Source organism: Enterocloster lavalensis, assembly GCF_046603895.1.
In the GTDB taxonomy this organism is placed as follows: Bacteria; Bacillota; Clostridia; order Lachnospirales; family Lachnospiraceae; genus Enterocloster; species Enterocloster lavalensis.
Window position 1 is genome coordinate 1,325,216 of the sequence record NZ_CP176637.1, and the last position, 56,679, is coordinate 1,381,894.

55 protein-coding genes (2 of these 55 only partly in view) are annotated in these 56,679 nt (G+C 55.2%); 15 read left to right on the forward strand and 40 right to left on the reverse strand.

Annotated features, from left to right (window positions below):
• The 13 genes from xseA to ACK2JC_RS05875 all read right to left on the reverse strand — a co-directional run.
• Positions 1-743, reverse strand: partial view of an exodeoxyribonuclease VII large subunit gene (gene xseA, locus ACK2JC_RS05815; RefSeq protein WP_320936334.1) — the 5' portion only. The gene continues 484 nt to the left of window position 1, outside the view; only the first 743 of its 1,227 coding nucleotides appear in the window; its start codon is at positions 741-743; its stop codon lies beyond the left edge, outside the window.
• Between the two features lie 12 nt (positions 744-755).
• Positions 756-1,259, reverse strand: a complete 504-nt coding sequence (gene nusB / locus ACK2JC_RS05820; protein WP_092362130.1) for a transcription antitermination factor NusB — start codon at positions 1,257-1,259, stop codon at positions 756-758.
• A 181-nt stretch (positions 1,260-1,440) separates the two neighbouring features.
• Complete coding sequence (locus tag ACK2JC_RS05825; RefSeq protein ID WP_024737040.1) at positions 1,441-1,827, reverse strand: Asp23/Gls24 family envelope stress response protein; 387 nt, start codon at positions 1,825-1,827, stop codon at positions 1,441-1,443.
• 292 nt (positions 1,828-2,119) lie between these two features.
• The gene (locus ACK2JC_RS05830) at positions 2,120-3,274 is read right to left on the reverse strand and encodes an NrtA/SsuA/CpmA family ABC transporter substrate-binding protein (RefSeq protein ID WP_320936335.1); all 1,155 of its coding nucleotides are present in this window, start codon (positions 3,272-3,274) and stop codon (positions 2,120-2,122) included.
• Between the two features lie 56 nt (positions 3,275-3,330).
• A complete protein-coding gene (locus tag ACK2JC_RS05835) occupies positions 3,331-4,035 on the reverse strand; it encodes an ABC transporter ATP-binding protein (protein ID WP_320936336.1) in 705 nt (234 codons plus the stop codon).
• Positions 4,022-4,792: an ABC transporter permease gene (locus tag ACK2JC_RS05840; protein WP_320936337.1), complete on the reverse strand. Its 771-nt coding sequence runs from the start codon at positions 4,790-4,792 to the stop codon at positions 4,022-4,024. The genes ACK2JC_RS05835 and ACK2JC_RS05840 overlap by 14 nt, the downstream gene beginning before the upstream one ends.
• The gene (locus tag ACK2JC_RS05845; RefSeq protein WP_227170201.1) at positions 4,785-5,426 is read right to left on the reverse strand and encodes a hypothetical protein; all 642 of its coding nucleotides are present in this window, start codon (positions 5,424-5,426) and stop codon (positions 4,785-4,787) included. The genes ACK2JC_RS05840 and ACK2JC_RS05845 overlap by 8 nt, the downstream gene beginning before the upstream one ends.
• 312 nt (positions 5,427-5,738) lie before the next feature.
• Positions 5,739-6,113, reverse strand: coding sequence for a hypothetical protein (locus ACK2JC_RS05850; RefSeq protein ID WP_320936338.1), 375 nt, complete (start codon positions 6,111-6,113; stop codon positions 5,739-5,741).
• An 88-nt stretch (positions 6,114-6,201) separates the two neighbouring features.
• Positions 6,202-7,233, reverse strand: a complete 1,032-nt coding sequence (locus ACK2JC_RS05855; protein ID WP_368271352.1) for a zinc-binding alcohol dehydrogenase family protein — start codon at positions 7,231-7,233, stop codon at positions 6,202-6,204.
• Between the two features lie 33 nt (positions 7,234-7,266).
• Positions 7,267-8,181, reverse strand: a complete 915-nt coding sequence (locus tag ACK2JC_RS05860) for an acetamidase/formamidase family protein (RefSeq protein WP_227170204.1) — start codon at positions 8,179-8,181, stop codon at positions 7,267-7,269.
• Between the two features lie 16 nt (positions 8,182-8,197).
• Positions 8,198-9,361 carry an ABC transporter permease subunit gene (locus ACK2JC_RS05865; protein WP_107434458.1) on the reverse strand — a complete coding sequence of 388 codons (1,164 nt, stop codon included), beginning with the start codon at positions 9,359-9,361 and terminating at the stop codon, positions 8,198-8,200.
• Positions 9,361-10,911, reverse strand: coding sequence for a sugar ABC transporter ATP-binding protein (locus ACK2JC_RS05870; RefSeq protein WP_118756388.1), 1,551 nt, complete (start codon positions 10,909-10,911; stop codon positions 9,361-9,363). Before ACK2JC_RS05870 ends, ACK2JC_RS05865 begins: the two co-directional genes overlap by 1 nt.
• 33 nt (positions 10,912-10,944) lie before the next feature.
• Positions 10,945-12,123, reverse strand: coding sequence for a substrate-binding domain-containing protein (locus ACK2JC_RS05875; RefSeq protein ID WP_368274865.1), 1,179 nt, complete (start codon positions 12,121-12,123; stop codon positions 10,945-10,947).
• A gap of 334 nt (positions 12,124-12,457) precedes the next feature.
• On the opposite strand from ACK2JC_RS05875, the gene ACK2JC_RS05880 reads away from it, so the two are divergent.
• Positions 12,458-13,117: a GntR family transcriptional regulator gene (locus ACK2JC_RS05880; RefSeq protein ID WP_276948357.1), complete on the forward strand. Its 660-nt coding sequence runs from the start codon at positions 12,458-12,460 to the stop codon at positions 13,115-13,117.
• A gap of 112 nt (positions 13,118-13,229) precedes the next feature.
• On the opposite strand, the gene ACK2JC_RS05885 is transcribed toward ACK2JC_RS05880, so the two are convergent.
• The 8 genes from ACK2JC_RS05885 to spoIIIAA all read right to left on the reverse strand — a co-directional run bounded on the left by ACK2JC_RS05885 (position 13,230) and on the right by spoIIIAA (position 19,558).
• Positions 13,230-14,108, reverse strand: coding sequence for a SpoIIIAH-like family protein (locus tag ACK2JC_RS05885; protein ID WP_118756390.1), 879 nt, complete (start codon positions 14,106-14,108; stop codon positions 13,230-13,232).
• A gap of 8 nt (positions 14,109-14,116) precedes the next feature.
• Positions 14,117-14,977 carry a stage III sporulation protein AG gene (locus ACK2JC_RS05890; protein ID WP_368272572.1) on the reverse strand — a complete coding sequence of 287 codons (861 nt, stop codon included), beginning with the start codon at positions 14,975-14,977 and terminating at the stop codon, positions 14,117-14,119.
• Positions 14,931-15,956 carry a stage III sporulation protein AF gene (locus tag ACK2JC_RS05895; RefSeq protein ID WP_368272574.1) on the reverse strand — a complete coding sequence of 342 codons (1,026 nt, stop codon included), beginning with the start codon at positions 15,954-15,956 and terminating at the stop codon, positions 14,931-14,933. The genes ACK2JC_RS05890 and ACK2JC_RS05895 overlap by 47 nt, the downstream gene beginning before the upstream one ends.
• Before the next feature lie 21 nt (positions 15,957-15,977).
• On the reverse strand, positions 15,978-17,228 hold the full coding sequence (locus ACK2JC_RS05900) for a stage III sporulation protein AE (RefSeq protein WP_107434465.1): 1,251 nt from the start codon (positions 17,226-17,228) through the stop codon (positions 15,978-15,980).
• A complete protein-coding gene (locus ACK2JC_RS05905; RefSeq protein ID WP_007709356.1) occupies positions 17,225-17,611 on the reverse strand; it encodes a SpoIIIAC/SpoIIIAD family protein in 387 nt (128 codons plus the stop codon). Before ACK2JC_RS05905 ends, ACK2JC_RS05900 begins: the two co-directional genes overlap by 4 nt.
• 63 nt (positions 17,612-17,674) lie before the next feature.
• Positions 17,675-17,869 carry a stage III sporulation protein AC gene (gene spoIIIAC, locus ACK2JC_RS05910; RefSeq protein WP_007709355.1) on the reverse strand — a complete coding sequence of 65 codons (195 nt, stop codon included), beginning with the start codon at positions 17,867-17,869 and terminating at the stop codon, positions 17,675-17,677.
• A 28-nt stretch (positions 17,870-17,897) separates the two neighbouring features.
• On the reverse strand, positions 17,898-18,428 hold the full coding sequence (locus tag ACK2JC_RS05915) for a stage III sporulation protein AB (RefSeq protein WP_320936292.1): 531 nt from the start codon (positions 18,426-18,428) through the stop codon (positions 17,898-17,900).
• Entirely contained in the window at positions 18,419-19,558 is a 1,140-nt protein-coding gene (gene spoIIIAA, locus ACK2JC_RS05920) for a stage III sporulation protein AA (protein WP_368271617.1), read from the reverse strand. Before spoIIIAA ends, ACK2JC_RS05915 begins: the two co-directional genes overlap by 10 nt.
• A gap of 426 nt (positions 19,559-19,984) precedes the next feature.
• On the opposite strand from spoIIIAA, the gene ACK2JC_RS05925 reads away from it, so the two are divergent.
• Positions 19,985-21,400 (forward strand): amidophosphoribosyltransferase, encoded by a 1,416-nt coding sequence (locus ACK2JC_RS05925; protein WP_092362105.1) that lies wholly within the window; start codon positions 19,985-19,987, stop codon positions 21,398-21,400.
• A gap of 107 nt (positions 21,401-21,507) precedes the next feature.
• On the opposite strand, the gene ACK2JC_RS05930 is transcribed toward ACK2JC_RS05925, so the two are convergent.
• Together ACK2JC_RS05930 and ACK2JC_RS05935 are read right to left on the reverse strand one after the other, a co-directional pair.
• Positions 21,508-22,257, reverse strand: a complete 750-nt coding sequence (locus tag ACK2JC_RS05930) for a hypothetical protein (RefSeq protein ID WP_368271619.1) — start codon at positions 22,255-22,257, stop codon at positions 21,508-21,510.
• A 34-nt stretch (positions 22,258-22,291) separates the two neighbouring features.
• The gene (locus ACK2JC_RS05935; protein WP_368271620.1) at positions 22,292-23,212 is read right to left on the reverse strand and encodes a hypothetical protein; all 921 of its coding nucleotides are present in this window, start codon (positions 23,210-23,212) and stop codon (positions 22,292-22,294) included.
• Between the two features lie 323 nt (positions 23,213-23,535).
• On the opposite strand from ACK2JC_RS05935, the gene ACK2JC_RS05940 reads away from it, so the two are divergent.
• The gene (locus ACK2JC_RS05940; RefSeq protein WP_320936288.1) at positions 23,536-23,709 is read left to right on the forward strand and encodes a hypothetical protein; all 174 of its coding nucleotides are present in this window, start codon (positions 23,536-23,538) and stop codon (positions 23,707-23,709) included.
• A complete protein-coding gene (locus tag ACK2JC_RS05945; protein ID WP_320936287.1) occupies positions 23,706-24,920 on the forward strand; it encodes a winged helix-turn-helix domain-containing protein in 1,215 nt (404 codons plus the stop codon). Before ACK2JC_RS05940 ends, ACK2JC_RS05945 begins: the two co-directional genes overlap by 4 nt.
• 102 nt (positions 24,921-25,022) lie before the next feature.
• Here ACK2JC_RS05945 and ACK2JC_RS05950 read toward each other — a convergent pair whose 3' ends face one another.
• The 3 genes from ACK2JC_RS05950 to ACK2JC_RS05960 form a co-directional block, all read right to left on the reverse strand.
• Positions 25,023-25,325, reverse strand: a complete 303-nt coding sequence (locus tag ACK2JC_RS05950; protein ID WP_320936286.1) for a hypothetical protein — start codon at positions 25,323-25,325, stop codon at positions 25,023-25,025.
• Between the two features lie 246 nt (positions 25,326-25,571).
• A complete protein-coding gene (locus tag ACK2JC_RS05955) occupies positions 25,572-26,612 on the reverse strand; it encodes a helix-turn-helix transcriptional regulator (RefSeq protein WP_227170216.1) in 1,041 nt (346 codons plus the stop codon).
• Between the two features lie 113 nt (positions 26,613-26,725).
• Entirely contained in the window at positions 26,726-27,469 is a 744-nt protein-coding gene (locus ACK2JC_RS05960; RefSeq protein WP_227170217.1) for a metallophosphoesterase, read from the reverse strand.
• Between the two features lie 319 nt (positions 27,470-27,788).
• Here ACK2JC_RS05960 and ACK2JC_RS05965 point away from each other — a divergent pair, with 319 nt between their 5' ends.
• Complete coding sequence (locus ACK2JC_RS05965; protein WP_320936285.1) at positions 27,789-28,388, forward strand: hypothetical protein; 600 nt, start codon at positions 27,789-27,791, stop codon at positions 28,386-28,388.
• Positions 28,389-28,403: 15 nt separating this feature from the next.
• Here ACK2JC_RS05965 and ACK2JC_RS05970 read toward each other — a convergent pair whose 3' ends face one another.
• Positions 28,404-28,898 (reverse strand): hypothetical protein, encoded by a 495-nt coding sequence (locus ACK2JC_RS05970; RefSeq protein WP_320936284.1) that lies wholly within the window; start codon positions 28,896-28,898, stop codon positions 28,404-28,406.
• Between the two features lie 275 nt (positions 28,899-29,173).
• Here ACK2JC_RS05970 and ACK2JC_RS05975 point away from each other — a divergent pair, with 275 nt between their 5' ends.
• The 3 genes from ACK2JC_RS05975 (at position 29,174) to ACK2JC_RS05985 (ending at position 33,221) form a co-directional block, all read left to right on the forward strand.
• Positions 29,174-29,602 (forward strand): MarR family winged helix-turn-helix transcriptional regulator, encoded by a 429-nt coding sequence (locus tag ACK2JC_RS05975; protein ID WP_092362062.1) that lies wholly within the window; start codon positions 29,174-29,176, stop codon positions 29,600-29,602.
• An 89-nt stretch (positions 29,603-29,691) separates the two neighbouring features.
• Positions 29,692-31,422: an ABC transporter ATP-binding protein gene (locus tag ACK2JC_RS05980; RefSeq protein ID WP_320936283.1), complete on the forward strand. Its 1,731-nt coding sequence runs from the start codon at positions 29,692-29,694 to the stop codon at positions 31,420-31,422.
• The gene (locus ACK2JC_RS05985) at positions 31,419-33,221 is read left to right on the forward strand and encodes an ABC transporter ATP-binding protein (RefSeq protein ID WP_276855227.1); all 1,803 of its coding nucleotides are present in this window, start codon (positions 31,419-31,421) and stop codon (positions 33,219-33,221) included. Before ACK2JC_RS05980 ends, ACK2JC_RS05985 begins: the two co-directional genes overlap by 4 nt.
• A gap of 67 nt (positions 33,222-33,288) precedes the next feature.
• Here the strand turns inward: ACK2JC_RS05985 and ACK2JC_RS05990 are convergent, their stop codons facing one another.
• Complete coding sequence (locus ACK2JC_RS05990) at positions 33,289-34,017, reverse strand: metallophosphoesterase (protein ID WP_320936282.1); 729 nt, start codon at positions 34,015-34,017, stop codon at positions 33,289-33,291.
• A gap of 596 nt (positions 34,018-34,613) precedes the next feature.
• Here ACK2JC_RS05990 and ACK2JC_RS05995 point away from each other — a divergent pair.
• Positions 34,614-35,399, forward strand: coding sequence for a hypothetical protein (locus ACK2JC_RS05995; protein ID WP_227170219.1), 786 nt, complete (start codon positions 34,614-34,616; stop codon positions 35,397-35,399).
• Positions 35,400-35,543: 144 nt separating this feature from the next.
• Here the strand turns inward: ACK2JC_RS05995 and ACK2JC_RS06000 are convergent, their stop codons facing one another.
• Positions 35,544-36,491 carry an RloB family protein gene (locus ACK2JC_RS06000; protein ID WP_411338464.1) on the reverse strand — a complete coding sequence of 316 codons (948 nt, stop codon included), beginning with the start codon at positions 36,489-36,491 and terminating at the stop codon, positions 35,544-35,546.
• Positions 36,492-36,494: 3 nt separating this feature from the next.
• A complete protein-coding gene (locus tag ACK2JC_RS06005; protein ID WP_320936280.1) occupies positions 36,495-37,877 on the reverse strand; it encodes an ATP/GTP-binding protein in 1,383 nt (460 codons plus the stop codon).
• A 231-nt stretch (positions 37,878-38,108) separates the two neighbouring features.
• On the opposite strand from ACK2JC_RS06005, the gene ACK2JC_RS06010 reads away from it, so the two are divergent.
• The 3 genes from ACK2JC_RS06010 to ilvN all read left to right on the forward strand — a co-directional run bounded on the left by ACK2JC_RS06010 (position 38,109) and on the right by ilvN (position 41,009).
• Positions 38,109-38,693 carry a TetR/AcrR family transcriptional regulator gene (locus tag ACK2JC_RS06010; protein ID WP_320936279.1) on the forward strand — a complete coding sequence of 195 codons (585 nt, stop codon included), beginning with the start codon at positions 38,109-38,111 and terminating at the stop codon, positions 38,691-38,693.
• Between the two features lie 89 nt (positions 38,694-38,782).
• Positions 38,783-40,507, forward strand: a complete 1,725-nt coding sequence (ilvB, locus tag ACK2JC_RS06015; protein ID WP_320936295.1) for a biosynthetic-type acetolactate synthase large subunit — start codon at positions 38,783-38,785, stop codon at positions 40,505-40,507.
• A 1-nt stretch (position 40,508) separates the two neighbouring features.
• Positions 40,509-41,009 carry an acetolactate synthase small subunit gene (ilvN, locus tag ACK2JC_RS06020; protein ID WP_320936278.1) on the forward strand — a complete coding sequence of 167 codons (501 nt, stop codon included), beginning with the start codon at positions 40,509-40,511 and terminating at the stop codon, positions 41,007-41,009.
• Positions 41,010-41,120: 111 nt separating this feature from the next.
• Here the strand turns inward: ilvN and treC are convergent, their stop codons facing one another.
• Together treC and treP are read right to left on the reverse strand one after the other, a co-directional pair.
• Positions 41,121-42,773 carry an alpha,alpha-phosphotrehalase gene (gene treC, locus ACK2JC_RS06025; RefSeq protein ID WP_320936277.1) on the reverse strand — a complete coding sequence of 551 codons (1,653 nt, stop codon included), beginning with the start codon at positions 42,771-42,773 and terminating at the stop codon, positions 41,121-41,123.
• Between the two features lie 23 nt (positions 42,774-42,796).
• Positions 42,797-44,779 carry a PTS system trehalose-specific EIIBC component gene (treP, locus tag ACK2JC_RS06030; protein ID WP_320936276.1) on the reverse strand — a complete coding sequence of 661 codons (1,983 nt, stop codon included), beginning with the start codon at positions 44,777-44,779 and terminating at the stop codon, positions 42,797-42,799.
• Between the two features lie 192 nt (positions 44,780-44,971).
• On the opposite strand from treP, the gene ACK2JC_RS06035 reads away from it, so the two are divergent.
• The gene (locus tag ACK2JC_RS06035) at positions 44,972-46,336 is read left to right on the forward strand and encodes an MATE family efflux transporter (RefSeq protein ID WP_302327075.1); all 1,365 of its coding nucleotides are present in this window, start codon (positions 44,972-44,974) and stop codon (positions 46,334-46,336) included.
• A gap of 135 nt (positions 46,337-46,471) precedes the next feature.
• Here the strand turns inward: ACK2JC_RS06035 and ACK2JC_RS06040 are convergent, their stop codons facing one another.
• The 7 genes from ACK2JC_RS06040 to ACK2JC_RS06070 all read right to left on the reverse strand — a co-directional run bounded on the left by ACK2JC_RS06040 (position 46,472) and on the right by ACK2JC_RS06070 (position 51,766).
• A complete protein-coding gene (locus tag ACK2JC_RS06040) occupies positions 46,472-47,482 on the reverse strand; it encodes a GGGtGRT protein (RefSeq protein WP_007709217.1) in 1,011 nt (336 codons plus the stop codon).
• A gap of 26 nt (positions 47,483-47,508) precedes the next feature.
• Entirely contained in the window at positions 47,509-48,201 is a 693-nt protein-coding gene (locus ACK2JC_RS06045) for an iron-sulfur cluster assembly scaffold protein (protein ID WP_007709215.1), read from the reverse strand.
• Between the two features lie 174 nt (positions 48,202-48,375).
• Positions 48,376-48,633 (reverse strand): HPr family phosphocarrier protein, encoded by a 258-nt coding sequence (locus ACK2JC_RS06050; RefSeq protein ID WP_024737080.1) that lies wholly within the window; start codon positions 48,631-48,633, stop codon positions 48,376-48,378.
• A gap of 36 nt (positions 48,634-48,669) precedes the next feature.
• Positions 48,670-49,674 (reverse strand): SIS domain-containing protein, encoded by a 1,005-nt coding sequence (locus ACK2JC_RS06055; RefSeq protein ID WP_118757141.1) that lies wholly within the window; start codon positions 49,672-49,674, stop codon positions 48,670-48,672.
• A gap of 29 nt (positions 49,675-49,703) precedes the next feature.
• Positions 49,704-50,513, reverse strand: a complete 810-nt coding sequence (locus tag ACK2JC_RS06060) for a PTS system mannose/fructose/sorbose family transporter subunit IID (RefSeq protein WP_118757142.1) — start codon at positions 50,511-50,513, stop codon at positions 49,704-49,706.
• Entirely contained in the window at positions 50,513-51,271 is a 759-nt protein-coding gene (locus ACK2JC_RS06065; protein WP_118757143.1) for a PTS mannose/fructose/sorbose/N-acetylgalactosamine transporter subunit IIC, read from the reverse strand. Before ACK2JC_RS06065 ends, ACK2JC_RS06060 begins: the two co-directional genes overlap by 1 nt.
• A 24-nt stretch (positions 51,272-51,295) precedes the next feature.
• Positions 51,296-51,766: a PTS system mannose/fructose/N-acetylgalactosamine-transporter subunit IIB gene (locus tag ACK2JC_RS06070; RefSeq protein ID WP_118757144.1), complete on the reverse strand. Its 471-nt coding sequence runs from the start codon at positions 51,764-51,766 to the stop codon at positions 51,296-51,298.
• Positions 51,767-52,167: 401 nt separating this feature from the next.
• On the opposite strand from ACK2JC_RS06070, the gene ACK2JC_RS06075 reads away from it, so the two are divergent.
• Together ACK2JC_RS06075 and ACK2JC_RS06080 are read left to right on the forward strand one after the other, a co-directional pair.
• Positions 52,168-54,939, forward strand: a complete 2,772-nt coding sequence (locus ACK2JC_RS06075) for a sigma 54-interacting transcriptional regulator (protein ID WP_320937449.1) — start codon at positions 52,168-52,170, stop codon at positions 54,937-54,939.
• On the forward strand, positions 54,936-55,358 hold the full coding sequence (locus ACK2JC_RS06080) for a PTS sugar transporter subunit IIA (protein WP_024737086.1): 423 nt from the start codon (positions 54,936-54,938) through the stop codon (positions 55,356-55,358). Before ACK2JC_RS06075 ends, ACK2JC_RS06080 begins: the two co-directional genes overlap by 4 nt.
• Here ACK2JC_RS06080 and ACK2JC_RS06085 read toward each other — a convergent pair whose 3' ends face one another.
• Positions 55,359-56,679 carry the 3' portion of an MATE family efflux transporter gene (locus tag ACK2JC_RS06085; protein WP_320937450.1) on the reverse strand. The gene runs 20 nt beyond the window's last position, so 1,321 of the gene's 1,341 nt are visible here — the last part of the coding sequence; its start codon lies off the right edge, out of view; its stop codon occupies positions 55,359-55,361.

A 56,679-nucleotide genomic window follows, 5' to 3' on the forward strand; every position in this document is an offset into this window, starting at 1 on the left:
CGCATGTCCGCCACATAGTCCGCTATGGTCACATCCGTCTCGTGGCCCACCGCTGAGATCACCGGCGTGCCGCACTCAAAAATAGCCCGCGCCACCATCTCCTCGTTAAAGGCCCACAGATCCTCGATGGAGCCGCCGCCTCTGCCGACGATGATCACGTCCAGATTCATGCGGTCCAGGGTCTGTATGCCCTTCACGATGCTGTATTTGGCCTCGGTCCCCTGGACCAGAGCCGGATACAGAATCAGCTGGACGTAAGGGTTGCGCCGGGCGGAAATGTTCATGATGTCCCGGATGGCCGCCCCTGTGCTGGCCGTCACCACGCCAACGCGCTTTGCGTATCTGGGAATGGGCTGCTTGTAACAGCCGTCGAACATCCCCATCTCCTCCAGCTCGTTTCTCAGCTGTTCGAATCTGCGAAAGAGATCGCCGGTGCCGTCCAGGGTAATGGACCTGGCGTAGAGCTGGTATTTGCCGTCCCGCTCGTACACGTCCACGGTTCCCTGAGCCACCACCTGCTGGCCTTCCTCCATTTTAAATCCCAGATTTTTCCTCTGGGAGGCAAACATCACGGCTCCGATCTGGGAGCCGCCGTCCTTCAATGTGAAATATATATGGCCCGATGGGTGGTATTTGCAGTTGGAAACCTCTCCCTTGACGGATATTTTGTTCAGGGCAAAATCCTGGGTAAACATGTTTTTAATGTAGGAATTCACCTGCGATACAGTATAAATACTCCCCATGTTTCCGCCGCCTTATGCTTTTTCCGTTCCGGTCTTTTCAGGTTCCGCGGGGGATGGCAAGAGGTCCTTGCCGGCGAATTTCGCCAGGATGCCGTTGACAAAGGACGGGGACTCGTCGCCGCCGAACTTCTTGGCAAGCTCCACCGCCTCGTTGATGGCCACCTTCTCCGGGATGGAATCGTCGTACTTCATCTCAAACAGCGCCAGACGCAGGATCGTCAGCTCCACCTTACCCATACGCTTGGTGCGCCAGCCGGCCGCCACTTCATTGATCTGTTCGTCGATCTCCGGAATCTTGTCCATAATTCCGGCCACGCGTTTCTCCAGGTAACGGCTGTCCTCCTCCTTTATCTCTACATTATGCAGGATCGTCACCTCCCCCTTGGGGTCCACATCATCCTCCTCGGGTGCGTTGAAATACTGCTTAAGCTGCTCCTTCACTTCCTCCGCCGAAGGGTAGAAGTCGGCGGAAAACAACATCTTAAAGCAGTGTTCCCGCAATTCTCTTCTGGTCATTTCGTTGGTTTCCTTTCTTCAGTCCATAATGGATACCCGGCAAAGGCGTTCCCGCCCGGGCCGGGTGCCTGGGGTTTCCTTGATTATACCAAATTCAATGCATAAAAACAATTAAAAATGTATAAAACTCCCCGGCGCCCATGTCCGGGGAGTCTGGTATCGGGCCGTGCAGGCCATGTGATTACCGGTTTTCGTCCATGCTGACGCCGGCAATCTTGATGTTCACATCCAGCACGGTGAGCCCGGTCATATTCTCGATGGCCGTGCGCACCTTGTCCTGTACCTTCTCGCTGACCTCGGGGATGTTGTATCCGAACCGGATATACAGGGAGAGATCCACGGATACGTGCTCCTCCGTCACCTCCACCTTGACGCCCTTGCTCAGATTCTTCATACCCAGCTTGCCCACCAGCTCGTTGGTGATATTGCCAGCCATGGACGCGACGCCTTCCACCTCCGTGGCCGCCAGCCCGGCGATGATCGCCACCACCTCGTCGGCAATCTGGACTTCTCCGATCTTGTCTTTCTCATATACTTTATGGGTACTGCGATTCTCCGCTTCCGCCACAACAAATACCTCCTGTCTGATATGATTCGCCGCGCCGCGCTAAATGCGGCGCCTCCGGCGCAAAATAGCCGGAATATGGCCCTAATTGGTTTTATTATACCAAATATCCATGATTTTGCATAGGCTTAATTCTTTTTTATCGCGTGGAGATTGCGCTTGGATGACGTATATCCCCGCCGTCCCACCCGGCTCCCGACACATTTTACACGGTCAAAAAAGGCATCTGCCGTCTGGAGCAAACCAGCTCCCGGGCGGCAGACGCCTTCTCTCTTCTGTACTGTGTTTGATTCGGCTACTGGAAAAACAGTGTGTTTACATCTAACGGCTCCTCGATCATGCCGGACTCCAGCATGAAGTCCGCCGTTTTCTGGAAGCCCGCGCGGTCCTCGTCGCTTACGTCCAGGGAGAAATCATAGCAGGCGTACATGTCCTTCACGGCCTGCTCGTCCAGGTCCAGCTCCTGCGCCACAATCTTTAAAGTCTCCTCCTGGTTGTCCCTCATGAAAGCGGCGATCTTCTCCTGGTCCGCCATCAGGCGGTCGATCACGTCCCGGTTTTCATTGTAAAAATCCTCCCGGACGGCCACCGCGATGATCGCCTTGATCAGGCCCTCGCCGTCCGCCACCATGTGGTATCCCTGCTGCTGCGCCTGGTAAGCCGTAGCGCCCGCGATCAGGGCCACGTCCACGCTGCCGCCGTCCAGCCCCGCTTTGGCGTCCGGGATGGACATATTCACATAGTTGACGTCCTGAATGGTCATACCGCCGGTGGCCAGGTAAGCCGCCAGCAGCTCGTGAAGGTTGGTTCCCGCCGGGCCCGCTATCGTCTTTCCCTTCAGGCTCTCAGGGCTTGTCAGGCTGTCGTCCTTTGCGTACATGGAAAACGCCTTGGGGGAGCGGCTGTACATGTTGAGCACCTTGATATCCGCACCGTTGGCCGCAGACAGAATCACCGAGGTGGCTCCCACCGCGTAAAGCACCTGCACGTCGCCGGAAGCCAGGGCCTGAGTCTGGTCCGCCCCGGAATTGATCTCCGCGTACTCCACGGAAATTCCCATTTTCCCGAAGTCGTCCGCGAAAATGTTCTGATTCCGCTCAATGATGGTGGGTACGTTTAAGGGCGAGGTCACGTAGGTGAACACCAGCTTGTCCAGGCCGGAAGCTGCCTTCTGCGCCCCGGCCTGGTCTGCCCCGGTCTGGCCCGCTACGGTCTGGCCTGTCCCATCCTGGCCCGCTCCGGTCTGGTCTGCCCCATCCTGGCCCGCTCCGCTTTGGTCTGTCCCGGCCTGGCCCGCTCCGCTTTGGTCTGTCCCGGCCTGGCCCGCTCCGGCCTGCTCCGCCACCGTCTGTTCTCCCCCGGCGGCAGCGTTTTTACTTCCGCCCGCGCAGCCGGAAAGGGACATGACCCCCATGCAGACCGCCAGTCCCATTGCAACAATTTTTTTCATAATCTGATCCTCCTTAAATTTTTATGTGAATCCTGCGGCCGCGAACGCCCACAGGATTACAGGCTTTTTATAATATCCCGTTTCAGGGAAATAAACGTGTCGTCCAGCAGGTTCCGGTCTCCGGCGGATTCCGGCACCTGGTATTCGGCCTTTACCAGCCCGTTCTCAATCACCACGATCCGATGGCCCAGAATCAGCGCCTCGTCGATGCTGTGGGTCACAAACAGGATGCTGCTGCCCTGTTTTTGCTGTACCCGCAAAAGCTCCCGCTGCATCTGCTCCCTGGTAAAATAGTCCAGGGCCGCAAACGGCTCGTCCATCATGATAAAGGACGGCTGATAGGCCAGGGCGCGGGCGATGGCAGTCCGCTGCTGCATTCCGCCGGAGAGCTGGGAGGGGTAGGCCTTCTCAAATCCGGTCAGCCCCACGGTGGCGATAATGTCCTCCACCTTTTTCCGGCTGATCTCCCGCTTCTCCAGGCCGAAGGTCACATTTCCCCACACGGTCAGCCACGGCATCAGCCGGGGCTCCTGGAACACGAAAGCGGTGCGGTGGGGGCCTTCGTAGCGGATCTCCCCCGCGTCCGCCTCCTCCAGGCCGCCGGTCAGGCGCAGCAGCGTGGTTTTCCCGCAGCCGCTGCGGCCCAGAATCACGGTGACCTGCCGCTCCGGAATCTGAAGGCCGATGCCGCGCAGCACCGGGACCGTGCGGTCCTCCACCCGGTATTGTTTGTGTACGTTTATGAGCTCAATTCCAGCCATTGTCACAGCGTCCTTTCAGTAATTTGCCGATGGCCAGCCCGAACACGCGGTCCGTCCCATAGCCCACCGCGCCGATCACCAGGATGCCCACGATCACCTTGTCGGTCCTGGACATCTGCTGGGCGAACAGGATCATGTGTCCCAGCCCGGTGGACGCGGCCACCATCTCGGCGCCGATGATCGCCCGCCAGCTGTAGCCCAGTCCAATCCGCATGCCCACCAGAATGTCGGCCGTCGCGTAGGGGAGCACGATCCGCATGAATTTGCGGGTCCGGGAGTAACCGAACATGTCCCCAACCTCCAACAGTTTCCGGTCGCAGCCGGTAAATCCCTTGACAATATTCAGGTACATGGGGAAAAATGAAGCCAGCACGATGATCACCGTCTTGGTGGTCTCCCCGATTCCGCACCAGAGAATCAGCAGGGGAATCATACTTAACGGCGGCACGTTGCGGAAAAACTGGACCACATACTCGTAATATCCCCCCGCGGACGGCAGAAGGGCCCGGATCATGCCCAGCAGGAACGCCAGCACAAAGGCGATGGAAAATCCCTTCATCACCCGGAGAAAGCTGATCCACACGTCCCGCCACAGCTCGCCGGTTTGCAGCATCTTGGAAAAGCTGTTCAGGACCTTGGCTGGCGGGGGCAGCACGTAGGCGCTGAAAATTCCCGCCCGGCAAACGCCGTACCAGAGAACCAGCAAAACGGCGATTCCCAGGACCGGTGCCGCTAGTTTCTTCCATCTGTCACACATCTCTCACCACCCCGTCTCCATTGTGGCAGCCGTTTTCGCAGTACAAGAGTTCCACCAGCCGGGCCTCGTCCCGGCCCCCTGCGCTAAGGTACGCTTCGATGGGGCCGCGGCCCGTGAGGCTGTCCATCTCCAGCCCAAGGCTGTCAAAAAATCCCGGCGGGATAGGGCTGTCCTCCGGCGGGTCCCCAAAGAGGATCTCCCCCACGGACTCCATAAGCCCGTTCCAGGTCAAAAAACGCGTGTCCGCAAGCCCCAGCGCGTTCCCGGCCTCCGCAAGCGCCTGACAGGGAGTGGTGATGAGCTTTGGGCTTCCCTTTAAGTCCTCCCGGGCGCTGATCTCTCTGGCGCAGTGGATGAGGATGGGTTCGATGTCCGGGATGTGGAAATTCCCCGGCCCTCCTCCCGGCGCAAAATTTTGCGTCAGCTCTCCGGCCAGCTTACAGGCCATGGGGCAGCGGGCATCCACCACCGTCCCCCTGGTCTCCTTCGCCCGGTTTTGATACTTCTCCCGCACGACCGCTCCCCAGTCCCTGCGGCAGCGCACCCGCGTCAGACCGTGCCTCTCTAAAAACGATTCCAGCGCGGAGGCCTGGTACATGTGCTCCGTCACCGGGTTGATCCATATGTATGTCAATCTGTGTTCTCCTTGCTCTGTGGGGTTGATTTTAGGGGTTAGTTTTTTCTAACCAACAATGACAGCATAGCAGAAAGCGGATCAATAGTCAATCCTGTTTATTGCCTGTATAGGGTCCGGACGAGCGCGGCCGGGCGGCAGGAACACGGAAAAATCCCGTAGGGCCGGAACACAAAAAAATCCCGCAGGGTACGGCCATCGTCGGATCAGCCTCCACCTTGCGGGATTTTTGCTTTATCACTGTAATTTTTAGGGTACTGCGGCCCGGTATGGCGCGCCGCCAAATGGCTCTGAGGCAGGAGCGCCGAGCCGCTACCCCCAGCTCTCCGCCGCCTTCTCCACCGCTTCCGCCCCCGGAATATCATCCGGGCCGGAGGCCGCGGACTCCAGGAGCACCAGGGCGATGAGGCGTTTTTTATCCTCCGGGAACAGGTATGTGGCTTCATACCACTCCCCCAGAGCTTCCTCCCGCTCCCCGGGCCTGGACGCGGTGTAAATGTCCTTCACGCAGGTATAGAGATAGATCAGCTCCGCCTCCGTCTTTTCCTCCCGGATCAGGGATTTCAGCCTTTGCAGCGCACCCTCCCGGTGCCCCGGTCCCAGGTGGAAAATCCGCTCCTGATATTCCGCTTCCTCCCGCTGCCGCCTCTGCCTGCTCTTGAACAGAAACACATCCTTCAAATCCATATCAAGTCCCACCCGCTTTCACAGACCGGCTCTGCCGCCGGGCCTTCAAACGTTCCTCCGCAGCAGCGCGAAACAGACTGCCCCGGACTCATCCGGCAAACCGGATCACCACCTTCAGCATCTTCCCGGCATTTTCCGAAAATTCCCGGAACGCCCGCTCCGCCTCCTCGAAGGGATACTCGTCGGTCACCACCTTTTCCAGATCCACGCCTCCGCCCCGGACCAGCTCGATGAGCTGTTCAAAGTCTTCCTTGCGCGCGTTTCTGGAGCCGAAAATGTTGAGTTCTTTTTTCTGAATCATGGTGAAGTTGAAATCCAGATTCTCCTTGCCCACCCCGATGAGCACGATCTTGCCGCCAAATGCCGCCGCCTCGATGCAGTTCTCAAATGTGGAGGGCAGCCCCACGGCCTCGATCACAACGTCGAATCCGTTGGCCCCTGTGGCCTCGCGCACCTGGTCCGCGAAGGTTCCGTCGCCGTGATTCAGGATGAACTGATCCAGGCCGAAGCCCCGGGCCAGGTCCAGCTTCCCCTGGGCCACGTCGCAGATGGTCACCTCTCCGCCCTGCTCCTTGGCCGCCATGGCCGCCAGTATGCCGATGGTTCCGGCGCCGATCACCAGCACCTTGTCCCCGGCTTTTAAATCCGCCCGCTTGACCCCGTGGTAGCTGATGCAAAACGGTTCGATTAACGCCAGCGTCCTGGCGGGCAGGCCTTTTCCGTCGTAGATGCGCTCCAGCGGCATCACCACGTAATCGCTGAACGCCCCGTCCCGCTGGCAGCCCAGGGTTTCGTTGTGCTCGCAGCAGTTTACCAGACCTCTCTGGCAGGAATAGCATTTTCCACAGTTGTAATACGGGTTGCAGGTCACGATCATGCCCTCTTTCAGGCCGTAGGCATTTTCCTCGTCGATCTCAACGATCTCCGCCGAAAACTCGTGGCCCGGTATCCTGGGGTAATCAAAATACGCGAAGGTCCCCCGGTAGCTGCCCAGATCTGAGCCGCAGATTCCTCCGTACAGCACCTTTAACAGCGCCTCGTCCTTTCCCGGAGCCGGAATCTCCGTCCGGATGATCTCCACTTCCCCGGGAGCGTTTATTCTAATGCTTCTGCATTCCATGCTCCATCCCTCTATCTTTCTAATGTTCTGTTCCTAAAATGCGCTGAATCCGTAGACCTTGAGGGCGTACCAGGGCATGGTAAAACGCATCGTCTTACTGTCCTCGCCGCAGGCCACGCACACCTCGTTGTTTCCGATGGCTGTCATCAGCATGGAAATCTCCTCCGGGTCCAGTTTGGTGTGCTCTTTTATGTACCGGAACATCTCGCGGGTGCTGTCCCGTATGGCCTCGTCCGCCGTGGGACGGGTTGCGATGGTCACAAAATGGTCCTGGGTGCAGAGCACCGGCTCGTTGATCCGGATGTCCTTACGCACATTGAACTTCAGCGTCACAAAGGCGGGGGCCTCCACCGCGGAACAGTTCATTTCCCCGTCTCCCATCACCGCGTGCACGTCGCCGGTCCCGGCAAGGGCCCCTTCCACCTCGATGGGCAGGTACAGGGTGACGCCCTGGCGCATCATGGTGTTGTCCATATTTCCGCCCCAGACGCCGTTTAAGTTGGAGTTGATGTGCTGACCCTTGGCCGTGACTCCCAGCACGCCCACCATGGGATCACAGGGAATCTGCAAATGCCGGTCGAACACCACCATATTGTCGCGGATCGGCGTGATCTTGTAGGTGGTCTCGGTGAAGAAATCCCCCACATGCCCGTAGGTTTCCTGGCAGGTCACAATCGCCCGGTCCTTTAACCGAATCTCCTCGATGGTCACCTCCAGCACATCCCCGGGCATAGCCCCCTCGATGTACACCGGGCCCGTCACCGGGTTGACGTTGACCTTGTCGAACACGGCCACGTCGTAGCGCTCGCTCTTCTGCTCCGTGAGCACATTACACAGGCAGTCCTTTGTCTCAAACTCCACGCTGTCCCCCGGTTGGATGCGCAGAACCGGTTCATTTTTCTCATCCCAATAGTGAAAGCCATGGTCATGGCTGATTTTGTACAACATGATCTTACCTCCGATTTTATCTTCCTTTTCGCTGCATCTGGTCAAATACCACCGCGATCATCAGGACCAGACCCTTGACGCACATCTGCACGTCGGACTGGACGCCCATGATGGACATTCCGTTGTTCAGCACGCCGATGACCAGCGCGCCGATCAGCGCGCCCAAAATGGTTCCGCTTCCGGTGGCGGGTGAAGCTCCGCCGATGAAGCAGGCCGCGATGGCGTCGCCCTCAAAGCCGTTTCCGATCATGGTGGAACAGGAATTCATTCTGGCCGTAAACACGATTCCGGCGATTGCGGCCAGAACCGACATGTTCAGATATACGATAAAGAGCACGCGGTCGTCGTTGATGCCGGATAGCCTGGCGGCCTTACGGTTTCCGCAAACTGCGTACAGGTTTCTTCCGGCCACCGTCTTTTCCAGAATAAAATTGTAAATCAACACGATAAGGGCCACGCTGATCAGGACCACCGGCATGCCCTTGTAGGCTGCAAGGGAGTAGGTGAACCACAAAATAACGCCGCAGATCAGCGCCTGCTTGCCCACGAAGAACGGGACGCCGGACACCTCCAGCTTATATTTGCGTTTTCTCGCCCGCTTCTTCACGTCCAGCAGCACGCAGATCACGCAGGCTGCGATGCCCAGCAGCATGGTGGTGATGTGAAGCGTCTTGCCGCCGAAGAAATCCGGTATAAACCCGGTGGTCAGCATGAGGAACTCCGGAGGGTAGGTGGTGTAGGAAACGCCCTTTAACACGATATAGGTGCCGCCCCGGAAGATCAGCTGGGAGGCCAGGGTCGCAATGTAGGGCGGCACGGCGAACCGTGCGATGGAGCCGCCGTTCCAGACTCCGATTAAGATCGCGACTCCGAACACGATCATCAGAACCAGCCATGTGTTGAGGCCCTTTCCGATCATCAACAGACCGCAGAGCGCGCCGCTGAACGCGCAGAGAGAACCCACCGACAGGTCCACGTTTCCCCCGGTCAGGATACAGCACATCATACCGGTGGCCAGGATAATCACGTAGGCGTTCTGCATCACCAGATTGGCGATGTTCATGGGTCTTAAGATGACCCCCTTGGTTATGACCTGAAAAAACAGCACGATCACCAGGACGACGACCAGCATTCCGTTCTGCCTGGCGCGCTTTTTCAGCATTGCTTTTAAATCCTGCATTATATCCCTTCCTCCTTATTATGTTCCACAATACACTGCATCACGGATTCCTGGGTGGCCGTCTTTCCGTCCATCTCCGCGCAGATGGTCCCCTCGTTCATCACGTAGATCCGGTCCGACATGCCCAGAATCTCCGACAGGTCGGAGGAAATGAACAGTACGCTCTTGCCCTCCTGGGCCAGCTGGTTCATAATGCAGTAAATCTCGTATTTGGCTCCCACGTCGATGCCGCGGGTGGGCTCGTCCAGAATCAGCACGTCCGGGTGGGTGAAGATCCATTTCGCCAGAACTACCTTCTGCTGGTTGCCGCCCGAAAGACTCTCCACCCTTTGGTCGATGCCCGTGGAGCGGATATTCAGCCGCTTGGAGTAGTCCTCCGCCACCACCACGTCCTGGTTCTCGTCCACCACGCCCATGTGGTCCGCGATGGAGGAGATGCCCGCAAGCGACACGTTGAACTGGATGTCCTTCGGCAGCACCAGGCCGTAATTTTTCCGGTCCTCGCTGATATAGGCGATTTTTTTCTGAATGGCCGCGGCTACGGACCGCAGTTTGATCTCCTTGCCGTCCTTGAATATCCGGCCGCTTGTTTTCTGGCCGTAGGAGCGCCCGAACACGCTCATGGCCATCTCCGTTCTCCCGGCTCCCATCAGGCCGTACAGTCCCACGATCTCCCCCTTGTGGACCTTGAGGCTGGCATTTTTCACGATCTGCTGTTCCGCGTAGGTGGGGTGGAAGGTGTTCCACTCCCGAATCTCAAAGCCCACTTCCGGCTTTACAAAATGATCCGGCCGTTCCGGGTAGCGGTGGAGCATCTCGCGCCCCACCATGCCCTTCACAATGATATCTTCCAAAAACGGTTTTTCCTCCTCCGACAGCCCGCCCACCGTGCAGCCGTCGCGAATGATCGTCACGCGGTCCCCCACGTAGCAGACCTCGTTGAGCTTGTGGGTGATAATGATGCTGGTGAGCCCCTGCTTTTGCAGCTCCTTCAGCAGATTGAGCAGATGCCTGGCCTCCGTCTCCGGAAGCGCAGCCGTGGGTTCGTCCAGGATTAAAAGCTTAACGTTTTTTGCCAGGGCTTTGGCGATCTCAATCAACTGCTGCGCGCCGATTCCCACATCCTTTACCAGCCTGGTGGCCTCCTCTTTAAAGGCCACCATATCCAGCCACTTTTTGGCTTCCTCGTTGGTCCTGTCCCAGTCGATGACCCCGTGGCTCTGGCGTTCATTTCCCAAAAACAGGTTTTCCGCCACCGACAGGCCGGGGATCAGCGCCAGCTCCTGATGGATAATGACAATCCCCTTTCCCTCGCTGTCCTTGATGTTGCGGAACTGGCATATCTCATTGTCGTAGACAATATCCCCGCTGTAGGAGCCGTAGGGGTAAGTCCCGCTGAGGATGTTCATGAGCGTGGATTTCCCGGCTCCGTTCTCCCCAACGATGCAGTGGATTTCTCCGCGCTTCACCTTCAGCTCCACATTGTCCAGCGCTTTCACACCGAAGAATTCTTTGGTGATATTCCTCATTTCAAGTATAAAATCCGACACTCCGCTCTCCCTTTCGCCTGAACCGGCAGAAATTTATTTTGTGCCAAAAATCTGTTCCACGGTAAAGATACCGGAGTCCACCACAACTTCTTTTAAGTTCTCCTTGGTAATACTCTCCATGGGCACGAAAATGGTGGGAATCTCATATACGTCCGGCGTATATACGTCGGTCACCTCCGGCTCTCTCCCCTCTGCAAGAGCGTTTATAATGTCCAGACAGGCTCCGCTCAGAAGGCGGGTATCCTTGAACACGCTCATGTACACCTCATCCGTTGCGATCATCTTGCAGACGGACTCCGTGGCGTCGTTTCCAGTGATCACCGGCATAGGCATGTCCGCGCTGCCGTAACCGAAGGATTCCAGTCTGGTGGCAATGGGGCCGGAAAGGTAATCGGAGGGGCTTAACACCGCATCCAAAAGGGTTCCGTCGGAATAATACGTGGTCAAAAGGTTGTCCAGCCTTGCGGTCAGAAGCTCCAGCTTCCAGTCCACCACCGTACACTGTTCAATGGAGGTCTGTCCGCTCTTTACCACCAGCTTGCCTGCGTCCATGTAGGGCTTGAAGGCTTCCATGGCTCCCTCAAAATACATGTAGCAGTTGGCCTCGGCCAGGCTGCCCGCCACCAGCTCGATGTAGAAGGGGCCTTCCTCGCCTTTGTCCAGGCCCAGCTTCTCAATGATGGCGTTGGCCTGCATGGTTCCCACCTTCGAGTTGTCAAATCCCACGAAATAGTCGATATCGCTGCTGCCCACGATTCCCAGGTCGTAGTTGATGACCAGGATTCCATTTTCCTTGGCCGTAGCCAGCACGGAGGAAAGGGCGCTGTTGTCAACCGGGGCCACGATCAGAACCTTGCAGCCCTTTAAGATCATATTTTCAATCTGCTGAACCTGCATCTCAGGCTTGCTGTCCGCGTATTGCAAATCCACCTGGTAGCCGGCTGCAGTCAAGTCCTCATTCAGGGTATTACCGTCGCGCAGCCAGCGTTCCGCCGACCGGCTGGTGAGGGACACTCCGATCATATCGCCCTTGCTGACTGCATTCAGCGGGGCGGTTTCTTTTTCCTGTTCTGTTGTATCCTTCACTTCTGTTTCTACTGTTTTCTGCTCCCCCTGGGCCTGCGTGTCACCGGCGGTGCTTCCCCCGCCGCATCCGGCCAAAAGCCCTACTGCCATCAACATTGACAAAAAAATCACGACTCTTTTCTTCATACGTTCCTTCTCCTTTGTGTTTTATACTTTGCCGTTCCGGCGTGTTGTATATTTCAAAGTATACAACATGGTGTTTTTATTTGCAAGATATCTTGTAATTTTTTTTACTTTTTAGATAAATCATAGATTTTATTTGTGCATTATAACTATATTATAGGTTTTATTTTAAAGTTTCGGCTTGTTTTCCCGATTTTGGTTTAATTTTATGTATACATTAGTTTGTTTTTGTCCGATGAAGTGGATTTTCAGGGGCTCCGTTCTTGATTTTGCCAACGCCGTCGTATACAATAAAGCCAGCAATCTCCAGGGATTTATCAGCGGAAAGGGGCCGTCCATGGCAGCACGCAATTTAAAACAGCAGGCATACAACGTTATCAAAGAGAAGATCATCAACTGTGAGTTCGCTCCCGGAGCAGTCTACAACGAGGAATACCTGTGCGAAGAGGTGAACACCAGCCGCACCCCCGTGCGCGACGCGCTGGGGCGCCTGGAACAGGAGGGGCTTATCAAAATCATGCCCAAGCGCGGCATTGTGGTTTCCCCGCTGACGCTGAAGGACGTGCGCATGGTTTATGAGATGAGACTGCTGCTGGAGCCCTACTCCCTGAGGCAGTACGGCGATGCCCTCGGGGAGCCGGAGATTCTCAGGTATTGCCAGCTCTTTTCCCTCCCCGACATAAGCGGCAGGCAGTTCTTCCAGGCGGACGACGACTTTCATATGTGGATCATGGAAGCCGCCGACAATCTTTATCTGAAACAGAATTATGAACTGCTGTACAATCAGAACCGGCGGTTCCGCATTCTGACCGGCACCCTGTCGGCCCGGCGTGTGAGGGAGACCTGCGGGGAGCACGTCCGCATCCTGACGGCCTGCCTGAAAAAGGATTGGGAAAATGCCGCGCTGGCCATGGAGGACCATTTGCACAGGTCCAGGGAAGGCACCTTGGAGCTGCTTCTGGCCCGGCAGCGGGAGGAGGCCGGATTCCCCAGATAGGGGGGACGATGGGCATTTTGCACATGTAAAAAACTCCGGTTTACGCCTGCGGGCAGGTTCTGTAAACCAGAGTTTTTTGGTGATTATTCGATTTTTCCAGTCTGATTCCGTTTTATTCGGCCAGGTTCAGCAGGGTGATAATGATCTGGTCCGCGGCTACCTCCGCTTTGCGCTTGACGATGTCCTCGATCTGGGCGCGCTGGGGATCCGTGATGCTGGCCGCGTTGATCACCACATCCACCTTGTCTTTGGTGATGCTGACCACCGGATCGGAGAAGCCCTTGGCCATGAGCAGGGTTTCGGCCGCATTTTCCTTTTCCGACACCTCGGTCAGGTCGATCATGTCCTGAATGGCCTGCTGTTTTGCGGCGTCGTCGATGGTGGTGCTGTCGATCAGGCCCATCAGTGTCTCTTTATTCTTGGCCCGAATCTGCTCCCGGTTCAGCTGCACGTTGGCTATGTAGTCGGACACACTCATTCCGCTGGTGAGCACGGCCTCCCCCGGATTCTCCAGCCCGGTCTGCGCGTCGGCGTCTGCCGCCTGCTGGCCGCCGTTGCCGTCCGGCGCGGTGGTCTGTCCGTCCGCTCCGCCCTGGGCCAGCTGTTCGCCGTCCGCCCCGGCCTGGGCTAACTGCTCGCCGTCCGCTCCGTTCTGGGCCGCCAGCTGTCCGTCCGCTCCGTTCTGGGCTACCTGGCCGCTGCCGTCGTCCGGGTCATCCAGGCTGGGGATCTCCAGCAGCTGGCCTCCGTTCTGACTGTTAAGCACCGCCTGGTTCTCCGCCAGAATATCCTCGTCCGAGATATCCATGGCTCCCGCCTCATAGACCTGGTTGCTGTCCGCCAGTTCCTTTTTTCCAGCGTAATTCAGATAACCGGCCGCCGCGATCATCACGGCCAGCGTGGTGATAATGATCTGATTCCGCCGGAACAGGCGTTTCATGTTGATGTCTTTCATATGCTCTTTGACTTGCTTCATCTTCTTCATATTCAACGCTCCTTTTATTCCACCCGCTTTAATACTTTTATTTTATGTGGGGGAAGCCCAAATAATGCTTCCATCGCCGCAGAAATTTCGGCTTTTACCGTGGGACTTCCCCCTCCCGCGGCGCTGATGACGATCCCGGATATCTCCGGGCGCAGCTCTTTCTCCACAAAGGGCACGCTGCCCTGCCCCGATCCGCCGCCGGAAAGTACCGTGCTCTCCTGGGTCTGGCTGCTCTGGGAGCTTCTGGTGCCGCCCTGGGAGTCCTGCTCCTTTGTGTCGCTCACGCTGCTGTTGCGGTCCACCCGCAATACCTTCTCCTCCGAGGATTTGAGCACGATCATCACATCCACCTGGCCCACGCCGTCCACATGCCGCAGAATCTCCTTGACCCGGGCCTCCATCTGGGCCTCGTAGGCGGATTCCCCCGCCCCTTTTGCGGAAGCGGGGACGTTCTCCTCGGAGCTGTCCGCCGAACCGGAGGCCGCGGCGCTGCCGCCTGCTCCGCCTCCTACGCCGCCGTTACCGGAATTTTGTCCGCCGCTCCCCGGTGCCCCGGCTCCTGCTCCGCCGCCCGGGCCGCCGCTGCCTCCCCCCGATCCGCCGCTTCCCCCGCCGGTGCCGCCTGCGCTGTTCTGCCCCGCCAGGGAGGCGGAGGGAATCTGCCCGGAGAGAGCCGAGCCGTCCTGCGCCCCTTTGAGCTCCGACACCTGCGTCCCGCTGTCCTTCTGCTTAGAAAAGACGGCCGTGCCACTGCCCCCGCCCTTTCCCACCGGAAAAGCCAGAATCATGAGCACCACCCCGATAAACAGCAGAAACAGCCATTTCTCCTTAGTCATCTTCCCATTCCACCTGGACATGTGCTGTCTCAAGTCCATAATATCCCGCCACCTTTCGAATAAATGCATTGATCTTTGTCCGCTCCTCCAGATTCGCCGGAAACGTCCGCGCCAGTATCTGGCTCTGTTCCACCGCAGCCGCGACTGCCTCCTCTTCGGTGAGAGGCCGGGAGGCCTCGGGGGGGATGACGGCCGGGGTGCCTGGGGCGGTGGCTGCAGGATCGCCGGGGGCGGCTGCAGGGTCGCCGGGGGCGGCTGCAAGGTCGCCGGGGGTGGCTGCAGGGTCGCCGGGGGCGGCTGCAAGGTCGCCGGGGGCGGCTGCAAGGTCGCCGGGGGCGATGACTGCCGAGGCCCCAGGGGCCGGGACTGCCGGATCGCCTGAGCCGCCCTCCGCCGGTCCTCCGGCCGCCCCGCTCCCGATTTGAACCGGTTCCACCTGGATTTTCTGCGGTTCGATCTGAATATCCGCGGATTCGCTGCCTGCCGCGGATAATCCGCTATTTCCGCTGGACGGGATACTGTTCCCGGCTGCGCTCCCGCCGATTCCCCCCGCCGTGTTCCATCCCCCGCCCGCGGCATTTTCCTCCTTCTGCCGCCCCAGCTTCATATACAGGTCCGTCACGTGGCCGTAGAGCGGGCTGTCGCGGTCCGTCTCAATGGTTACCTTCACGCTGCGGACCGAAAATCCCGCGGTGTCGGCCATACCTCTGATATCCATTGCCACCGCCTCCTCGTAGGTGCTCATGACCCGTTCCAGGCGCTCGTCCTCCATCCCCCACAGTTTTTCCTTAAAATCGTCGGCCTCCTTCTGAAAGGAGATGGATTCAAACAGGTACGCGATCCGCTCGTCCAGCCGCAGGCTTCCGGTCAGGGGCTTTAACACCAGCAAAATCAGGATAATTCCGGCAAAAAAACGCAGGTATTTTTCATACTTCGAATCGGCCAGAAGATTTCCCACAACGGTGATAAAAATCATGTAATAGGTGATATTGCGCACCCACTCGTAGACCGCTGTCATGCGCGCCCTCCTTTCCCGGACTCAGACCGTGTAATAGTTGACGTTGGTGGCCGCGCAGGTGATTGCGATAGCGATCACGAACAGCAGCAGGGAGGAGACCACGATTTTCAGCAGTAATTTGTGGCCGCAGGAAACGCCGCTGACGCAGGAAACCACCCGCTTGTCGCACACCGGCTGCATCACCGCCGCGGCCAGCTGGTAGAACAGCATCAGCACCGCCAGCTTGGCGATGGGCACCAGCGTCATAATTAACAGGACCACCACCGCGGCCGCGCCCAGGCTGTTTTTGATCAGCACACCGGACCCCAGCACCATCTGCGCCACCGCGCCGGCTCCCTGGCCCAGGCCCGGGATAATTTCAATGACCTTGCGCACCCCGGCCTGACCGGCGCTGTCTGCGTAGGGCACGACCATCCCCTGGAGCACCTGAAGCCCCAGCACCAGGCCCATGAGGGTTTTTAAGGCCCAGCCCACCCACTGCTCCAACAGCTCCGTCAATTTGCTGAGCATCTCCTCCTTGGCCACGTGGCCTGCCAGAACCAGCAGCACGTAGATGCGCACCACCGGGAGCAGCAGATTGCAGCACAGCCACTGGACCAGGGTCACGGCCGCTGTCATGGCCTCGTACAGGGCCACCGCGGAGACGCTGCCCCCGGAGAAGGCCACGGTCAGAAAATAGGCGGGCATCAGCAGCTTCACAAAATCCAGCACCTGCCCCAGCACATCCGAGGCGATCTCGATGCTGGCGAAAAAACTGGCGGCCAGGCAGGTGAACAACAGCAGGTAGGTGACGAAAAAACCGGTGTCGGAAATATGCCCTCCTTTAAATACGGAGGAAAAATTGGTGAACACCGCCCCCACCATTCCGATGACCACCACCTGGGCCAACAGCGAGCCGGCGGAGTGCACCTCGCTCACCAGACTGTTCTTCAGACCCATGCCCGCCTGTCCCAACACGGATTTCAAATCTCCGGTGAGCAGGGATTTCATCATGGAGGTGAAAGAGAATCCGCTCCCCGGCGTCAGCCTGGTGTCCAGAAACTCCTGAATCTTGTCCAGGTCCTCCCCGATGTCCAGCTGGCCCAGGGCGCTGTCCACCCCGGCGTCCAGCTCATCCCGACGCTCATCTTCCCGCTCCTGGGCCGTTGGCGTCTGCTCCGCTCCGTAAGTGCACGCCGGGAATCCCCCCGCGCCGCAAAAGAGCAGAATCAGGGCCGCCGCCAGGGTTGCCCTGGCCCATGTCCTGCGGTATTTTGCGCTCCGCCCGGTCATGTGAGAAATACCTCCAGGGTTTCCAACAGGGCCAGGAGAATCGGCGTGCTGATGGCCAGGATGGACAGCTTGCCGAAAATCTCGATCTGCGTGCCAAGGGAGCCGAAGCCCGCGTCCTTGCAGATTCCGGAGGCAAACTCCGCCACATAGGTGATGCCGATCATTTTGACCAGGGTCGCCAGATAGACTTTGTTCACCCTGATGTAGCCCTGAATCCGCTCCACCGTGTCCATGATGGATTCCAGCTTGGAAATTCCGTAGAAAAAGATAAAAAATCCCGCTGCTATAATCAGATAGGTGGCGTATTCCCCTTTCATTCCCTTGAGCTGCACCGCCATCAGCACCGCGGCGATGCCGGCCGCCCCAATGGCTATTACCGTCATATTCCTCAGCTCCTTCCAGTCTCCGCCGCCCCGCGCCGGAACGTGCCTCTATGGTTTGCCTGCTTAAAGCGCAAACAGGTTTTTTATGGTTTCAAACAGTTCATATATGTACGGTACCATCCAGAAAAGCACCAGCACCAGGCCCGCCAGGCTGGTTAAAAACGCCTGTTCCTCCCTTCCGCTGTGCTTTAACACCTGGCAGATGACGGAAACCAGAATCCCCACTGCCGCAATTTTAAATATCAGGTTTACCCCCATGACTGCCTCCAATTCCTTCTAACTTCCGTCAGCACATGACGATGACGAGAAAAATCCCGCCCATGACGCCAAGGCTGGTATACAGACGGCATTTTTCCTGCCGGTGCGCCTGCAGATATTCGATGGACAGGTCCAACTGTTCCAGATACAGAAGCAGCGTGCGCTCCTGCATGTCCACGTCCAGATAACCCAGGTGCTCCCCCAGGGTGGTGAACTGCTCCAGGTCGGCCCTGGTCAGGGGCAGATTCTTCGCGCCCGCGGCCATTGTCCGGGTTTCCCCGCTCCAGATTTCCTGAAGGCTCTCGCCCTCCTGGGTGCAGATGCGCTCCGAGGCCCGGACGAACATGTCCCCCAAAGGCCCTCCGCTTCGCCTGCCCACCCGCTCCAGGGCTTCGGCCAGGGGCGCGTGGCTGTAGGTGATCTCGCCTTTGAGGAAATAGATCATCTGCCGCAATTTTTCCAGCAGACGCAGCCGCTCCTTCCACTGCCCGGCCAGATACATGCCCAGGCCCGGGGCGGAAATGAGAATCAGGGCCGCGCCGAGATATTTTAGCAACATATGCGTTCACCTGGCCTTTCCTTGGGATGAGGAACCGTTTGGGGGTGCGGCGGCCCGGGCGGGACTGCCGCTTTCTCGTAGCCCGGGACGCACTGTCCTGGGCTTCCCACCGCTCCGCACCGTTCCCCATCCAGCTCCCGCCCGTCCCGCCCCAGTATCCGCAGTCGCCGTCCATTTTCCGGGGACGGTTCCAGCAGGATGTAGCGCTCGAACACACCCTCCTCCACCAGCCGTCCAAGGGCCGGTTTGCTGTAAATATCTTCCAGCGACGCGCCGTGAACCGTGGCGGCCAGGGCGCAGCCGCAGCTCTGTATGTAGCCCACGGCCTCCACGTCCCCGGCGCTGCCGATCTCGTCCACAGCCACCACCTGGGGGGCCATGCTGCGCACCAGCATCATCATACCCTGGTCCTTGGGACAGCAGTCCAGCACGTCGGTGCGGGGGCCTAAGTCATTTTGCGGGACGCCCTGATAGCAGGCTCCCAGCTCTGACCGCTCGTCCACCACCCCCACGGTCATCCCCGGCGCAAAGGCATTTCCGGCGGAAACCTGCCGGATCACATCCCGCAGCAGCGTTGTCTTTCCGCACCGCGGCGGCGAGATGATCAGAGTGTTGCAGAAATGCGGGCCCGGCTGTCCGGGCTGCCGTGCGTACAGATATCCCATGATTCCGTCCGCACAGCCCTTCACCTGGTGGGCCACCCGCACATTGACAAAGGAGATGAATTTCATCAGGCGGACGCCCTGCCGGTCCGCCACCGTCCTGCCCGCCACCCCGATCCGGTGGCCGCCCTGGACGGTGATAAAGCCCTGGCGCAGCTCCTCCTCAGCGGCGTAGAGGGAATAGCTGCTCATGTAGTCCACCGCCGCTCGCAGCTCCTCCCGGCTGGCCCGGTAAGGGCGGGCGGAGGAAGAGGGGGCGGACCGGAAGGAATCTGCTCCTTCCTCTGCGTTCCCCAGCAGTTCGCCGCCCTGCCCCACCATGTACTCCCGGTTTTTGCAGACCAGAATCACCGGCTGCCCCGCCCGCAGGCGGATCTCCTGTATATCCTCAAACTCCGCCGGAACCTGTCCCAGCAGAGCGCGCAATTCCTTTGGAAACAATTTCAGAATCTCATCCTTCCGGTTCATCCCGCCTCACTCCTTTTACCTCAGTATATGAGACAGGCCCTGGTTTATGACCAGGATCTTTTCGACAGGATGTCCATCCGATGGGGAAATTGACACCAAGATCGGCTTACAAGCGAGCTTGACGCGGCTCTCGGCACCAATTTCCCCGCCACATACCGGTTGAGACGGCTCCTCTTCTTGACCGGAAAAGCCGGTCAAGAAGCATCGGATGTCCATCCGATGGGGAAATTGGCACCAAGATCGGCTTACAAGCGAGCTTGACGCCGCTCTTGGCGCCAATTTCCCCGCCGTCTCAACTGTTTCGTATAAATATTAATAAGTATAAATAATATATAAATCATATTGTCCTCCAATACTAATATATGGTATGATGAATATGACATGTTTTTATGAAGCCGCAAAACGAAGAAGCGAGGAAAATCATAAATGGGTGGAATATTCGGAGTTGTATCGAAGCAGAGCTGTACGCTGGATCTGTTTTTTGGCGTGGACTATCACTCCCATCTTGGAACCAAGAGGGGCGGCATGGCCGTATACGGGGAACAGGGCTTTACCCGCTCGATCCACAATATCGAGAACACGCCCTTCCGCACGAAATTTGACGGGGATTTGGAGGAGCTGGAGGGCAATCTGGGCATCGGCTGCATTTCCGACAACGAACCTCAGCCCCTGTTGATCCAGTCCCATCTGGGAAGCTACGCCATCACCACGGTGGGGAAAATCAACAATATGGACGAGCTGGTGGCCGAAGCCTATGAGAACGGCCATATCCATTTTATGGAAATGAGTCACGGCCGCATCAACGCTACGGAGCTGGTGGCCGCCATCATCAACCAGAAGCCCACGCTGGTGGAAGGGATTTTGTACGCCCAGGAGAAGATCGAGGGCTCCATGAGCATTCTCATCCTGACTCCCGAGGGAATCTACGCCTCCCGGGACCGCTACGGGAGAATGCCGATTGTAATCGGAAAAAAGGACAACGCCCACTGCGTGTCCTTCGAGAGCTTCGCCTATATCAATCTGGGCTACTCGGATTTAAAGGAGCTGGGGCCGGGGGAGATCGATTTCATCACGCCGGAGCGCGTGGAAATACTCAGCCCTCCCAGGGAGGAAATGAAAATCTGCGCCTTCCTCTGGGTCTACTACGGCTACCCCACCTCCTCCTACGAGGGGATCAACGTGGAGCAGATGCGCTACCAGTGCGGACGCCTCCTGGCCCGTCGGGATCAGGAAAATGACGTCCGCCCCGACGTTGTGGCCGGTGTCCCGGACTCCGGCATCGCCCACGCGGTGGGTTACGCCAACGAGTCGAAAATCCCCTTTGCCCGCCCCTTCATCAAATACACCCCCACCTGGCCCCGGTCCTTCATGCCCACCAGCCAGGGCCAGCGTAACCTGATCGCCCGGATGAAACTGATCCCCGTGGACGCGCTGATCCGCGATAAGAGCCTGCTGCTCATCGACGACTCCATCGTGCGGGGCACCCAGCTGGGTGAAACCACGGAATTTCTGTACCAGAGCGGCGCGAAGGAGGTGCACATCCGCCCGGCCTGCCCGCCCATCATGTTCGGCTGCCGCTACTTAAACTTCTCCCGCTCCTCCTCGGAGCTGGACCTGATCACCCGGCGGATCATCCAGGAACGGGAGGGGGATAACGTGTCCGACGAGGTGCTGCTGGATTACGCCAACCCGGACAGCCAGAATTACCGGGAGATGGTGGAGGAAATCCGCCGCCGGCTGAATTTCACCACCCTGCGCTTCCACCGCCTGGACGACCTGGTGGAGTCCATCGGACTGCCGGACTGCAAGCTTTGCACTTACTGCTGGAGCGGAAAAAAATAGACGGGAAACGGACGGTTCCCATCTCACCGCATATACATGGAAAACGGCCCCGCCAGGCAGCTGATACTGCGCTCCCGGCGGGGCCGTTTTCCATATTTTCATTCCCATCACAACTGCCGTACTCTCGTCTTCCAGCTGCATAACGACAGACGCTGTTTCAATTCCTCCCGCAGCCGGTCGTCCTCAATCACGAGATCGGCCGCCTGGGGCAGATACACGTTTTCCAGATATTTCCTGAACCGTTCCGCCCAATCCTGGCCCGGATCATTTTCCACGATTTCAACGTCAACCACCGCCGTAATCACTGTGGGAAACCCATACTGTTCTGCCCAGACGGGCAGCTCCATCTCCGCACCATATTCATCAATCCGGCACCGGATCGTATTCGGATTCTTATCCGGATCGTTGTCCAAAGGCGTCCCCTTCAGCAGCCCCTCCTTTGTGAGATTTTCCGGCGGAACCCGGATCAGGGAGACCTCCTCGCCGTAATAGCCGTTGCTGGTGCCCAGCCATCTGAGGGTGACGTATCCTTTCCGGGTGGCAAATTTATAGAAGGTCCAGGTGTAGTGCGTCATCGACGCCTCGTCCATTCCGCTCTCCCCGGCCACCTCCTCGGCCATCAGAATCGGACTGTCCAGCAGATATTCCAGCTCGCCGCAGATATCCTCGATCCGCACCGATTCGCAGCAGCCCTGCTCATGGTACATTAAATATACAGTGTGATCGGAGCAGAAAAAGCGCAGCTCCTCCATATTTCCCCACACCTCCAGGCTAGTCACCGTCTTTCCCAAAAGCTCCGAAACAGGAACCTCCTCCACTCCCTCCAGGTAATAATAATACGACTCACCGTGTCTCATTCCAACCTCCTTTTTCCACCTCGCGCCCTGTCCGTCAGCTGCAAAAGTCCACGTTCAGTTCCCGCAGCTCCCCGGGCCTTAAAGGTTCCCCGGAAACCGCCCCGGTCAGCAGAAGCGGCGTCTCCCCCACGTTGCACAGGTAGACATGTTCCCAGAGCCGGAAACGGAAGTGGGTATGTTCCATTTCCGGCTCATCCACACTGTGCACCCACTGCAATTCGACCCACGGAAGCATCTTTGCCTCCAGTATCTCCAGGCAATTCACCCCGCGGATGCGGTATCGCAGCTGGAATACCGTGCCTTTGGGCGAATCATCGTCCTTCCATTTCAGGCAGATCGTCACCAAAGGTTCCTTACCGGCCTCCAGCCGCCGCGAAGGATATTCCCAGTGCTCGTACCTGGCCTTTGATTTTCCTTCATGAAAACAGTGGTAATAGTTCCGGCAGAACGCGCTCAGATCGATGCGCAGCGCATTTTCCTCATTCCACGGTTCCAAACGTGAAGGCTGCGGCTCCCGCTCTCTGTCAGCGGCCATCCTCATAGCCCGAATGTGCTTCCACGCGCCAGGGTCCAGCCCGTTCCTCTCAGCCCATTCCATACATTGATCTCGATGGTATTCCTCCTCAGAGTACAAATATAAATCCTCCATCCAGAAACAGGCGAAGCATTTCAGGTCAAAGGAATCCAGCTTACGAACCAGGCGGTACCACTCCTTTTTTTCCTTCCCGAACACCCTGGGCCAGGCGTTCTCGTTCAGAAGCACCAGGAAAAGGGATCCGTCCTCCACCTCCACCTCGAATCCGCCGGGTACCGTCGACACCGCCCGGATGGGAGCGGCGGCCACGTCGAATCCCTCGCCTCTCCCCCATATCCGCAGGCCTACTGCGCCTGTCTTCTCGTCCTCTGCGGGGCTTACCCTCCAGTTTACCAGTTCGTTCCGATTGTTCTCACCCATCGCCGTTCTCCTCTCTTCTGCATCTGTTGCTGCGGCATGGTCAGGCCTCCTATGTGCAGTATAGCAAAACAGATACGCCTGCGCAGGTGCGCCGGAACGGTAAAGTGGCGTGGCGGGATGGAAATGGCGGGTGGGCGGGATGGAACTTTCCATATCGAGGGGGATTTTGTCGGGTTTCGGCGGCAATGCCTGAAGTATCTAAAACCGGCCATTTTCAGCACAGTCTCATATTCATCCTTAACCGGTGTGCACTTGCAGACATTTCATATTTCATATTGTTCCGATTCGTGATACCATAGACACAGAGAGCCCAGGAACAGGGCGTGGACGAGCTGATCCGCTGCCTGCGGCGAAACATGGAAAACCACATCCTTTATCATTATGAAGGCCAGCTGACGGGAGATTACGACCAGACGGAGAGCGAGGAGGAAATCCTGGCCATGATCCGGTGGGGCCGGAGTCAAAGCCCTGACGACGGCCGCGGAGACCAGACATGATCACAATGACGATACAAGAAGCGAGAAATTTTATCCTGCTGAAGCAGGGCCTGCTTGGGGAATACCGGTTCACCGGCAAGCAGGGCGCCCTGGACTACGTGCGCCAGGCGGGGTGTATCCAGTTCGACCCGGTGGACGCCTGCGGCAAGAATGCGGAGCTGACGCTCCAGTCCCGGGTCAAGGGCTTTACCAAGCAGACGCTCTATGAACTCTTGTACGAGGACCGGAAGCTGGTGGACTATCCCGACAAGAACATTTCCATCATCCCGGCGGAGGACTGGCCCTATTTTGAGCGCTACCGCAGGGCGGCCCGGGAGAACGGACGGCGCTTTCCCGGAATGGCCGCGCTGGAGGACCAGGCCAAAGCTTATATCTATGAAAATGGCCCCGTCAGCTCCGACGAGCTGCCCATACCGGGTACGATTCACTGGCACTCCTGCATCCACTGGAGCGGGAGCTGGGACGGGGAGACGAACGCCGCCCGGGCGGCGCTGGAGCAGCTCTATTCCGCCGGCGAGCTGATCATCCACCACAAGAAGGGGGCCAGGAAATACTATGATCTGGCTGAACGCCATCTGCCCCCAGAGCTTTTGTCCGCGCCGGACCCTATGCCTGGGGATGAGGCTCATTTGAGGTGGCGCATAAGACGGCGCATCGGCGCGGTGGGCCTTCTCTGGAACCGCCCCAGCGACGCATGGCTCAACAGCTGGGGACTCAAAGCGCCCCAGCGCAGCCGGGCCTTTGAGGAGCTGCTGGAGGGCGGGGAGATTCTGGAGGTATCAGTGGAAGGAATCAAGCACCTTTTATACTGTCGCGCCGGGGACCTGCCCCTTCTGGACCGGGTCCGCCAGGGCGAAGCCTTCAAACCGCGATGCGAGCTGATCGCGCCTTTGGACTGCATGATGTGGGACCGCAACCTGATCCGCGCCCTGTTCGGCTTCGACTACACCTGGGAGATTTACACCCCGGCAGCCAAACGCAAATACGGCCATTACGTGCTGCCCATGATCTGGGGCGGCCGCTTCGCCGGACGGGTGGAGGCGGTGGCCGAGGTCAAAACCGGAAGGCTGGTTGTCAAAAACATCTGGTATGAAGATGGCGTGAGGCGGACGAAAAAGCTGGAGAACGCGGTGAACGGGTGTCTGAAGCGCCTTGGAACATTCAATCATTGCCGGGAGATTGTGCTCCCGGAGGTGGAGAAGCGGGGGTGAGGCGGATCGACCGGCGCGGCTTTTCCCAGGCCTGCGCGCCGGGCCGGAAAAAGCGGGCCCCGCGTCCCTGACGCGATCAGCCCGCCCACCTTTTCCGCTGCCCTAGAAATAAAAATCCGCGTTCAGCAAACGCTCCTCCCCTTCCCATGGCAGTTCCCAGTCCCGGGCCAGCGACTCGGCCAGACGCCGCCACATCCGCCTCTCGTCCAGGCGCTCTCCCGCCGGGATTTCCTGCACCATCTCATAGACCGGGATTCCCTTTGCACTCAGCCGCAGGGCCACCCGGCGTTCCTTGTCCGCCTCCGCCTGCGCCTCGCCTGCAATCTCCAGGCATAGCTTCTGTTCTCCGCCCGTCTCCCGGCCATGACACAGCCATTCTCTCAATTCCCTCTGCGCGTTATCCACACGTTTCACCTCCTGCCCCCAATATAGCAGACCGGGCGCGCTGGGCGCAAATGCGGCCGGGGTTGAAAATGGCGGCTTTTGAGGCGCGGGCGGCGGGGCATTTCCGTCATGCGACGTATACATGAACAAATGTCAATCCGGGCTCCGGCACACAGACGGGTGAATCTCCGTCCGCTCTCCCAACATATTGGCTGGGGCGCCTCAGTCCGCCTCCTGTATATAGACGGGGACCTCTAAATCCGCCCCTTAGACCTTGTCGTTCAGGCCGTACCGCCCGAATATCTCCTCCTCCTCCCCCTCCGGCGTGTTCATCTCGCTGAGAATCTTCGCGGTCTTTTTCACCGCCTTGTCCATACTCCCCTCCTCCTGCAGAATCTTGTACAGAAGCTGGGTGTATTTTTCCTCCCGCTTTTTTGTCTTATAAGGCAGCAGGGGATCGTATTCCTCGCAGACATACTCCCGGATTGTCCCGTAGGAGAACATATCGTCCATCAGCTCTTCAAACAAAAACACTAACTTGGGATTGCGGATTTCGCACGCCTCAAACTCCCACATATAATCCACGATCTGGTTCAAAAGCGCGGACTCAAAATCCATATCCTCGTCCCCGTGATACTCGATGGGGATGGCAAAATCCAGGCTTTTCTGCTTGACCGTACCGCTGCCATCAGGGTTTGGCACGTCAAATTCCTGGAGGGGGTTTTCAAGCCCAAACGTATCGTAGACCCAATCCTCAAAGAGGACAAAGGCCTGGTATTCCCCAAGGGACTCGTCCACCGCATAGTAACCCACGTCAATTTTAGGCCTGTACCCTTTAAAATAGTATGCGTGCGGATAGAGCTTCGCCACCAGATGCCCTGCCAGAACCTTTCCCAGGGAATTGGCCGCTGTCAATAGATAGGTCATGACGTTGTGCACGTCCTCGTCGTTGTCATCCAGATAGGCGATCACATTGTCCATCTTTCGCCTGATATCCTTGGGCTTGCAGCGGGCGATTTTATCCGAAAAGCGTTTCAGCTCCGCCGGGATGTTGACCACCTTGTCCTGCACCTCCAGGGGATCCAGGTCCTGATCCAGATCATCCGGGTCCACGCACAGCGCATTTGCCAGCATCCGCAGGCGCTTTTCCCCCAGCTTCAGATCGCCTTTGCAGGCGGAGCCTACGGTCTGGCGGGACACCCCTGAGGCGTCGGCCAGCTCCGTAATGTTCATCCCCCGGTACTCCCGGTACAAATCCAGCGCAGTCCGGTAATTCTCCTCGTTCATATTCTCATCCGCTTTTCCCATGATGGTTCCTCCTTGTTAAAAACGGCAGGTTCCGAATTTGGGAACCTGCCTGAATTGATTTCCCTAAGTCCCCCGCCCAATCTCCCATTTCCCGGCCGCCGCCAGTTTCCGCCCTACAGCACCCGCTCAATCCTGTGGTACAGCACCATATGCCGGTCGTCCACCAGCTCGTCCTCATGGTAATGCCCGAAGAACCATTTCCGGTATTCGCAGCGGTTTTTGATCTCCTCCAGATAAACGGTCAGCGGGTCCGTGTCGAACCTGCCGCAGGAGAGCTGCGCCTGGACGCTGGAAGGGGCGCAGTGGGACAGGATATAGTCGCATTTCCACCCGTTCTGCTCCAGGCAGCTGCGCCCCTCCTCATACTCCTGCTCCGAGGGCATTTCCTCCTTCCACCAGGTCAGGTGGTTGATCCGGTACAGCGCGCCCGCTCCCTCCAGCCGCTTCACCTTGACCCGCAGCTCCGGGTCGTCCGGCTCCAGAATTCCGTCCACAATATCATGGCTCCTGGCGCCGCCGAAGGTGAAGAACCTGCGGCCCTGGAGATTGAACATCTGGCCCCGCATGAGATGGATCACATTTTCCCGGATCATCTGCACCTTACCCCCGTGCCACATCTGCACCGGAAACTCGGCCAGCAGGTCGTAATTTTCATGGTTGCCGTCCACAAACAGCAGCGTAAAATCCTTCTGAGCCAGCCAGTCCATCCAATACTCCTCCTGCCTGGACCGGTCCCAGTAACCGAAATCGCCGCACACGATCACAAAATCCTGCCGGTCCATTTCCTTCTGCTCCCGAAACGCGGCGCTGCTCAATTTCCGGTAATCCCCGTGGCAATCCCCTGTGACAAATATCATCTCGTTCCTCCCGCACAATCATTGAAACGCCAAAACGCTCTTTTTACACTATAACACACCGAAGGCCAATTTTCCGGTTCGTAACCCCGCTTTTTTGTCAAAGCAGGCAGTATCCGCTGTCTAACGTTCACCCAGCCTTACATTTTTTTATAAAAACGTCAAATTAAGCCGACAGAGCCGCCAACTCATCCCACGCCAGTTTTCTCCCGCACCCTAAAATTTCTGTTTATCAATACTTTATAAAAATATCAGGCTTTTTTTAACCTCTGTTTTCATCTGTCTGTTATACTGACTGTATTTTGATGCAAAGGATGATATTATGACGATAAAAGTTCTGGCTTACCTGATCATTCCGGCCTACACCATCGCCTTCACCGGGGGCTACAACTGGTTTACCACCAACTTTTCCGTAATCGGCAATCTCATGGACAAAAAACTGGCATTTCTGATCTGGGGAATCGTCGTGGGTCTGTACTTTTACCTGATCTACCGGCGGCTGCGGCCCCTGGTGCGCCTTCGCCCCCTGTTCTCCCGGCTGATCCCCGCCGCACTGGCCCTGCTGTTCTGCGCCATCACAACGCCCTACCTGCCGGATGAGATGCCCCTCAAATCCTTCCTGCACATCGTGTTCGCCTTTGTGTCCACCGTGCTGCTGCTGATTTATCTGGCCGCGGTGGTCTGGGTCCGTTACCGGTTAAATCCTGGTCCCTACCGCCCTTACCTGGCCGGCCTGGCCTCAATCCTGATGATATCCCTGGTCCTGCTGGCAATGGCCGGGATCATCAGCAGCGCACTGGAAATTTTTGTCACCCTCACCACGGTTGCCATGTCCGAGCGCCTGTCCAGCCGGATCCGGCGGGAAGGCCCTTGGAAAAAGGCCGCCGCGCTCTGGTCCCTCACCGGCAGCCGCGCGGCCTGACTCCGGGCCCTAGACTCACGCCACTGGAAAATATTTCTGCTTTTCCGGCTTCCGGTCGATATTCTCCAGCATATTGTAGAGCAGCAGCACGGTATTGTCGTTGGTTCCATCCACGTTCCGGTTGTTTCCGGAGAGTATCCGCAGCAAATAGGGCATCGGCGCGTTGCTGAAATAATCCCCGGGCGAGACGACACAGAAGGAAGCGTTCCCGACGTTTTCCCCCAGCGCCTTCCATTTCCACTGCTGCCCCACGCAAAGCGCGTGTCCGAACAGCACGCCCAGGCACACGGCCGCATCCTCCAGATCCGCGAATCCCTCCGGCAGCACGCCGTTCTCCAGAATGCGGTCCACCATTTCATTGATTGCGGCCGCCGTCTCTCTCCCGCCGGTCCCATCGGAAAGCCCCAGTATACCCTGGGCGCGCGCAACCGTCCTGCGAATCTCCTCCATCACATCGCTTCCGATCTCCCCCACATAGGGGAAAAAGCTCTTTTTTCCAAATAATCCCATAACAGTTTCCTCCTGCATTCCGAACATCATATCCCCATTATACTGTGCGCCCGTACAATGGGCAATCTGTATTTTCCCCGGCCCGAAACGGGATTCCACTCGCCGCACGCAGACGCTCTCCTGTCTGTCCTCAGGCTTCAATTTACCAAATTTTTAGAATCTTTTAAGAAAATTAGACTTTATTTTCCGCGTCCCCAATGGTATTCTATAACAGTTTACACATAAACTATTTATCAGGGCATCCGTCTTACCGGAAAATCAAGGGGGGTTTTCAGATGGCATACATCAATTTTAAAGACCAATGGTTTCAGGAGCTGCGCAAGGTGAACTGGCTGGTTCGGGAGCGTGTGGAGGAAAAATGCCGTCCCTTCGGCATCACTCCGGAACAGGGAAGAGTCCTCAACTACCTTTTCACGGCCGGAAAAACGGTCAATTTGACTCAGCTCAGCCAAAGTCTGCACGTGACCAAGGGGAACTGCTCCATGTTCTGTAGGAGGCTGGAAAAAGCCGGGCACATTGCCATGTCCAAAAATGACCGGGACGCCCGTTTCATCGACGTGGCGCTCACGGAGAGCGGACGCGCCCTGATCGAGCGCATGGCCCGGCAAATGGAAAGCCACCCGGAGCAGGACGTCATGAGCCCAGAGGACCTGGATCAGATTTTAAATGGGTTAAAATGTCTGGAACGGTATCTGCAAAGCTGAACTGCTGTTCCGGAAGATTTTTAATAAATGCAACGGGCCGGCAGCGTTACCTGACGGCGCTTGTATTTGTAAAACCAAGGAGGTAAAACATGAAGAAAATATTTGCGGAGCTGAAAATGTTCCGCCTGCAGCTGCTGTGCGTGTTTGTCAGCGTGGCGGCGGGCGTGGGGGCCACGCTGGGGCTTCCCACCTATCTGTCGGACATCATCAACAAGGGGATCGCAGGAAAGGATATGAACTATATCCTTCGCACCGGAGTGATCATGCTGGGAATCGCAATTCTCGGAATGGTGTGCAACATCACCACCGGTTTTTTCGCTTCCAGGATCGCCCTTGGATTGGGAAAAAATGTAAGAAGTAAGGTATTCAAAAAGGTGGAGTATTTTTCTCAGGCGGAGATCGACACATTTTCCACCGCCTCGCTGATCACGCGCACCAACAACGACATCACTCAGGTACAGAACTTTATGGTCATGTTCCTGCGGATCATTCTGACCGCTCCGATCATGTGTGTGGTGGGCATTCTGCTGGCCTACAGCAAGAATCCCAAAATGTCCAGTATCCTGGTGGTGTCCATGCCGGTAATGATCTTTATCATCAGCCTGATCGGCCGCCGTGCCATGCCCCTCTCCCGGAAAATGCAGTCCAAGATCGACCGGATCAATCTGATCATGCGGGAAAAACTTTCCGGAATCCGCGTGATCCGCGCCTTCGGCACCGAGGACTACGAGGAAAAACGCTTTGACACAGCCAACAAAGACCTGATGAACAACGCCGTGAAAATGATGCACGCAATGTCACTTTTAGGGCCGTCCCTGATCCTGGTATTGAACCTGACCGTGGTGGGACTGCTCTGGAGGGCCGGGCAGGGAATCCGCACCGAGCCGGTGATGCCCGGCGATATCCTGGCCATTATCCAGTATGTCATGCAGATCATGATGTCGGTGACCATGCTCTCCATGATCTTCGTCATGTATCCCAGATGCGCTGCCTCCGCGGACCGAATCTGCCAGGTGCTGGACACGGACAATTCCATAAAAAATCCGGAGCAGCCCCGGCAGTCCGCCGGACAGAAGGGCTTCCTGACCTTCCGTGACGTCAGCTTTTATTTCCCCGGAGCCAAGGAACCCGCGGTCAGCCATGTAAGCTTTGAGGCAAAGCCCGGGGAAACCACGGCTGTCATCGGCAGCACGGGCAGCGGAAAAACAGCCCTGGTGGGGCTGATCCCGCGTTTTTACGACGTGCAGGAGGGAGAGGTCCTGGTGGACGGGGTGAATGTCAAGGATTACGATCTGAAGGACCTGAGGAGAAAAATCGGCTACGTGCCCCAGAAGGCCCTGCTGTTCAAGGGAACGATTGCGGAAAATATCCGTTTCGGGGACGACTCGGCAAACGACGAACGGGTGCGGGAGGCGGCCGCCATCGCCCAGTCCACGGATTTTATCGAGGATAAGCCCGATGGATTTGACTCGCCCATCGCCCAGGGCGGCAGCAACGTCTCCGGCGGGCAGCGGCAGCGCCTGGCTATCGCCAGGGCCATTGTCCGAAAGCCCGAAATCTATGTGTTCGACGACAGCTTTTCCGCCCTGGATTTCAAGACGGACTCTGCGCTGCGCCAGGCTCTGGCAAAGGAAACCGGGGCCGCCACGGTGGTGATCGTGGCCCAGCGCGTCAGCACCATCATGAACGCGGACCGGATTATTGTGATGGATGAGGGTAAGGTCATGGGGATGGGCACCCACAGGGAGCTGCTTAAGACCTGCGAGACCTACCAGGAAATTGTCCGCAGCCAGTTGTCGGAGGAGGAGATGAGCGCATGAAATACATGAATGTCGGAAAAACGGCGAAGCCGATCAACACCAAAGGCACCATGCGCCGTCTGTTTTCCTTTATGAAACCCTACCGTGTGCGGATCGTCCTCATGGTAGTCTGCCTGGTTCTGGGCGCCGTGTTTACGACCCAGGGCCCCTATACCCTCGGCCGGGCCATGGACGCCCTGGTGGCGGTGATAGTGGACAAAACCGGGGCGCTCCAGGGATTTGAGGTCTTTCTCACCGTGCTGCTGCAGCTGGGCTGCGTCTATTTGCTGGCCTTTCTGTTCAACTACTCCGGACAGTTTATCGTTGCCGGTGTGGCGGAGCGCACCATGCACGACCTGCGTATGGCGGTGGACAAAAAGATCCGCCGTCTGCCCCTGGCTTACTTTGACGGAAATACCTTCGGCGATGTGTTAAGCCGCGTCACCAACGACGTGGACACCATCGACACCTCCCTCCAGCAGAGCATCAGCCAGGTGATCACGGCCGTATGTACCATGATCTTCATTTTCGTGATGATGCTGGTGGTCAGCCCCATTCTGACCCTGATCGGCGTCTGCGTGATCCCGCTCTGCGGATTTGTGAGCATGAAAGTTGTAAAACATTCCCAGAAATATTTCCAGGGACAGCAGTCTGCCCTGGGCGAACTCACCGGGTATGTGGAGGAAATGTACAACGGCCAGAACGTGATCGCCGCCTTCGGCAAGGAGGAGGATATCATCACAAATTTTGAGGAGATCAACGAGCGGCTCTACACCAACGGCTGGCGGGCGCAGTTTTCATCCAGCATTATCATGCCGCTGACCCAGGCGCTGACCAACATCGGCTATGTGGGCGTGGCGGTGGTCAGCGGGTGGCTCTGCATAAACGGCAGGCTCTCCATCGGCATGATCCAGTCCTTTATCCAGTATCTGCGCCAGTTTTCCCAGCCCATCAACCAGATTTCCAACATCGCCAACATCATGCAGGCGACCATGGCGGCGGCCCAGAGAGTCTTTGAATTCCTGGATGCCAAGGAGGAGGTGCCCGAGGTCCAGGCACAGAAATTCCCCAAAAAGCCTGAGGGAAATGTGGACTTCAACCACGTACAGTTCGGATACTCCGACGACCGGCTGCTGATCCATGACCTGGATCTCCATGTGGGTTCCGGAGACAAGATCGCCATTGTGGGCCCCACGGGAGCCGGTAAAACCACGCTGGTCAATCTGATTCTGCGTTTTTACGACGTGAAGGGCGGAAGCATCACCATAGACGGTATCGACGTGCGGGACATGAACCGCGAATCCCTCCGCTCCATGATCGGAATGGTATTGCAGGACACCTGGCTGTTCTCCGGCACCATCCGGGACAATATCCGCTACGGTAAGCTTGACGCCAGCGACGAGGAGGTGGTGCAGGCCGCCAAGGCCGCCCACGCCCACGGATTTATCATGGCTATGCCCGGCGGCTACGACATGCAGCTCCACGAGGGCGCTTCCAACATCGCCCAGGGGCAGCGGCAGCTTCTGACCATCGCCCGGGCCTTCCTGTCGGATCCGGAAATCCTGATTCTCGACGAGGCGACCTCCTCCGTGGACACCAGAACCGAGGTGGCGATCCAGAAGGCCATGAACAAGCTCATGGAAGGCAGGACCAGCTTTGTCATCGCCCACCGCTTATCCACCATCAAGGACGCGCAGCTGATCGTCTACATGGAGCACGGGGACATCAAGGAAGTTGGAAACCACAAGGAACTGCTGGCTAAGGGCGGCTACTACGCCGCACTGTACAACAGCCAGTTCGCGGCGGAGAACGCCGGATAAAATCGTGAAGGGAGAACGCCATTTCCGGTGCTCTCCCATCTTTTTCCAGTTTGAATTTTGTTACGACCTAATAGTAAAACTCCTTCTCATCCTCCAGCCGCAGGACGCCCAGGCAGGCCTGGTCCCCGCTTATGGCGCAGCCGCAGTCCAGACCGGTGAAATACGGATCCCGGAAGATTCTGGCCCGTCCATCTTTGCCGCAGCTGGCGCTGCAAAAATAGGTGGTGATGGTGTGGCCGATCAGGACGTTCCGCCCCATCTCCCGGATTTTTTTCAGGATTTCATCTTCCTTCCACTGTTCATCCGAGACCCGCCGCCAGACCATGTTATACAGCAGCTCCAATTCATCCCCGCCCATGTCCCTCACCCGCACCGGCCGGTCCGTGTAGCGCAGGTCCGGGTAAGCGTGCACCAGGTAGTAATGCTTCCCCTCCACGTTGAGGTCGGGAATGGCAACGTAGGAATCGGCGATTAAGCGCAAAATTGCGTCCTGCTCCACGTCATCCAGCTCCAAAAAGCGCTGCGCCGTAGGCCTTCCGCCGTTTCTCATCCAGCTCTCCGTCCATTCCTCGTCGTCGCACTGTATGCAGTAGTACAGAAACAGTTCATGATTCCCGATAAAAAGGAAAATATTCCCACGTTTCATGATATCCTGTAAAATGCGGATTCCGTCCTCTCCCCGGTCGATCACATCCCCAAGGATATAGAGTTTATCATCCTCCCCCAGGTTCAAATCCTCCAGCATGGCCTGGTATTTGTCCCATCTTCCGTGAATATCCGCACAGACATAGTTCATAAGGGAATCCCCTCCTTCTCCTGCCGTCCTGCGACAGCGTGCTGATTTTAGTTTACCATAGTTTAGATGAATTCGCGGCTTCAATTCAGGTTTTATTTGTCGGTTGCAGGGCGGCGATGCGATGCGGTGCGGCGCGGCGGCCCGGCGCGCCTGACGGGGGCGGGCGGATTTGTCGGGTTGGGCGGTGGGGGATGGCGGACGGAATGACCGGACGGGATGGCCCCGGCGGGCGAAGTGGACAGGCGGGCGGGGTGGCCCCGGCGGACAGAGTGCACGGGCGGACGGGGTGGCCCCGGCGGGCGAAGTGGACGGGCGTACGGGATGGCCCAGGCGGGCGAAGTGGACAGGCGGACGGAATGGCCCCGGCGGGCGAAGTGGACAGGCGGGCGGGATGGCCCCGGCGGGCGAAGCGAATAGGTGGGCTGAGATGGACGGAGTGGCTGGAATGGCCTGGACGGCTCGGGGTAACCCGGGCGGCTCGAGGTGGCCCCGGCGGCCGGACCGGCTCCCCTCCGCCGTATTTCCGGGAACGGTCTTCTCACTCCATTTAAAACGCCGCATATACTACAGTAAAACTACTATCGGTGGTATTTCTCATGAACAATGATCCTCGTGGTACCATGTTCCAGCAAGGGGATATTATGCGCATCAACAACGCCTATGTGGAAGATGTCTCCTGTTCCAATAACTCATCGGGCAGTATCCTGGTCTCCTACGCTGTGCGGGAGCCGGGGCAGGCTGTGTCCATACAGCAAATCAGATTAAATCTCAACCGTCAGACAACGGTGACCAATGCGGCAGGGCAAAACTCCTGCATCTGCTGCATCCGCAAGGGGATGTGGGTCAACGTGGGCTTCTCCCCCGCTATGACCCGAAGCATCCCGCCTCAGTCCAACGCCTTCTGGGTTGCGATCCAGAGGACGCCCCAGGTCCCGGTTCCTCCGGTGCAGCCGGTTCCCCCGATTCAGCCTCTGCCGCCCGTGCAGCCCTGGCCTCCGGTACAGCCGCTGCCACCCGTACGGCCCTGGCCTCCGGTAGCGCCGCTGCCGCCCAGACCTCCGGTGCAGCCAATTCCGCCCAGGCCCCTTCCCCCCAGACCTCCGGTGCGTCCCACGCCGCCCCAGCGGCCCTCCTCCACGACCACAGGCAGAATCGCCCGGATTGATTTCAACAACCGTTATATTTTGCTGGGAAGCGCCAACAATCCCAACGATCAGACCCGGTTCAACATCTCCAACGCGACGGTATTTACCAACCGCTTCGGAGCTCCGATCCGCTTCGGCGACCTCCGCCCCGGCCAGATGGTCCGAGTCACCCATTCCAATGCGGAGACGCTCAGCATTCCGCCGCAGTCGGCCGCGTTTCGGGTGCAGGTGCTGTAAAATAATTCCGCACAGATAACGCGCCGGATGTTAGGAATACAAGACAAAAGGAGGTTGCGACAAAAGTAGATGGAAAATCTACCGGAGCCGCAACCTCCTTTTGCTTCCAAACAGAAAAGCGGACTTTAAAGAGTCCGCAATCCATTATGTTCGCATTTCTTCAATTAATATTCCAATATTGCTGCCGATCGAGTCTTCTAATTTTGCAATATCTTCACAAAATTTCTTTTCATTACTAATTGCTTTGTCTATGTTCCTCACCAATACCTCTGCCTTATAAGAATTCTTTTTATACCCTGGCCAAATTCTTCGAAGCTCTTGCTCGGCATATCTTCTTTTTGTCGTTACTTTTGGATTATCTAATAGCTTTTTCCTGTCTAATTCAACCACTTCATCAAAGTGCAGCAGCAGCCAAAATTCAAAACACGGATTTGTGACGAATAATCCAAAACCGTTTTCTCTGCACTTATCAACAACGTATTCATATTGATTATTTTCTGGTGTAGAAACGAAACTTTGCCGATCTCTATCGACAATTAAACAAATTTGACCAAAACCTTCTGAATATGTGAGGCCGCCTTCTTTTATAATATTGGAAATATCCAATACGATATGACTCAACTCATATTCTTTCTCTAATGTCTCCAAAATCAAACGGGAATCTCCTTCCACATCTTCAACATCAGAATTCAGCTCTTTTTGAATGTTTTGATCACAAACCCTGCACATTGTTTTCCATATACTTCTTGCTTGTATTCCACTGGTTGTTATGATTCCCATTTCATAAAAGCTGTCCATTATACGATTCAACAACGTCTCATAGGATATATGCTTTGTTTTGCTCTCCTCTAAATTTTTAATGATCCGATCCAATATTTTTTTAGGATTACTGCACCCCTTTTCACTATAACTTCTGATAATCGGTATAAGCTCAATTAACGGACTAATCCCTACATCCTCGCGCATCGCCCTGACCATATCAAAATATATAACTTCAGTAATCGATCCTTCATATACAAAAAAATACTTTCTGCGCGTTTTATCTGATGAAAATACATGTGTGCGTTCTCCGAAGATCCTGCTTTCCCTCATTTATTATACCTCTCTAATTGGAAATACGGCATTAAAAACAGGAACTCCACCATAACGTCCTTCCAAATACGCTTTGTCAATCTTCTGATCAAACCGCGTATTATATTCCTCTAAAGAATAGATATCACTTTCTCCAGATTTTCTTTTATTTACAAACCAAATCTCATCTCGACGCAACAAGTCAAAATCTAAAAGGCGTGACTCATGGGTTGTCACAATTAATTGTATATTCTTCTGTGATGCCAGCGCTAAAAATGTGTCAACAAATTTATATGTCAAGCTTGGATGCAGACATCGATCCAATTCGTCTATAACATATGTTTTACCTTCTCCCGATAAAAGTACCTCCAACAAATCCAACACTCTTACCGTACCATCTGATTCTTCTGACAGATCAAATAAAATATTTTTTTTGCCATGGGAAAACTTAATAGTTCTACAAATAATATTTTCTTCTTTATCAATATTCAAAATAAAGAAATCCCGATTGCTTCGCATTATGATTCCTAATCCCTTAGCCTCAACCTTACTCTTCATTTCAACGATTCTTTTTTCAAAATCAGCAATTAAGTCATCTTGTATTCCCTTTGGCAAATGCCCCAATATTTTTTCAACAGGAACTTCTACCATTTTAAAATCTGTAATACCTGTTCCAAAAGCGGCTATCATTCTACAAATTTCTTCTACATTTTCAGTTTCTGCCATATAAGAATAATCAGAAATGGGTCTATCCGGATAATTTATATCCAGGTCTCTTTTAATCCACATATAAATGTTCTGAAATATAGCGGCTTGTTCAAATTGCTGATACAAAGTTTTTTTATTCTGATTCAGTACAGACAGCAGCAGTACACTCGTATCCTCTTGAATATCCTCTGCATAAACATCTAATTTATCAATCAAGCCTTTAACATTTACCTCTCTGCCAAACTCATAAAATCCATTAATGAGGTCTCGACTAAAAAGCACTTTTTCTTTATTGTCAGCTGTAATTTCAATAAGCCATTCAGATGTAAATTTACTTTGATTTAAAATCACTTCAAAACCGTATGCATAATATTTATTATCTAATAATATTTCCAGTTCAAAGTAACTTTCTTTAATTCGATTATCTTCCTCCGCCTTACAATACTTATCTGTATGCCCTTCCGGTAAACCTGAAATTACAGTTCTTCGCATAAAATCTATTGCTTTAACAAGATTAGATTTTCCAGCTGCATTTGCTCCATAAACAGCCGCAAATTTTAAAAGTTTAATCTTTCCATCCTCATAAATATGCTCTTTTTTACCCCTTGTTTTCCCACCTATCATAGAAAACTCTTCGGATTTCCCATCTTCCCTTTCTGAAAACGATAAAAAATTTTTCACATTAAACCGAATCAGCATCTTCCTTTACCTCCTATTAACGTAATTAATTATATGTGATTTTTTCACTTTTGTCAAATATTCATTATGATTATATGCCATTTTTACGCTTTTTAATACGTTTTTATCACTTTTCTTAACAGTTTCGCCCGGTACACCAATTCCGCCCCATCCACCCCGTCTTTCAGAATCTTCTTGACAAGCTCCCGTTAAACGTCTAAAATGATAGCAAGCACTTGCATGGAGGCCAATATGGACGATACCAGCCAGAAAATCATCGACGCCACAATGGCATTAATCCGCGACAAAGGCTATGTCGCAACGACCACCAAGGACATTGCACATCTGGCCGGCGTGAATGAATGCACGTTGTTCCGAAAATTCAAGAACAAAAAGGATATTGTGTTAAGCGGCATCGCACAGGAAAAATGGCGCGCGAATATTACCCCGGAACTATTTCAAAATGTGGTCTGGGAGCTACAGCCCGATTTGGAAATGTTTATGACCACATACATGGACCGGATCACCCCGGACTTTGTAAATCTGTCCATCGGACTCAGGGCGCCCCAGCTCTATGATGAAACCGCCCCCATGATCATGAAAGTGCCCCAGGCCTTTATTTCCTCTTTGATTGAATATTTTGAAAAAATGGAGCAATTAGGGAAAATAAACCATATGGACTTTGAAAGCCTGGCCATGACCATTTTTTCATCCACGTTCGGCTACACGTTTTTGAAGTCCTCCTTCCATCAGGAGCTTACGAGCCTTGACCGGGAACAGTTTATCAAAAACAGCGTGGCGGTATTTCTAAACGGAATTTCTGATCGGAATTTCTGAACGTTAAACCATGGTACTGTACTTCCAGTACCATTTTATAAGCTACAAATGCAAGCAAGTACACGCATACAAGGAGGCGGTTTCGATTGATGACAGGAGCAGAATTATTTGTAAAAGCGCTGAAAATGGAACAGGTGGATACGCTGTTCGCTTATCCGGGAGGCCAGGCAATCGACCTGTTTAACGCCCTTTACGGCGAACGGGACATCGACGTGATTCTGCCGCGCCACGAACAGGGGTTAGTCCACGCCGCGGACGGTTACGCGCGTTCCACCGGAAAAACCGGCGTCTGCCTGGTCACGAGCGGGCCGGGGGCCACAAATCTGGTGACGGGAATCGCCACGGCCAATTACGACAGCGTTCCCCTGGTCTGCTTTACAGGGCAGGTCCCCACCGGACTGATCGGTAACGACGCATTTCAGGAGGTGGACATCGTGGGAATCACGAGAAACATCTGCAAATATGCGGTCACGGTCCGCAAACGCGGCGATTTGGCGGAGACCATCAAGAAGGCCTTTTATATTGCCCGGACGGGAAAGCCGGGCGTTGTGGTAATTGACCTGCCCAAGGACGTCCAGCAGGCGTACGGGAGTGACGAGTACCCGGACGAAGTGGAGATCAGGGGTTATAAACCTAAAGTTTCCGTCCATGCGGGGCAGATCAAAAAAGCCGTGGAAGTATTGAATCGCGCGCAAAAACCCGTGTTCCTCATTGGCGGGGGCGTCATCATCAGCCACGCCCAGGATGAAATGCAGCGGCTGGCCGAAGCGACGGGCGTTCCCGTTATCACCACCATTATGGGAAAGGGGGCCATTCCCACAACCCACAACCTCTACATTGGAAATATCGGAATACACGGAAGCTACGCGGCAAACACTGCGGTCAGCCAATGCGACGTTCTGTTTTCCATCGGGACCCGGTTTAACGACCGGATAACGGGCAAAATCGGTGAATTTGCCCCCCATGCGGCGATCATCCACGTTGACATAGACCCGGCTTCCATTTCAAGAAATATCGCGGTTGACATTCCCATTGTGGCCGACGCCAAAAGCGCGATCTCAGCGCTGCTGGAAAAGGCGCAGCCAGGCGGCACGGGAGAATGGCTGGAGGAAATAAACGGCTGGAAACAGCAGCACCCCATATCCATGGGGCCGGAGGGACTGACGCCAGAGAAAATCATAAGCGCCATGAACGACGCCTTTGACAACGTCATTATCGCCACGGACGTAGGGCAAAACCAGTTGTGGGCCACGCAGTTTCTGGAACTTGGCAAGAACAGACAGCTGCTCACCTCCGGCGGTCTTGGAACCATGGGCTACGGATTCCCGGCCGCCATAGGGGCCAAAATCGGAAATCCCGACAGGGATGTGATCGTGATTACCGGCGACGGCGGCATGCAGATGAATATACAGGAGATGGCCACCGCCGTCTGCTGCGAACTGCCTCTCATCATCTGCATTTTAAACAACGGTTATCTGGGAAATGTACGGCAGTGGCAGGAAATGTTTTTCAACAAGCGCTATTCCGGCACCTGTATACGCAGTCGAAAGAGCTGCCCACCGGCCTGTAATACCCCGGCGGATTGCTGCCCGGAATACACGCCGGATTTTATAAAATTGGCGGAAAGTTACGGCGCACACGGAATCCGCGTCACTTCCGAAACGGAAATCGCGGCTGCGTTTGCAGCGGCAAAACGTATGCCAAAGGCGCCCACGGTCATTGAGTTTATCATTGAGCGGGAGGCAAATGTTCTGCCCATCGTTCCGCCTGGCAGCGCTCTTGACCATATGATTTTGGAAAGCGGGGATAACTGATATGAAAAAAAGATGGCTCTGTTTATTCGTGGAAAATGAGATCGGCGTGCTCGCCAGAATTTCGGGATTATTTTCCGGGAAATCTTACAACTTAGACAGCCTGACCGTCGGCGTGACGGAAGATAAAACCGTTTCCCGGATGACCATCAGCCTGACCAGCGACGACAAAACCTTTGAACAGGTAAAAAAACAGCTTAACCGGAGCGTGGAAGTCATCAAGGTCGTGGATTATACCGACATCCCCATCCACATGAAAGAATTGATGTTCGTGAGAGTCAATCACTGCTCCGACCGGGATATCGACGAGCTCTTTCGCATTTCACGGATCTTCCATGTATCGGTCATCGACTACACCACGGCAACGGTATTGATTGAGAGCGTGATGACAGAGGCACGCAATCAGGAGCTGATCGCTTTGATGAAAAAATGCTATCCCAACCGGGTGGAAATTGTGCGGGGCGGGAGCGTGGCGGTTGAGGCGTTGAGCGTGGGGGAGCGATAACAGCGTGGCGGAGAGGTAGCAGCGCAAATAACCGCTTACCACAACGGGACGGCAGCCGGTTGTGATGAGCGGTTATTTAATCATGAGGTTACGGTTCGTTCCCTCCGGTCTTTATACCCTTCCAAGAACCATAAACTCGTAGGGTTCCATTGTATATGTTTCCCCTTCCGGGTCCATTTGACGGGCTTCATAGTTTTCCAGCAAAACCGGATCGCCGCGCCAGGCTCCGTCCACCTTAACCGTGTGCTTCTCTCCGTCCAGATTGCAGAACACAGCGATCTGCTGCTCCCCAAGTTTTCTCCGGTACGCCAGCACCCGGTCCGTTCCGGTCTCTAAAAAGGAGATTTCTCCCTCTGCAATGACCGGATACATTTTTCTCATGGCAATCAGCTTCTTATAAAAAGATAGGATGGAATCCTGGTCGTTTTGCTGGGCTTCGACCGTAATTTCGTTTCTAAATCCGGCCGACATGGGAAGCCACGGCTCCGTCTCGGAAAATCCGCCGTACTGTTCCCCATTCCACTGCATGGGCGTCCGGCTGTTGTCCCGCGATCTGGCCGCCAAAGTCTCCAGCGCCTCTTTCTCTGTTTTTCCATTTTTTAGCAAAATCTGATAATAATTCAGGCTTTCCACATCCCGGTATTGTTCGATGGAAGGATAATGGGCGTTCAGCATTCCAATTTCTTCTCCCTGATAAATATAGGGGGTTCCGCGCATAAAATGAATCAAACCTGCCAGCATTTTCGCCGACTGCTTCCAATAGGCCGTTTCATCTCCCAGTCTGCTTACAATCCGGGGCTGGTCGTGGTTGCACCAGAACAGCGCGTTCCAGCCGTGCCCTTTCTGCATCTCGATCTGCCACTCAATAAAGAGCTCTCTCAACTTCTGATAATCCGCAGGCATCAGCGCCCATTTATCCCCGTCCTTGTAATCCACTTTCAGATGGTGGAAATTAAAGCACATGGAGAGTTCCTTTTCCTCCGGCGCAGAATACCGGATACAGTGTTCGACCGATGTGGAAGACATCTCGCCCACCGTCACGAAATCCTCAATCCCCGCATCCCGCACCAGTTCCTTCAGATACTCATGAATATGGGGGCCGTCACTGTAAAATCTCCGCCCGTCTCCCAGGAAATCATCCTCCATCACCTCCGGTTTGGAAACCAGATTGATCACGTCAAAACGGAATGCCTTTATGCCTTTGTTTTTCCAGAACCGCAGAATCTCCTTTAATTCTTCGCGGACCCTTGGGTTATCCCAGTTTAAATCCGCCTGGGTCACATCGTATAACCGGAGATACCATTTTTTAAGGGCGGGTACATATTCCCACGCCGGGCCGCCGAATTTTGACTGCCAGTTTGTGGGAATGCGGTCCGGCCTGCCGTCCTTGAATATATAATACTTCTGATAGGTCTCATCCCCTGCCAGAGCCTTCTGAAACCATATGTGTTCGGTGGAGGTATGATTGAATACCATGTCGAGCATCAGTCCCATTCCTCTTGCCTCGCTCTGCCGGATCAGCTCTTCCAAATCCTCCATGGTCCCAAACTTGGGATCAACTGCGCAGTAATCCGCCACATCATACCCATTATCATGTTGTGGGGATGGAAAAAACGGTGTCAGCCACAGGTAATCCACCCCCAATTCCTGCAGATAATCCAATTTTTCAATCACTCCGGGGATGTCTCCAAAACCATCCCCGTTGGTATCCCGAAAGGACTTCGGGTAAATCTGATAAACTACTTTATCGCTGAAATCTGCCATTTTGCGCCTCCCTGTATCTCCCTTTATTGGAACGTTGCCACTGCGGTTTCATTTTCTGTTGCCTTCATTCCGGTCAGGAACCGGATAGATTTTGCGTTTCCTGGATTGCTGATGATGCAAACCGTGACATCCGGGTGGCCTGCCGCCTTGATTTTAGCCCGATCAAATTTTAACAGCGGCGTTCCCGCGCTGACCTTCTGGCCTTCCTGCACCAGATACTCAAATCCGTCCCCGTTCATGCCGACCGTATCTATTCCGATATGCAGCAAAACTTCCATACCATTTTCCAGCTTTAACCCGCAGGCATGGCGTGAATCCGGCATAAGCGCCGCGATCTCTGCGTCCGCAGGTGCGTACAGCGTATCGCTTTCCGGGATAATCGCCATACCATCCCCCAGAATTCCTTCTGAGAAAACACCATCTTTGACTTCAGCTAAAGGAATGGCTGTTCCGGATAAGAATGCCGTTAATTTTCCCGCCGGCTTTTCATTTGCTTCTGTTTCCCCCATTTTTGCAGCCATAACGCCCGCCGCCGCGCTTGAACCTGCGACTGCGGCGATTTCTGCCAACTCTGCCGTCTGCCCCGCAGGAACCGCCTGCAAACGTTTCTTTCCGGCGATTGCGGTCAGCAGGAATGGAACTGCAAACGCAATCGCCATGCAGATTGCAAAGGAACCCATAAACTGGGGCTGGATGGACAGGATGCCGGGGAGACCGCCCACGCCGATGGCATTTGCCGTTGTCCCCATGGCCACGCAGGCAACCGCCGCAGCGCCGGAGCCTATCATGCCGCAGACAAACGGAAATCCCCGCTTTAAGTTCACACCGAAAATGGCCGGTTCCGTAACGCCAAGGTAGCAGGAAATACATGCCGGAATATTCACTTCCTGGGCTTCGGGATCATTTTTCTGCAGCCAGATCATTCCAAGAACCGCAGAGCCCTGGGCAATATTGGACAGAGCGATCATCGGCCACAGCATGGTTCCGCCGTAATCCGCAATCAACTGCAGGTCAATGGCATTGGACATATGATGGAGTCCCGTGATGACCAGCGGGGCGTAAATCGTGCCAAAAATCGCCGCAAACACAACCTTAAAGGTTCCGGTGATTCCGGAAAATACGAGTGCGGAAACCGCCGCTCCAATCTTCCAGCCGATGGGGCCAAGTACAAAATGCGCCGCCATGACCGACAACAGCAAGCTGCAAAATGGAACCACGATCATGGAGATGACCTGAGGCGTAATCTTTCGAAAGAACTTTTCCAGATAAACCAGGGTAAACGCCGCTAAAATCGCAGGAATGACCTGTCCCTGATAGCCGATCATATTGACCTGGAAGCCGCCAAAATTCCACTTGGGAATGTCCGCCGCCACTGTGCCCGCAACCGCGTAAGCGTTCAGCAGCTGCCCGGATACCAGCGTCAGGCCGAGAACAATGCCGAGCATCTGAGTGGTGCCCATCTTTTTTGTCACCGACCAGCAGATACCAACCGGCAGCATATGGAATACCGCCTCGCCGATCAGCCACAGAAAACTGTCGATGCCTGCCCAGAACTGGCTGATGTCGCACAAGGTTTTCGTCCCATTTTCAAACAGATACAAGCTGTCAATACAGTTGCGGAAGCCGAGAATCAAACCCCCTGTGATAATTGCCGGAATTAACGGTGCAAAAATCTCCGCCAGCGCAGTGACCACCCGCTGCAGCACGTTCTGGTTTTTCTTTGCCGCCTGATTGACCGCCTCTTTCGACACCCCTTCGATCCCCGCCTCTTTTACAAAGTCATTGTAAAAATCAGCGACCGTATTGCCGATAATCACCTGAAACTGCCCGGACTGCGTAAAGCTTCCCTTCACAATCTTCATGGCCTCAATCGCTTTCACATCCGCTTTTCCCGGGTCCGCCAAAGCAAAACGCATTCTTGTCATACAATGCGAAACCGCCGCGATGTTCTCTCTTCCGCCCACCAGACGCAGCAGCTCTTTCGTGTCCTCTGCATATCTTCCCATCCTCTGATCCCTCCACCTGTTTTGCAAACTTGTTTAAACATGTTTCTTGATTCTGTTATATCATACTTGTTTGAACATGTCAATCTTTTTTTGAAAAAGTTGTTTAAACAAGTTATTGACTTTTCTGCGTTCCCTTTCTATAATGTAAGAAAACATTTTGATTTCAGTTTAGAATACACGGAGAATTTTCTTATGCAGACAAATCTTACATCAGGCAGTCCTAACTTTAACCGAACCATGGCCCGCCTTGCGATTCCCATTGTTTTACAAAACTTAGTTACCACTGCGGTCAGCTCCGCGGACGTGATCATGCTTGGCTTTATCAGTCAGGACGCCCTGGCGGCAGGCTCTCTCGCCAGTCAGATCATGTTTATTTTAAATCTGGTATACGCGGGTATTTCCTCTGGAACCGTCATGCTGGCGGCTCAATACTGGGGCAGGCAGGATACGCAAACCATTGAGCAGATCATGGGGATCGGCATGCGGCTTTCCATTCTGGTATCCACCGCCTTTTTTATCCTGGCCTGCTATTCCCCTTCTCTTTTAATGCGGATTTTCACCAATGAGGAACGGATTATTGCCACCGGTATTCCTTACCTTCGTGTGGTGAGCTTTTCTTACCTATTCATGAGCATTTCCCAGGTGTATTTATGCACCATGCGCGCCATTGAACGCGTCATATTCGCCACTGCGGCTAACGGCTCCGCTCTGGTTTTGAACATCCTTTTAAACGCCGTGTTTATATTCGGACTTTTCGGGGCTCCCAGGCTGGGCATAATGGGTGTTGCCCTGGCAACCAGCATTTCCAGAGGGGTTGAGCTTCTCATCTGCCTTCTTGACAATGTAAGCGCGCGGATCATACGCTTCCGGCTCCGGACGCTATGGATGAAAAATAAGGTTCTGTCCTCCGACTTTTTGAAATACTCCCTCCCCGCATTTGGGAATGAGATCGTATGGGGCGTCGCTTTTTCCATGTACTCCGTCATTATGGGACACCTGGGAAGCGATATGGTGGCGGCCAACGCCGTCGTTGTCGTGGCGCGCAATCTGGGTACGGTCGCCTGCTTTGGCATCGCCAATGCGGGAGCGATTCTCCTCGGAAAATCCATCGGCGCGGGCCATACGGAAACGGTAAAAGCAGACGCTTCCCGTTTTTGCAGGCTCACATTGATTGCCGGTATCCTGGGCGGTATTGTGATTTTCCTTCTGAAACCGCTGTTCCTGCAGATGGCGGATTTAACGCCGGCCGCCCAGGGTTACTTAAATATCATGTTACTGATCAATATGTATTATGTGGTTGGACAGGCCATGAATTCTGCGGTCATCTGCGGCGTATTCCGCTCCGGCGGCGACTCCAGATGGGGATTTATCTGCGACACCATCGACATGTGGGGGTATGCCGTGCCGCTTGGTTTTATCGCAGCCTTTGTTTTAAAGCTGCCGCCAATGTGGGTGTATTTCCTGATTTGTACCGATGAATTTGTGAAGATACCTTTTGTTTACAAGCATTATAAAAGTTATAAGTGGTTAAAAAATATTACCCGGGAGTTTGTATGATGTGGAAAAAGGGCTTGCCATGACATTTTTTGTCTTGACAAGCCCTTGGATTTAAAGTTTTTTCACGTTCTGCCGCATAGACAGCTGCTTATATGGACTACATAATCGCTTTTCTGGCTATTTTTATGCTTTTTCTTAGAACTTCCCAGCCTTCGCCGCTTCCTCAATCCCCACAGCCACAGCCACGGTAGCGCCAACCATCGGGTTATTACCCATTCCGATCAGACCCATCATCTCAACATGAGCCGGAACAGAGGAGGAACCTGCGAACTGAGCGTCGGAGTGCATACGGCCCATGGTGTCGGTCATGCCGTAGGAAGCCGGACCTGCCGCCATGTTGTCGGGATGCAGGGTACGGCCGGTGCCGCCGCCGGAAGCTACGGAGAAGTATTTCTTGCCCTTCTCAACGCATTCCTTCTTGTAGGTGCCTGCAACCGGATGCTGGAAACGGGTGGGGTTGGTGGAGTTGCCGGTGATGGAAACGTCCACGCCTTCCTTCCACATGATGGCAACGCCCTCGGTCACATCGTTTGCGCCGTAGCAGTTCACCTTTGCTCTGAGGCCCTCGGAGTAGGACTTTCTCCACAGTTCCTTCACCTCGCCGGTGTAGTAGTCCATCTCGGTCTCAACATATGTAAAGCCATTGATTCTGGAAATAACCTGTGCGGCGTCTTTTCCAAGACCGTTCAAGATAACGCGCAGGGGTTTCTGGCGGACCTTGTTGGCCTTCTCGGCGATACCGATGGCTCCCTCGGCGGCTGCGAAGGACTCGTGGCCAGCCAGGAAGCAGAAGCAGTCGGTTCCCTCTTCCAGCAGCATCTTGCCAAGGTTTCCATGTCCCAGACCAACCTTACGCTGATCGGCAACGGAGCCGGGAATACAGAACGCCTGCAGGCCCTCGCCGATTGCAGCGGCAGCCTCGGCAGCTTTTCTGCAGCCCTTCTTGATTGCGATGGCAGCGCCTACGGTGTAAGCCCAGCAAGCGTTCTCAAAGCAAATCGGCTGGATCTTCTTAACCTGATCGTAAACATCCAGACCGGCATCCTTGGTGATCTTCTCAGCCTCCTCGATGGAAGCAATTCCATAGCTATTCAAAACGGAATTGATTTTGTCAATTCTTCTCTCATAAGATTCAAATAATGCCATTTTCTTATCCTCCTAATTGGTCTTCATCATTCTTTACGCGGGTCGATAATCTTAACAGCGTCGGCAACGCGGCCGTACTGGCCTTTTGCTTTCTCCCATGCGGTGTTGGGATCGTCACCCTTCTTGATGAAATCAGTCATCTTGCCAAGGCTTACGAACTGATAACCAATGATCTCGTCGTCTGCATCCAGCGCGATGCCGGTCACATAGCCTTCGGCCATCTCCAAATAGCGAGGACCTTTCTTTAAGGTTCCGTACATGGTGCCCACCTGAGAGCGCAGGCCCTTGCCCAGATCCTCCAGGCCGGCTCCGATGGGAAGTCCATCCTCGGAGAACGCGCTCTGGGTTCTGCCGTAAGCGATCTGTAAGAACAGCTCTCTCATGGCGGTGTTGATGGCGTCACATACCAGGTCTGTATTTAAAGCTTCCAGAACCGTGCGGCCCGGAAGGATTTCAGCTGCCATAGCTGCGGAGTGGGTCATACCGGAACATCCGATGGTCTCAACCAGCGCTTCCTGGATAATGCCCTCCTTAACGTTCAGTGTCAGTTTGCAGGCACCCTGCTGCGGAGCACACCAGCCCACACCATGGGTCAGGCCGGAAATGTCTTTGATCTCTTTTGATTTTACCCATTTAGCTTCTTCCGGGATTGGAGCAGCGCCATGATGAACGCCCTGTGCAACTGTGCACATCTCTTCTACTTCCTGTGAATAAATCATGTGTTAAAACTCCTTTCAAAAATGAATTTAATCAAGTACAGTGCCCTTTGTTAAATTTATCACATCATACTTATCTCCATTCTCTCACAAAAAGTGGCATTTTACAAGCAGTTTTTTCTTAATTCAACATAAAAATTGGGACAGGAAAATGTCATTCCCTGTCCCAGCGTTATTTTACAACTCTCCCAGCAGCGCGGTGATTTCCTGGCTGATCTCGTCCTCATCCTCGCCTTCCACACGGATCATAAAATCCTCCGCCTGCTTGATCCCCATCCGGATCACCATCAGAATCATCCGAGCATCCACCGGCTCCCCACCCTTTTTCTCAATGAAAATGCTGCTCTTGGCCCGTTTGGCGATTCCTGCGAAGGCCGCCGCGGGCCGCATATGCAGCCCCAGCGAATCTTTTACATAAAAATCGATTTCCTTCATTATTCCATCACATCCTTATTAATTTCTTTACTCGCCCTAATACTGTACCACTCTGTAGTATTTCCGCGTGTCAAAGCCAAGGCCCGTGGTCTCGTGCAGGCACGAGAAGGTCAGGCCGCCGAAGATCATATTCAGGAACGCGGGCGTGAAGTAGGAACGGTATTCCTCCCGAATTCCCTCCATGGCAAAGTCCTTCATATCCACGATAATGTACTTCTTCCCGTAGTTTTTCAGGAAGCGCTCCACCCGCTCGTCCACGGATCTGGCACCGTCCTCATTTTTGACCAGAACCACCGCCGTGTCCTCGTCCACAATCTCAAAGCAGCCGTGGAAGAACTCCGCGGAGTTCATGGCCTGTGTCTTGATGTGAAATACCTCCTCCACGGAGCAGGAGGAGAAGCGAAATGCCTCGGGATAGCCCATCCCGCTGGACACGAACAGGATGTACGGCTCGTCCTTGTACTCCTTTGCGAATTTCCACGCCGTGGGCTCGAACACCTTCGCCGCCTCGTAGAGCGCCAGAGGCAGAGCCTCCATACTGCGGCAGAAGTCTTCATACTGCGGGAAATACCCCTTGTTGTGCATGAGGCGGAACATGAAGTAGTAAATCTGCATGTAGCGGAAGGCGTTTACGTCCTCATCGATCCAGATTTTATAGGTGGATTCCAGATAAACCGGCGAGGTGTCGTTGCCCACGAAGGACACGGTGCGGATGCCTCGGCGGTTGCATTCCTGGATCAGCTCCACAGGCTCCTCGGCGTTCCCTGTCTTGGAGACCACGATCACCAGTGATTCCCTGGTCAGCTGCCGGTAATCCGCCACCTTCAGATCCGCGGCTTCCTCAGCGTAGGATGTGATATCCGTCAGTTTTTTCAGGATTTCCACAAAGGGCATCAGCATGCAAATGGAGCCGCCGGAACCTGCGAAAAAGATATTGGAAAATCCTTCCTGGCAAATTGTGTCCGCCACCTGCTCAATGGTATTTTTTAAGGCAATATTTGCCTTTCCGTGCTCGTCGTAGTATTCTTTATTCTGTAACATAATGATCTCCTCCTGTTACCTACTCAATATTATAATAATCCAATGGCGCTTCCCACAAATCCAATCGCCAGTATTGCCAGCATAATCATACCGGTTTTCACATTTTTCTTAAGCGCCCCGTAAATAGCCCCGGTCGCCACTAACGGAAGCAGCTTGGGCATGATCTGGTCGCATACGGACTGGAAATTGACCACCGCGCCCTGCAGGTTGAGCTCCATGGGCGTGGTGATATTGACCATAGTCGCAATCATGGAGCCGATCACCATGACGCCCAGGATCCCGGCGGAATTGGTCACGCGGTCCAGCAGGCCGGAAGCCGTCCATTTTTCCAGCAGCGAGCTTCCTTCCCGGTAGCCCAGAAACAGCCCGAAATAGCGGCACAGAATATTCGGGGTGTTGTAAAGGATCAGGAAGAACAGGGCTCCGAGGGGGCTGCCGCTCAACGCGAAGGACACGCCGATACCCGCAGATACCACCCGGAACACGCCCCAGAAAAAGGCGTCTCCGATTCCTGCTAACGGGCCCATGAGGGCGACCTTGATGGTGCTGATGGCCGAGGCGTCGAACTCGTCATTGTCCGCGTTCTGCTCCTCCATGGCCAGGGTGATGCCCATGATAAAGGGGATGGGAGCCGTGGCGCAGTTGAACGCGGCCATGTGCCGGGACAGGGCGTCGCACAGCTTGGTCTTGTTGTCCTTGTAAATCTTCTTCAGGCAGGGGAACAGGCTCCACGCATAGCCCAGGCCCTGCATACGCTCATAGTTCATGGAACCCATGATGGCAAACGAGCGCCAGAACACAGTCATCAGATCTTTTTTCGAGAGTTTTTCCCTAGCCATTATAAAATATCCTCCTCTATCTCAGCGTTTATTCCGCTCTGGTTGAACTGGAACACAATCAGGGCGATGGCCAGACCAATCACGGCGATGCCGGTGACCGGCACTCCCAGGTATGCGCTGACCGCAAAGCCCAGAATAAAGTACGGGATCATACCCTTCCCCATTGTCACCTGCATGAGAAGTGCAAAGCCCAGCGCAGGGAACAGTTTGGAGGAGGCGGCCAATCCGTTGGTGATCCAGGTGGGAATGATTTCCACAAAGGCATTTACAGCCTCGGAGCCGAACATAATGCCGCAGAAGCAGGGGATGAAGCCCAGGAGGAAGAACAGGGAAGCGCCGAACCAGTGAATTCTGGCCATGCCCTGCATATTTCCCTCAGCTGCATAAGCGTCCGCTTTAGGCATAAATCCGTTTATCAGCGTGCGGATGCCCACATTTATGTACTGGGACAGCAGCGCCACCGGAAGCGCCAGTGTCAGGGCCACCTCGATGCCCGCGCCCGAAAGAATCGCAAACGAGGTTCCCAGGATGCTGCCTACGCCCACATCCATCATCGGCGTAGCTCCCACGCCGGATATTCCCATCCAGAGCAGCTGGAATTGTGCGCCCATCATAGCGCCCGTCTTAATGTCGCCCAACACGATTCCTACCAGCACGCCTGTTACCAGCGGCTGGGACAGCTTAATTTCGCCCATCATCCGGCTCTCCCACTGGGATAGGGCGCCGATCAGGCCAATCAGCAAAGCGGTTCCAAACATCTTTTTATCCTCCTCATCCTATCACTAAATCAATTCCTCCAGGCGGCGCTTCGTCTCGGAAGGCAGCTTGCGCACCTCCACCTCGGTTCCGGCCGCCTCGATCTCCTTTAACATGGCAATGTCTGAATCGTCCACGGCAACCAGCGTTGTGATGAAGCGTTTTCCATCCGCCATCCGCTGTCCGCCCAGGTTGACTGTCCTGATACAGCCGCTCTCCTTTACCAGCGTAAGAGCGTCCTTCACATTGTCCACCAATACAAGGCACTTGTGATTGGAGGCTTCCAGCTTTTTGACTGCCTCGACCCCTTCCTTCACATCCCTGAAATACAGCTTGCAGCCTGCGGGCTTGCCTACGTTGTAGGCGACCTTGCGCATTTCATTCCCGGCCACGTCGTCATTGACAATCAGAATCACGCTGACCCCCAGCGCCTGGGTCCATCCATACGCTACCTGTCCGTGAATCAGGCGGTCGTCAATCCTTAAAAGTTTTACCATAGCATTTACCTCCAATCTCTTTTTTCGAGCGCTCACTTTTTATTAATGCAATTTCCATGCCAACTTTTGATAATTGGATTTAAAATTGCGATTTTCTTTGTGTTTTAAGTGAAAGCTTCCTTATATTAAATTAAAAAGTCAAATATTTTTTCCGGCTGACAGGGGCTACCTGCCTGTCCGGCCGGTTTTTCGACACTATCGAAGGAGATTTTCGACAGTGCTCCCGCTTTTATTATAGCTGAGGTTCTGCATTTTTGTGACAAAATATGGTTTATTTGTACATATTTCTTGTAAAAACCCGGGCGCTACGGTACATTATTAAGTAAAAACAGAGGGTATCCCGCCATGATTTTATTTGGCATAAAGATTGCTTATTATATCCATGAAAGGAGAAAGCAGGAATGGTGAAAGACAATATTCAGCAATACATCGCCGGAATCACCCTGGAATTTGACCGGTGTCAGGACATGTCTATATACTCGGCCGAACAGATCGCCGCTGTTATGAAGCTGAAGCGCAATACGGTCAGCGGCTATTTAAATCAGCTCGCGGCGGAGGGCAGCCTGGTTAAAATCAACTCCAGACCAGTCTATTTTCTGGAACGGGCCGCCCTGGAGCAGGCGCTGGGCGTTCCGGTTTACGCAGACAACTTCTCCTCGCCGGAGGAGGTGAGGGGATTAAAGTCCGAGGCCTGCGAGGAGCAGGATGTCTTTTCCTCGCTGACAGGCTCCCACGGCAGCCTGCGCCAAGTCATCAACCAGATGAAAATTGCCGTGAAATATCCCCCAAACGGCCTTCCGATCCTGATTCAGGGTAACACCGGCGTAGGAAAAAGCCATATCGCCCAGCTGGCCTGGCAGTATGCAGTCTCCCAGGGAATCCTGAAGCCCGACGCTCCCTTTCTGACCTTTAACTGCGCCCAATACTACAACAACGCAGAGCTGCTCTCTTCCAATCTGTTCGGCTACATAAAAGGGAGCTTCACAGGAGCATCCAGCGACAAGACTGGACTGCTGGAGGACGCGGACAACGGCATCCTCTTTATGGATGAGGTTCACCGGCTGAGCCCTGAGGGGCAGGAAAAACTGTTTACCTTTCTGGACAAAGGCGTGTTCCGGCGCATGGGGGAGACGAGCGGGTGGCGCACCTCCCGGGTCCGCTTCATTTTCGCCAGCAATCTGGATTCGTCCAGCTATATGCTGCAAACCCTGTACCGGCGCATTCCCATCGTCGTAAAGATCCCGGACTTAAAGGACCGGGTGCGCGAGGAAAAGCTCCAGATGATCTACCTCTATTTTATCCGCGAGGCCAAAAATCTGGGCCAGCCCGTGCTTGTCAGTCGCACCGTACTCTCCGACATGCTGGAATTCCAGTATGAAGGCAACATCGGCGAGCTGATCAACATTGTCCAGTATGTATGCGGAAACGCTCTGATCAACAGCCGGGACAGCCGCATCCGGGTTACCCGCGCCTGTTATCCGGCCTATCTGCTGGCTCAGATTCCCGCCCGTATGGGCGGATCGGAGCAGTCCGGCGAGATTGAAATCGCCCCCGACGCCCGGGTGAACAGCCTGGTGCGCCTGAGCGATCCCGGAGCAGCCCTGGAGGACGAGTTCTTTTCCGGCCTTCTGCAGGCCTATCAACTTGTAAAGACAGGCCAGACCGGACGGCGTCAGTTTGAGAGCGAGCTGGACTGGGTCCTGGACCGTTATCTGGACCAGCTGTATTTCCGTAAACAGAACTACGGCAAAGAGGATTTAAGCTACTTGGATCAGATTCTGGAACAGGTCTTCCGGCAGATGGAATTCCAGTCCGGGGTGACGGTCGCCTCCGGGCCCCGTTTCAGCCTGGCACTCCATCTGACCTACCGCAGGGCCTGCCCCTGGGACGAGGCGGACGGCGGCAGAGAGCTCTACCAGCTGGCCCAGTACATAAGGGATGTTTACCCCGATGAAAGCCGTCTGGGCGAACAGCTGTCCGTGAACCTGCAGCAGCAGCTGGAACAGCGCTGTACCCAGAAGGACAAGCTGTTCTTTACCGTATTTTTCCGGAATATCCAGGTCAGAAGCTTTGTCAGCAGAACCCGTTCCCTGATCCTCTGCCACGGCTACTCCACAGCCAGCAGCATCGCCAACGTCTGTAACCGCGTTTTCAAGCTTCAGGTGTTTGAGGCAGTGGATATGCCCATGGATATCACGCCGGGAGAAGTGACGGATATCATCAATGAACATCTGCGGCAGATGGAGACAGGCCAGGAACTCCTGCTTCTGGTGGACACCGGTTCCCTGAAAGACATTTACCAGGAACTAGAAAATTCAGTCATAACCATCGGTGTTATCTCCAATGTCAGCACTGGACTGGCTCTGGATATCGGAAACAGGATCATCCAGCACGAATCCCTGGATAATCTGCTGGAGGCGTCCATCCAGAATAATCTGCCGGATTTCCGTATTTTCCGGCCTGCGACCCAGAAGCAGCGCTTGATTTTGACCACGTGCATGAGCGGGGAGGGCACTGCCCAGAAAATACAACACATGCTGGAGGAGGGATTTTTCGACGTTCCGTCCCTGCGCATCCGGTCCATGGACTTCCATCACTTGAAAGATCCCGCGGTCCAGAACCGGCTGAAACGGGAATTTACGGTGCTGGCCGTGGTGGGAACAGATAACCCCCGCATAAAGGACGTGCCCTTTATCTCAGTGGAACAGCTGATTCTCGGGCGCGACGAGGGAAGCCTGGAACATTTATTCGGGGACAGTCTGACGAAAGACCACATGCAGCGCATCAACAACCGGCTGCTGGCGAATTTTTCGCTGGAAAATATGGTGGGGTCCATCACCATCATCGATGCCCGGGTGCTGCTCCAGGACATAGAGGTTCTGATATCCCGCTTTGAGCGGTACATGAACCTGACCCTGCCCAACGACCTGAAAATCAACCTGTTTATCCATATCAGCGCCATGATAGAGCGCCTGGTTCGGGCCAACCCAATCCGGGAATACAACGGGCTTGAGGAAATGAACCGGCTGAGTCCGGACTTTGCGGTCCTGTTCAAACGGGCATTTTCCATCATGGCCCAGAAATACGGTGTGGAAGTCAATGAAGAAGAAATTGGAATCATTTACGAAATAATCAAGAATGCCAATGAGGCAGAACAAGGAGGAATCTTATGAAACACTTTATTGTCGCAACTCACGGCTATTTCAGCCGGGAAATTATCAATTCGGCCGCTCTGATCCTGGGCGGCGGACTGGATATTCTCAGTCTCTGCATGTGCGAAACCACCACCGGGGACGATATCCGGGCCGCCCTGTGGCAGAAGCTGGACAGCTGTGCCCCGGACGACGACGTCATCATCATGGCGGACGTTCTGGGCGGGAGCATCTGCACCCTCTGTTCGGAATTCATGGCGGATCCCCGTGTCCATATCATGGCCGGCGTCAACATGCCCATGCTTCTGACCGTTCTGGGCATGCAGGAATTCATGGACACGAAGAGCCTGATCGAGGAGTGCCTCCGCTCCGCTCGGGAAGGCGTCTGCTATGTCAATCAGCTGTCCTCCCAGGCTGCCGGGGAGGACGAGCTGCTGTAGTCATTTCCACCTGTGCATAATCCGCTGGTAATAAATAAAGAACACGATCCCCTTGATTATGCTGGAAATCGTCAGCGCCCACCACACGCCGTCCAGTCCCAGGGCCGTGGTTCCCAGCACAATGGCCATGGGAATCCGCAGCGCGGTGAGGATAATGGTGATCACGGAAGCCTCCATGGTCCGCCCCAGACCGGACATGGCGCCCACGGTCATCAGCTCGATGCACATGAACATCTCGCAGACGCCCAGGATGCGCAGATAACTGGCCCCCGCCGGAATCACCTCCGGCTCATGGATGAAGATGCTGAAAATGGGCGTGGCGCCGAAAATCAACAGCAGGGAGGTGAAAATACCCCACACGAACATCAGCCCCGCCGCCGTGGTATACCCCTTTTTCACGCGCTTTAAATTCCCCGCGCCGTAGTTCTGCCCGGTGAAGGCGTTGATGGCCGTGCCGAAGCCCTCGGCGGTCATCCAGGAAATGGCCTCGATCTGACCGCCCACCCGCTGCACCGCCACGGCCGCGTCGCCCCAACTGGTCACAAACCGGGTGAGGTACATGGAGATGCTGCAATAGATCATATCCTGGATCGCAGTGGGAAAACCGATCCGCACAATACTTTTAAAATGCCTGCGGGACGTGGGCTTCCAGATCCGCAGCTGCCTGGAGAGGATGGCGTCCTTCCGCGCGGAGATCAGGAGCACTGCCAGCACCACCGCCTGGGCCGTCACCGTGGCGATGGCCGCGCCCGCGACGCCCAGCCGTGGAAACGGACCAAGGCCCAGGATCAGCATGGGATCCAGGATCATGTTCAGAGCCAGGCCCACGCCGTTGGCCAGAAACGGCGTTCTGCTGTTGCCCACCGCGGTGTACAGACCGGTCATGGTCTGCCCCAGGTGTGAGAACACCAGCATGCCGCAGGCAATGCGCAGGTAAATGACCGCGTTAGCCACAATGGAGGCCGTGTTCAGATGGAAAAATCCCACCAGCTGCCAGGCGAACACGTTGGCCAGCACCGCGAAGGACAGGGCCATGGCGATTGCCAGCTGGGCCGCGCCCTTGCCGTACTCCGCCGCCTCGTCCACCTTACCCTCGCCGTAGGACTGGGCCACGCGGACCTGGCCGCCCATCTTGGCCATAGCCACCGCGCCGTTGAGCAGCCAGGTGTACATACCCGCCGCGCCCACGGCCGCCACCGCGTCGCTCCCCACCATGCCGATCCACGCCATGTCCGTCAGGCTGTACGCCGTCTGCACCATGGAGGTCGCCATGATCGGCACCGCCAGCTCGGTCAGAGAAGTCAAAATATTTCCATGAAGC

Bases quoted from the DNA above. Each gene is read 5' to 3' on its own strand.
- nusB (WP_092362130.1), bottom strand. From the start codon at position 1,259: ATGACCAGAAGAGAATTGCGGGAACACTGCTTTAAGATGTTGTTTTCC.
- ACK2JC_RS05830 (WP_320936335.1), bottom strand. From the start codon at position 3,274: ATGAAAAAAATTGTTGCAATGGGACTGGCGGTCTGCATGGGGGTCATG.
- ACK2JC_RS05835 (WP_320936336.1), bottom strand. From the start codon at position 4,035: ATGGCTGGAATTGAGCTCATAAACGTACACAAACAATACCGGGTGGAG.
- ACK2JC_RS05840 (WP_320936337.1), bottom strand. From the start codon at position 4,792: ATGTGTGACAGATGGAAGAAACTAGCGGCACCGGTCCTGGGAATCGCC.
- ACK2JC_RS05850 (WP_320936338.1), bottom strand. From the start codon at position 6,113: ATGGATTTGAAGGATGTGTTTCTGTTCAAGAGCAGGCAGAGGCGGCAG.
- ACK2JC_RS05855 (WP_368271352.1), bottom strand. From the start codon at position 7,233: ATGGAATGCAGAAGCATTAGAATAAACGCTCCCGGGGAAGTGGAGATC.
- ACK2JC_RS05860 (WP_227170204.1), bottom strand. From the start codon at position 8,181: ATGTTGTACAAAATCAGCCATGACCATGGCTTTCACTATTGGGATGAG.
- ACK2JC_RS05865 (WP_107434458.1), bottom strand. From the start codon at position 9,361: ATGCAGGATTTAAAAGCAATGCTGAAAAAGCGCGCCAGGCAGAACGGA.
- ACK2JC_RS05875 (WP_368274865.1), bottom strand. From the start codon at position 12,123: ATGAAGAAAAGAGTCGTGATTTTTTTGTCAATGTTGATGGCAGTAGGG.
- ACK2JC_RS05880 (WP_276948357.1), top strand. From the start codon at position 12,458: ATGGCAGCACGCAATTTAAAACAGCAGGCATACAACGTTATCAAAGAG.
- ACK2JC_RS05890 (WP_368272572.1), bottom strand. From the start codon at position 14,977: ATGGACTTGAGACAGCACATGTCCAGGTGGAATGGGAAGATGACTAAG.
- ACK2JC_RS05895 (WP_368272574.1), bottom strand. From the start codon at position 15,956: ATGACAGCGGTCTACGAGTGGGTGCGCAATATCACCTATTACATGATT.
- ACK2JC_RS05900 (WP_107434465.1), bottom strand. From the start codon at position 17,228: ATGACCGGGCGGAGCGCAAAATACCGCAGGACATGGGCCAGGGCAACC.
- ACK2JC_RS05905 (WP_007709356.1), bottom strand. From the start codon at position 17,611: ATGACGGTAATAGCCATTGGGGCGGCCGGCATCGCCGCGGTGCTGATG.
- spoIIIAC (WP_007709355.1), bottom strand. From the start codon at position 17,869: ATGGGGGTAAACCTGATATTTAAAATTGCGGCAGTGGGGATTCTGGTT.
- ACK2JC_RS05915 (WP_320936292.1), bottom strand. From the start codon at position 18,428: ATGTTGCTAAAATATCTCGGCGCGGCCCTGATTCTCATTTCCGCCCCG.
- spoIIIAA (WP_368271617.1), bottom strand. From the start codon at position 19,558: ATGAACCGGAAGGATGAGATTCTGAAATTGTTTCCAAAGGAATTGCGC.
- ACK2JC_RS05925 (WP_092362105.1), top strand. From the start codon at position 19,985: ATGGGTGGAATATTCGGAGTTGTATCGAAGCAGAGCTGTACGCTGGAT.
- ACK2JC_RS05930 (WP_368271619.1), bottom strand. From the start codon at position 22,257: ATGAGACACGGTGAGTCGTATTATTATTACCTGGAGGGAGTGGAGGAG.
- ACK2JC_RS05935 (WP_368271620.1), bottom strand. From the start codon at position 23,212: ATGGGTGAGAACAATCGGAACGAACTGGTAAACTGGAGGGTAAGCCCC.
- ACK2JC_RS05945 (WP_320936287.1), top strand. From the start codon at position 23,706: ATGATCACAATGACGATACAAGAAGCGAGAAATTTTATCCTGCTGAAG.
- ACK2JC_RS05955 (WP_227170216.1), bottom strand. From the start codon at position 26,612: ATGGGAAAAGCGGATGAGAATATGAACGAGGAGAATTACCGGACTGCG.
- ACK2JC_RS05960 (WP_227170217.1), bottom strand. From the start codon at position 27,469: ATGATATTTGTCACAGGGGATTGCCACGGGGATTACCGGAAATTGAGC.
- ACK2JC_RS05965 (WP_320936285.1), top strand. From the start codon at position 27,789: ATGACGATAAAAGTTCTGGCTTACCTGATCATTCCGGCCTACACCATC.
- ACK2JC_RS05970 (WP_320936284.1), bottom strand. From the start codon at position 28,898: ATGGGATTATTTGGAAAAAAGAGCTTTTTCCCCTATGTGGGGGAGATC.
- ACK2JC_RS05975 (WP_092362062.1), top strand. From the start codon at position 29,174: ATGGCATACATCAATTTTAAAGACCAATGGTTTCAGGAGCTGCGCAAG.
- ACK2JC_RS05980 (WP_320936283.1), top strand. From the start codon at position 29,692: ATGAAGAAAATATTTGCGGAGCTGAAAATGTTCCGCCTGCAGCTGCTG.
- ACK2JC_RS05985 (WP_276855227.1), top strand. From the start codon at position 31,419: ATGAAATACATGAATGTCGGAAAAACGGCGAAGCCGATCAACACCAAA.
- ACK2JC_RS05990 (WP_320936282.1), bottom strand. From the start codon at position 34,017: ATGAACTATGTCTGTGCGGATATTCACGGAAGATGGGACAAATACCAG.
- ACK2JC_RS05995 (WP_227170219.1), top strand. From the start codon at position 34,614: ATGAACAATGATCCTCGTGGTACCATGTTCCAGCAAGGGGATATTATG.
- ACK2JC_RS06000 (WP_411338464.1), bottom strand. From the start codon at position 36,491: ATGAGGGAAAGCAGGATCTTCGGAGAACGCACACATGTATTTTCATCA.
- ACK2JC_RS06005 (WP_320936280.1), bottom strand. From the start codon at position 37,877: ATGCTGATTCGGTTTAATGTGAAAAATTTTTTATCGTTTTCAGAAAGG.
- ACK2JC_RS06010 (WP_320936279.1), top strand. From the start codon at position 38,109: ATGGACGATACCAGCCAGAAAATCATCGACGCCACAATGGCATTAATC.
- ilvB (WP_320936295.1), top strand. From the start codon at position 38,783: ATGACAGGAGCAGAATTATTTGTAAAAGCGCTGAAAATGGAACAGGTG.
- ilvN (WP_320936278.1), top strand. From the start codon at position 40,509: ATGAAAAAAAGATGGCTCTGTTTATTCGTGGAAAATGAGATCGGCGTG.
- treC (WP_320936277.1), bottom strand. From the start codon at position 42,773: ATGGCAGATTTCAGCGATAAAGTAGTTTATCAGATTTACCCGAAGTCC.
- treP (WP_320936276.1), bottom strand. From the start codon at position 44,779: ATGGGAAGATATGCAGAGGACACGAAAGAGCTGCTGCGTCTGGTGGGC.
- ACK2JC_RS06035 (WP_302327075.1), top strand. From the start codon at position 44,972: ATGCAGACAAATCTTACATCAGGCAGTCCTAACTTTAACCGAACCATG.
- ACK2JC_RS06040 (WP_007709217.1), bottom strand. From the start codon at position 47,482: ATGGCATTATTTGAATCTTATGAGAGAAGAATTGACAAAATCAATTCC.
- ACK2JC_RS06045 (WP_007709215.1), bottom strand. From the start codon at position 48,201: ATGATTTATTCACAGGAAGTAGAAGAGATGTGCACAGTTGCACAGGGC.
- ACK2JC_RS06050 (WP_024737080.1), bottom strand. From the start codon at position 48,633: ATGAAGGAAATCGATTTTTATGTAAAAGATTCGCTGGGGCTGCATATG.
- ACK2JC_RS06055 (WP_118757141.1), bottom strand. From the start codon at position 49,674: ATGTTACAGAATAAAGAATACTACGACGAGCACGGAAAGGCAAATATT.
- ACK2JC_RS06060 (WP_118757142.1), bottom strand. From the start codon at position 50,513: ATGGCTAGGGAAAAACTCTCGAAAAAAGATCTGATGACTGTGTTCTGG.
- ACK2JC_RS06065 (WP_118757143.1), bottom strand. From the start codon at position 51,271: ATGTTTGGAACCGCTTTGCTGATTGGCCTGATCGGCGCCCTATCCCAG.
- ACK2JC_RS06070 (WP_118757144.1), bottom strand. From the start codon at position 51,766: ATGGTAAAACTTTTAAGGATTGACGACCGCCTGATTCACGGACAGGTA.
- ACK2JC_RS06075 (WP_320937449.1), top strand. From the start codon at position 52,168: ATGGTGAAAGACAATATTCAGCAATACATCGCCGGAATCACCCTGGAA.
- ACK2JC_RS06080 (WP_024737086.1), top strand. From the start codon at position 54,936: ATGAAACACTTTATTGTCGCAACTCACGGCTATTTCAGCCGGGAAATT.